The organism is Xenorhabdus japonica (assembly GCF_900115195.1).
GTDB lineage: Bacteria > Pseudomonadota > Gammaproteobacteria > Enterobacterales > Enterobacteriaceae > Xenorhabdus > Xenorhabdus japonica.
Map to the genome: position 1 here is coordinate 1 of NZ_FOVO01000018.1, position 57,671 is coordinate 57,671.

The window sequence follows — 57,671 nt, forward strand, 5'->3', positions numbered from 1 at the left end:
ATGAAAACAAGAAAACTCAAGGAATTCCTTGGGTCAGTGTCAAAGAAAGAATGCCAGAGGATGATGGCGGCTTTAGCCCTCTATGCCTTGTTTATGTTTCTTTTGGTTCCATCTCAGGCGCAGGCTATGACTACTGGGATACCGAAAAGCAACAGTGGGAAGAGCATGAAAACGATGAAGTCACACACTGGTGCTATATGGATGATATTCCTGCTCCAGTAACAAAGGAGAATCTGCCATGAGTAGTAGAGAACAATTTGAAAAATGGTTAACAGAAACTTATCCATGGAGCAAGGAAGAGTTAGAAAAAGCCTTTTTTCATGAAGAATACCAATACTATGTCACTGACAGTGATGAATTAAGCTTTACTTGGGAAGGTTGGAGAGGAAGAAGCAACACTCCAGTTGAACTACCCAGCTTCCTTGACTGCGATGACGATGACGAATTGAGAATTGAATATAACAGGGGTATTTTCTCACTGCGAGACTTATCTAGAATCACAGGGAATAAAAGTCAAGCTAATCACCACGCTTGTAGAGGAAGAAAATGATCAATAACTCATTCCACCTCACCCAAATCATCGCTTCGGTCTGGGGTGACCCTGCTGATATCACCGATGCAGTATGGCAGGCCGGATACCGCAAGCCAGAACGGGAAGAAAAGGAAATCGCTGAACTCATTATCGATATTATGAACGGGGTGCCCGATGGGGTGCCCTACTCCGAAAGGCCAAGAAATTTGGATGACATTCTCAGTACGGAACTGAACAGCCTTATTTTTGATGCAACATGGAGTGATAAGGCAACTCCAGCAGGAGTGGCGAAAGCAATTATGGAGAACGGTTATCAGAAAGGAGGTGAGTGATGACAGAATCACCCTACATCAAAACAAAGGAACTGGCAGGTCGATATGGCGTAAAACCACATACAATAAGATTGTGGTGTGGTAATGGGAAGCAAAAAAGAGAAGGCTTCCCAAAACCCAGATTTAAATCTGACCAGCTTAATTTTCTGCGGCAGGATATTTTTGACTGGGAGGACGGGAAACAATTTTAGTCAGCTTTTCCCACCAGCGCTCATAGGCTTCTCTTTGCTCATCTAGGTAGGTGTGCTTATCGTACACCTGCCACACTCCCGGCAATTTATGGCCTATCATGATTTCAGCTACGTGAGGCGGTGTTAGTTCAGATATCCCAGTGCGCATGGTTCTGCGTAAGTCGTGGATTGACCAATGGACGTAATCAGGTAGATAAGTGGCCATCTTTTTGTTAAGCCTCATAATGATGTACTTATGCAACCCTTCTGCGCAAGAGTTACCATTAAGTAAAGTAATCAGGTATTCGCTTCCACAATTTAACTTCTTAGCTTGCTCAATTAACTCCTTAGCTGCCGGAATAATAGGTCTAATGATGGGTTTTTTAGATTTTCTGCCTGTCTTGTGATTTTTAGGAGGAACAACCCAGATATCTTTTTCATAGTCAAAGTCGCTAACTTTGGCTTTCAGTAGCTCATCAATGCGGCAACCAAATAACAAACATAATTTTATTATTAATGCATTACGTGGATTATATCTAGGGGAGTTAATGAGCTGAAAAAGAATCGCTAATTCTTCTTCATTTAAGGTTCTTTCACCTATCTCAATATCGACATTCGTATTTTTTCCAACTAAATCACTTTTTTCCACATCAGATAGCGGGATGAAATTAGTCATCCCCCTCTGAACTGCCCTGCCCATTTATGCGCAGTCTTGGAGTATGTTAATATGCGAGCACCAATTGCTGGCACTCGCTTGGTCACGCCTTCAATTAAAGAAAGCCAGACATGAAGTGCTACCTCATCATGAGGTAATTCGCCAATCTTTGGAAAAACGTAAAGCTCGAAAGAACGCAAAATCTCATCGGCTTTCACCTTCGAGCCTTGCATTGTTGCTGCCCATCATTCCCTGATCAGTGTTTCTACAGTGACTGCTCTCAAGGCGAATTCTTTACGAACACGCTTGACTATTTTCGGGTTGCGGTGTTGTTCCAATTCCCCGCGATAGAAAGTCACTGAATCACGGGTATCTTTTAAGCTGGTTACTGGATAGGTTCCGATGTCAATTCGATCCCCCTTTCCGTTCCAGCGATACCTAAGTTGAAATATAATTTTTCCTTTAGGTGTCACACGAACAGACAGCCCATCCCTATCTGATTTGGTAACCATTTTTTCTTGAGGTTTACCATTGGTGGAACGGAGCCATGAATCAGTAATAGCCATATCACTTTCCTCAAAAACAATACAGCTTTTAATGTAGTTTATGTACGCACTTATGTACATATTTCTCGTGACACAAGGTGTGTGCTTGTGACTATTACTGACTATCAAAATAAAAAATAAATTAAATTAAATTTAAAATCAATGCATTAATAACAAACGAATATCTATATATGACCATTAGTAACTATAGGTGACTAACGAAGCGTATTTCGGACTGAAATATAGCTTTTAACTCTTGTTTGCTTTTTATAGCAATTTGACCGTTTGTATCAATCGTCATATGTTCAGGATCATGATTATGTTTTGCTTGCCAAAGCATTACCGCCTGTAAGCTATATTCTTTCTGTTCCGGTGTGAGTGGCACACCATCCTGCCACTTCCCGAGTTCAACAGCCTGAACTAGCCGCTGATAAATTTCAGGAGTCATAGCGGAAAGTAAATCATCCAACTTCATTGATATTTCCTTTGTACTTTATCAAAAACCAAGCTGAATCGTTTTTCCTCAGCTTATTAATTCAATATTTTATTTATACCCAATGGATTTCAAGATGCGTCGCGGCGGCAAGGGAACGAATCCCCCGGGAGCATAGATAACTATGTGACCGGGGTGAGTGAGTACAGCCAACAAAGAGGCAACTTGAAAGACGAAGAGTATAGATTCAGAGTATTCAGTCATAACATTAACCAGCTGTTTCTTCGCCTGTTTCTTTATCAACAAAACGCAGTGCTGCTGAATTAATACAGAAACGTTCTCCTGTCGGCTTGGGACCATCGGGAAAAACATGCCCCAAATGTGCCTGACAGTGGCTACAACGCACTTCTATCCGGTGCATATGATGAGAATAATCATCAATATATGTGATAGAACCTTCACTAATTGGTTGGTAAAAACTCGGCCATCCACATCCCGAATCAAATTTCGCATCAGAAACAAATAATGGCTGGCGGCAACACAGACAATGATAAATGCCACTTTTTTTGTTGTGCAGTAGTTTTCCTGAAAATGACGGCTCAGTGCCTGCTTCTTGCGTAACATGGCGTTGCATTTCACTAAGCTGTTCTATGGGAAAGAAAATGTTTTGACTTTTAGTCATAATGACCACCTTTTAAGGTCAAAATTTTCAATAAAAAATCGTCGAAAACAACAAAAAATTAACAACAAAATGTCAAAACGCATTCTAACCCATTCAACATAGCAATTTACCTTACTAATTGTGATAAATCTCACATATCTAACCGATGGTAACTTTAAATATCTCCTTATGCCCCGATAATGATGTGCGTAGAGCTTGTACCAGCTGTATAGCAAGCGTCCAGGTAGTGATTACTATTGATGTTTTTCAATTGTTGACACGATTCCGCTTGACGGCTGACAAGATTTTGGTAACTTTAGAAACAACTTTTAATTCACTAAAAAAATAGCTGGTGGAATACTATGACTATCAAAGTAGGTATTAACGGTTTTGGTCGTATCGGCCGTATTGTTTTCCGTGCTGCTCAAGAGCGTTCAGACATTGAAATCGTTGCGATCAATGATCTGTTAGATGCAGAATACATGGCTTACATGCTGAAATACGATTCAACTCACGGCCGCTTCAACGGTACTGTTGAAGTTAAAGACGGTCAGTTGGTTGTTAACGGCAAAACCATCCGCGTTACATCTGAAAGAGACCCAGCTAACCTGAAATGGAACGAAGTGGGTGTTGATGTTGTTGCAGAAGCAACTGGTATCTTCCTAACTGACGAAACCGCACGTAAACACATTGCTGCTGGCGCGAAAAAAGTTGTTCTGACTGGCCCATCCAAAGACAATACTCCAATGTTCGTTATGGGTGTCAACCACAATGCCTATGCAGATCAGGATATCGTTTCCAATGCATCTTGCACCACTAACTGTCTGGCTCCACTGGCTAAAGTTATCAATGATAAATTCGGCATCGTTGAAGGCTTGATGACTACAGTTCACGCAACAACCGCAACCCAGAAAACTGTTGACGGTCCTTCAGCAAAAGACTGGCGCGGTGGCCGTGGTGCGGCACAGAACATCATCCCATCGTCCACTGGCGCAGCAAAAGCAGTAGGTAAAGTTATCCCAGAACTGAACGGCAAACTGACTGGTATGTCTTTCCGTGTTCCTACTCCTAACGTATCTGTTGTTGACCTGACTGTACGTCTGGCTAAACCAGCAACTTACGCAGAAATCTGTGACGCAATCAAAGAAGCAGCGGAAGGCGAGCTGAAAGGCATTCTGGGCTATACTGAAGATGATGTGGTTTCCACCGATTTCAACGGCGAAAAACTGACTTCTGTATTTGATGCAAAAGCAGGTATTGCGCTAAACGACAACTTTGTAAAACTGGTTTCTTGGTATGACAACGAAACTGGCTATTCCAACAAAGTTCTGGATCTGGTTGCTCACATCTCCAAATAATCGAGTTTTCTATCCATGTTCAGAAGCCACCTGTTTATTGGTGGCTTTTATTTATGTATCTAAATATTGAGCTATCATTTTCCTTTAGTTCAACCACCAATTTAAGTTTACATAAGGTCATGACAGATGCTTGATAAAATTTTTTCATTACCGGTTGTAGAACAAATCTCTCCTTATATCAGCCAACGAAACATTGATAATTTTCCGTTAGTTGTTGTTTCCCATCCCAAAGTCCGGGGGGCAATCAGTATTCAAGGTGCACACTTGATTACATGGCAGCCCAGTAATGAAAAACCTATATTATGGCTAAGCGATAAAGCCATTTTTAGTACAGGCACTGCCATTCGTGGCGGTATTCCCATCTGTTGGCCTTGGTTTGGTTCGTCTGCGACCCCCAGTCATGGGTTTGCACGGATATTGCCTTGGGAACTCAAAGCTCATAATGAGCATGAAAATGGCGTTATTTTGACGTTTACATTACAGGACAATGCATATACCCATAAGTTATGGCCACATGAGTTCACACTGATTGCCCGCTTTAAATTAGGGGAAACCTGCGAAATAGAATTCGAATCCCACGGTGAATATCAAGCCACTTGTGCTCTTCATTCTTATTTCAATGTCAGTGACATCAATCAAATTCAGGTCAGTGGGCTTGGCTCTCATTTTATTGATACCCTTACCGATAGCGAGCAATACACCAAAGAAGATTTAATCTTCCGCGGAAGAACCGATCGCATTTATACAGAGCCGGACGATTTTAGCCTGCTCAGAGATCCTGTCTGGAAACGAACGATTGAAATACACCACTATCACCATAGCGATATTGTATGTTGGAACCCTGGTGCTGCTCTTTCCAGTAGCATGAAAGACATGAGCAAAGATGGTTATAAGAATATGGCTTGTATTGAAACTGCACGTATTAATAACCCATTAAGACCTAAGAATGGCAATCCTGGCAGGCTTTCTGTTGTTATCCGCTGTCGTAAATTTTCAGATAATAGTCAATGAAATAATAGTCAATTAAGTGGAAATCATGAGAAAAATAGCGGCGGGGGAAAATAGCAAAAAATTCAAAAGAGGCGGTATATATAAAACAGGCATTTATTCCAAAATAGAGGATAGAAATGCCTGAAAATGCCTGAATATAGAAAGGATTAACCCACCGTGACAGGAACGCGCTTTGCTAAAGCACACAGAAGCTCATAACCAATAGTTCCTGCCGATTCTGCAACTACATCTACTGGTAGACTCTCTCCCCATAATTCAACAGTACTACCTATAGTGGCCAGAGGGCATTGAGTTAAATCAACCGTCATCATATCCATTGAAATAGCGCCCAATAATTGAGTTCTAATACCATCAACCATGACAGGGGTTCCTGTTGGAGCATGCCTCGGGTATCCATCCGCATAGCCACAGGCGACTGTGCCTACACGAATGGGCATCTGAGTCGTGTAGCGACTGCCATAGCCAATTTTTTCTCTCTTGGGAAGTTCATGCACCGCAATGATTTCACTCTGCAATGTCATGGCTGATTTCAGCCCGATATCGGCAATATCACGCCATTTTCCGCTCGGAGATGCACCATAAAGAATAATGCCCGGCCGTATCCAATCCCTATGTGTTTTCGGATGCCACAAAACAGCGCCAGAATTCGCCAGACAATGAGGAAGTGAGTTCATTTGCAAACGTTCTATAACCGCAAACTGTCCATCAATACCAACTTCATTATCCGAGTTGGCAAAATGGCTCATCAAAGTCACGGAATTTATATTTTTAATCCCTCTCGCCATTGAAACTATCTGTGGATACTCTTCTGAGATAAATCCCAACCGATTCATGCCACTATTAAGTTTCAAATAGATATCAATAGGATTGTCCAATTTTGCTTTTTCTATTTCATCTAACTGCCAATGGCTGTGTACTGCGGTCGTCAGACGGTACTTATTGATAATCTGTAAATCCGCTGGTTTGAAAAAACCTTCCAATAGCAAGATTGGCCCTTGCCATCCCTGCTCCCTTAAATAAATAGCTTCATTCATGTCAAGCAGTGCAAATCCATCTGTCCGCATGAGTGATTGCCATATTCTGTCCAATCCATGCCCATACGCATTCGCTTTGACTACCGACCAGACTTTACTGTTACTCGCTCTTTGGCGAATAATCGACAGATTATGACGGAATGCATTGAGATAGATCGTTGCCAAAATAGGACGTGGCATGACGACCCCTTCTTATAGTTTATGCAGTATGTAAATGAGGCTTCATTGGAAACACTTTTATATTGAATCCATTGATGTATCTGAATACGGAGAGATCATCTGCCGCAATATCAGGCTCTTTACCAGAAATTAAATCAGCCAGTAACTTCCCTGAACCACAGGCCATTGTCCAACCCAATGTTCCATGTCCAGTATTTAAATAGAGATTCGCATACTTGGTTGGCCCCACGATAGGAGTACCATCCGGAGTCATAGGACGCAAGCCTGTCCAGAATGACGCCTCCGCGATATTGCCACCGTTGAGGTATAGATCCTGTACAACCATTTTTAACGTTTCACAACGATTTGGGGGGACATTCAAATTAAATCCGACCACTTCCGCCATGCCACCAACACGAATACGATTGTCAAAACGCGTGATGGCAATCTTGTAAGTTTCATCCAGTACAGTTGAGGTGGGTGCTTTTGATTCATCCATAATCGGCATCGTCAATGAATAACCTTTCATCGGATAAACCGGGATTTTAACCAAATCTTTCAATATCTCAGTGGAATAAGAACCCATTGCCACCACATAGTCATCCGCTGTCATGATGCCATCATCACATTGAATACCCGTGACTTTATTTCCGTCTACCAAAATTTGTTTAACTTGCTTGTTGAATATAAACTTAACGCCAATATCTTCTGCCATCTTAGCCAATTCTTTGGTGAAAACCTGACAATCACCAGTTTCATCATTCGGTAATTGCAGTCCACCCGTTAGTTTATGAGAAGAATGGGCCAGTGCTGGTTCCACTGTAGCTAATTGCTCAGCAGTCAATAGACGATAAGGAACGCCTTCCTGCTCTAAGACTTCAATATCATTGGCGGCATTATCAAATTGCTTGGCAGTCCTAAACAATTGCAGAGTTCCTCCCTGGCGCCCTTCATATTGGATCCCGGTATCTTCCCTTAATTGCTTAATACAATCCCGACTATATTCTGCCAGACGTACCATTCTGCTTTTATTCATTGCGTAATGGCTTGCATCGCAATTACGCAGCATTTGCCACATCCAGCGTAATTGAAACAGAGAACCATCAGGGCGAATAGCTAAAGGCGCATGACGTTGAAACATCCATTTGATTGCTTTTAGTGGGATCCCTGGTGCCCCCCAAGGGGTCGCATACCCTGGTGAAATTTGACCGGCATTACCGGCGCTCGTTTCTTCCGCAGCACTATTCTGGCGATCAATGACGATAACTTCATGGCCTGCCTGTGCAAGATACCATGCGCTGGTTACGCCAATAACTCCGCTGCCTAAAATAAGAACCTTCATTCTCCCCCCTACTGGTAAGCAATATCTTCAAGCATAATATGCTAAGCATAAAAAACCAATATAGAATAATAGACTGCAGCACAATTAATTAACTTTTAAGATTTAAATCACATTTTTATTACAAAACATAACCAATTAATTTACTTGAAAAACGAAGGAATTTGATATAAATTCAATTAAATCAAATAAATAAGATAAAAATTCCACTTATCCATTCACTCTCTATCTATCAAAGTAATTTGATGGCAAAAAAAGAAACATTTCGCTCACAAAATAAAGTTCACACCAAACCAAACAAAGTAAAATTGATGGAATTTAATTTTGTTTTAATATTAATTAAATAGAATAATAATTTAAAAAATTGAAATACACAGTTGGGAAGATTTTCAACGTCGGTTAATACGCCAAAAATCTGAATAGTACACATATGTTAAGCAGTGATTAGAGAAATACCCCAGAAATATAGATAATTTCGCATCATATTATTAGGCGTTATATGACCGAACCATTATATAACTATACAACTGGGGTAAATAAACGCAATCAAGAGCGAGGTAATCAAAAAACGAAGAGTTTAACCAACCAAGACGTAATTCTGTTAATGCATTGAGCCTTCAGCTAATTCATTGAGCATAATGCTCTGCATACCATGCCAGATAATACCACTTTCTTTACCATAATTACGTACACAATCCATGATTTTGTCATAGGATTTATCCCGACACAGTAAACGTAATTGCTGGTAGAAATTCAATGCGAGCTTACGCGCTTCAGGACTGGAGAAATAATAACGACCAACGCGGGTATACAACCCTTTTAGTCCATTAATAATCAAGCCATAAATTGGGTTTCCTGAAGCAAAAGCCAAGCCACGGAAAATATCATAATCTACAGAACTGAAAGACTCTGCGGTATCTTCCACATTTTCTTTTTCCGCCAGAATTTCCAGTGACTTTTCAGGATTAAGCCTGAATGCGGTACGGATAAAGATGGCTGCGATATTGGTCCGCACTGCCAATAAGTTATCAATCAACTGAGGAACGCGATCATGATCAAGACGCGCCAACGTTTCCAGAATATTAAGACCGGATGTTTCCCAGAAATTATTAACCTTAGTTGGCTTTCCATGCTGAATAGTCAACCAACCATCACGGGCAAGTCGCTGCAACACTTCACGCAAAGTCGTACGGGTGACACCAATCAATTCAGATAATTCACGTTCTGCTGGCAGTATGGAACCTGGAGGAAAGCGATTATTCCAAATACTTTCAATAAGATACTCTTCCGCAAAATTAGCAGGGCTTTGAGCCTTAATTACCATAATTTTAATTATTCCAAAGCAGTTTTCTTGGCTAATAATAGCCGTTGATCATACCAGAATGTGTTTGTCCGACATAGCTACCTGCTAAATAAACCGCGAAAGAGTGAAAGGGTTCATAAAAAAATGCAATCATTCGCGGATTAATTATGTGCTAATACCCTTAAATTGCTCTCGTTTTGAGCGTACTATGCCAATAAATTTCTATATGGCTGTTTAGATTTGTTCCACATACCCACAAAGAGGAATATTAATAATAATGGAAATCAGTATCCAACGTGCAGTGGTGAAAAACTTTCTCGGCAATTCGCCGGATTGGTACAAATTAGCTATCATTGTTTTTCTTATCATCAATCCACTGGTTTATTTCTTTGTCAGTCCCTTTATTGCTGGCTGGATGCTCGTTGTTGAATTTATCTTCACATTAGCAATGGCATTAAAATGCTATCCACTGCAACCCGGTGGGTTACTCGCCTTTGAAGCCGTCATCATCGGAATGACTTCGCCAAAACAGATAGGCCATGAAATTTCCAACAATCTGGAAGTCATTTTATTGCTGATTTTCATGGTTGCGGGTATTTACTTCATGAAACAATTACTGCTGTTTGTTTTCACAAAGCTACTGTTAAATATCCGCTCCAAAAAAATGCTGGCGCTGGCCTTCTCTCTGGCCAGTGCTTTCTTGTCCGCTTTTCTTGATGCCCTGACTGTAATTGCAGTTGTCATCAGTGTGTCAGTCGGGTTTTACGCCATTTATCACCAATTCTTTTCTCACAATATCAGCTCTGAGCTGAATGATGATAATGTCATTGACAGTAAAGATAAAAAACAGACGTTGGAGCAATTTCGGGCGTTTCTGCGTAGCCTGATGATGCATGCAGGAGTTGGTACGGCATTGGGCGGCGTAATGACAATGGTCGGTGAACCACAAAACCTGATTATTGCCAAACATGTTGGCTGGGATTTTGTTACCTTCTTCATCCGTATGTCACCCGTCACCATTCCTGTGTTTATTTCTGGTTTACTGATCTGTTTGCTGGTCGAACATTTTAAATTGTTTGGTTATGGTGCTGAATTACCTGAGCGGGTTCGCTCTGTCTTAGAAGATTATGACCAAAAAGCCAGTGAAAAACGCACCCGCCAAGAAAAAGTTCAGCTTGTCGTTCAGGCACTGATCGGCATTTGGTTGATAGTAGCACTGGCTTTTCATTTAGCTGAGGTGGGTTTAATTGGTCTGTCAGTCATTATTTTAGCGACCGCATTCTGTGGTATTACCGAAGAACACTCATTGGGTAAAGCGTTTGAAGAAGCCTTGCCATTCACGGCTTTGTTAACCGTATTTTTCTCTGTAGTTGCCGTGATTGTTGACCAACAACTGTTTACGCCATTTATTCAATTTGTCCTGCAATCGTCACCTACTTCACAACTTTCCTTATTCTATTTGTTCAATGGGTTGCTCTCTACGGTTTCTGATAACGTCTTTGTCGGCACGGTTTACATTAATGAAGCCCTGACGGCTCTGAAAAATAGTCTGATTTCACAACAACAGTATGAATATTTAGCTGTTGCCATCAACACGGGAACTAATTTACCATCTGTGGCAACCCCAAATGGGCAAGCGGCTTTTCTGTTCCTGCTGACTTCCGCCTTGTCTCCACTGATTCGTCTCTCTTATGGGCGTATGGTAATGATGGCACTACCTTATACCATTGTGATGACACTAGTAGGTCTATTATGTGTTGAATTTTGGTTAGTACCTGCCACTGAATATCTCGTCAAACTCGGTTTGATCATTCCACTGTAATCATTAATCGAATTTATTGTTGTTTCTTTATTTTTTTATGGCAGCTAAGACGGCAAAATAACCCAATTATTTATATTGAAAAGATAGAGGGGAAAAAGTAAATGTTTCAATTTTTGAAAGCGAGCTCCCAAGGGCGAGGCTCATGGTTATTAATGGCACTGACTGCTCTGCTCTTAGAAACAACAGCGCTCTACTTTCAGCATGTGATGCAACTACAACCTTGTGTAATGTGTATTTATGAGCGTGTTGCGCTGTTTGGTATTTTGGGGGCTGCGTTGTTAGGGGTAATTGCACCTAAAACTCCTTTACGTTGGCTGGCGATCCTAGTGTGGGTTTACAGCGCATGGCAAGGATTGAGACTGGCATGGGATCACACCATGATGCAGTTACACCCTTCTCCATTTAATATTTGTGAGTTCTTTGTCCAATTTCCCTCTTGGTTACCGTTAAATGATTGGTTACCTTCTGTATTCCAGGCCTATGGTGATTGTTCAATTAGGCAGTGGGAATTTTTAACATTGGATATGCCCCAATGGTTGATTGGCATTTTTGCTGTTTATTTGTTGATAGGCGTGTTAGTGCTGGTAAGTCAGGTTTTTCGAGGCCAGAAATAGATATTCAAAATAAAAATCCCCCTGCCATGCAGGGGGTGTCAAATTTAATCATAAAAAACACTGTGTAACCGGAGTGAGTGAGCGCTACCAACAAAGAGGCAACTTGAAAGACGAAGGGTATATAATTGATTGTATTAATGCCAATTAACAAATGGATCTCACATTCAAAACTTCTACTGATTTCCTGCTGTAATATGTTCTGCCCTTAATGTATAACTCACTGCATATTTAGCCTGCCATGCTTTAGGGTTGATCAAATAATGTTGCCGGAAGCGTTTAGAAAAGTGGCTTGGACTGGAATAACCCACCGCGGCAGCAACCTCAATGACACTCATCCCTTTTTTCAATAAATCTTCCGCCGTAGTCATACGAACATTTTCCAGATATTGATGGAAGGTACGAAAAACAACTGCACGGAATCCTTCTTTTAATTTTCGCTCATTCAAACCCACTGCTCTTGAGAGCGATTTTATTGTCCAAGGGTAATGATAGTCGCTGTTAATTATTTTTATCGCATTATAAACAGCTCGTCGCTGCAAGCAATTAATTGCATTATATTGGCAGTCATAAATTTGAGCAGTCACACAAGCGAGTATTTCTAACGCTTTGGCCTTTAAATAAACCTTTCTGACGCTACCATTTAATTGACATTCCTCTATTTGATTAACTATCTGCATAAATGGTGGATAGATAGGACGAGCCATCATCAAGACATCACTATAACTAGCATTTTTTTCAAAACCAGCCGTTAATTGGGTAAAAGATGGTAACTCCTGGGCTTCAATTTCGTTCAGAGAAAAACGAATATCAAGAATACGCCATGTTCCACAACCAAAGAAATTCATGCCACGCGTCATCTTAGGCGAATAGAAAAAAATCATTGTTCCCGGATTAATATCTAAATCATCGCCATTCTCAATCGCCATTTTTCCTTTTCCACTTAAAATAAAAGCAATTGATACCGTAGGCGGCCCTTCACAATATTCTGTAAAATCTTTATTCAGTTCAAGACGAATCCGGTTTATGTGAATTCCATCAGATAACTCCTCCGTTAATAACGAAGGGTTTATATTACTTTTCTCCATCTGTGAAGGTATATAAGTGCAACGGCCAGCAGTGAAAACTTCCAATTTCTCGCTATAAATCGTCTTCATGAGATCCCCTGTAAAATTAGCATCAGATTCCATTTCAAAAGCTATTTACTCAATAAAAACAGCATATTGTGTGTGCTTAGGGCATTATACTTTTATTTTATATATATACATAATGTAAATATCACGCAATTTATCATTAATGATAATCATTATCAATAGTACGTATTGCGCTACTTTTGTCCCTATCCCGTTAGCTCTACTTTTCTACTCCCGCTAGTCTCCCTGAGATGTTTTTTGTTTTACCACACTTGGTTTTTGTAAAACATGATTTGGAAAGGCATAGAAGGTATCTAATATGAAAAAAAAATATGTTAAGGCGTCTGTTTTATGTTGCCTGATATCACCTGTAGCTTGGGCGGAAAATGAGCCTGAATCTAAAGAAGATATTTTGATCGTAACGGCGAATAAACGAGAAGAAGCATTAAATAAAGTTGACGGCAGCATTTTAGTTAAAACTGGCGAAGAACTTGAGCAAGCGGGTATCACCCAATTACAGGATCTTGAACGTGCTTTCCCCGGCTTACAAATCCGCTCTCGCGGTAACCGAACCTATTCGGCAACCACAATTCGGGGTATCAGCTCACCCGATTACTATTCACCCTCCATTCGAATTTATGTTGATGGCGTTCCTCAGGATCACCAATTTCTAACACAAGAATTAATCAATGTAGAACGTGTCGAATTATTGCGTGGCCCTCAAGGCACTTTGTATGGCGGAAACGCCCAAGCGGGTATTATCAATATTATCACTCGCTCTCCAAAAGAAGGCCCTTGGCTTAACCTTTCTGGTAATTATTCTAAGTTGAAACAAAGCGGTTCTTTCAGCGGTTCAACATCTCTTATTGAAGGCATTCTTTATGGCAGTACGAGCCTACGCTGGGTAAAAGAACCCGGGCAAATTGATGCACCAAATCGGGGTGCTAAAAATATTGATTCCAGCAAAACCTGGTTAGGTAAAGGACAACTGACATTTGCGCCGGATGATTCCCCTTTCAGTGCTGAACTTAGCTTTGCTCATGAAGATCTCAACTCACATGAAGAACTTTATTTAACTGACGAGCAATTCCGTCGGAAAGAATACGATGGCTCTACCCCTGATTTAAAACGGCGAGTTAACAGTTATGCGCTGAAAGCTGAATATGATTTTGGTGAGAGTGCATTGACCAGTGTCACTTCTTATCAGGATCGCGATATCTTCCGTAATTTCGTCGGGGGTAAATGGAAAGAGAAACACCACGCCACAACCCAGGAACTACGTTTAAATTCCAACTACTCAAATGGGATAACCAGTGTTCTCGGCGGTTGGTTCTCAGATGAAAATAGTAAACATCTGGTTGGTGCTTATCCTGGTTACTATAGTGATTCCCTTAACACAATTAAATCAAAGTCACTAGCACTGTTTGGTGAAGTTAAATTACCGGTTGTTTCTCAATGGGATCTGACCCTTGGCGGACGTTTGTCACATAAGAAATCGCAGATAGCCTATACAGGCCGTTCTGGCCTGGCGGCGGTCGACGCATTTGATAATCAAGTTTCCAACAACGAGTTTACCCCTAAAGCGGCTTTGGGCTGGCAATTCACGCCTGATACCCGTTTCTATGTTTCTGCCACTAAAGGTTATAAACCCGGCGGGTTCAACAATATTGTTTCCTCTGCCAATGATAAAAAACCTTACGATACCGAAACTTCAGACAATTATGAATTCGGCTGGAATACCGCATTCTTTGATGATGCCGTGACGTTAAACAGCGCGGTTTATTATATCCTTTCAAAAGACAAGCAGATCTATGTTGGGCCTATTGGCATGCAATCCATTCGCAATACCGGAAAAGCAGAAAGTAAAGGGATTGAACTGAGTAGCCAGATCAAACCAATGCAAGGACTCAGAGTTTCACTGGGCGGCAATATAGGTAAATCAAACTTCACTCATGCAACCGATACAGCAACTGGTGCCAGTTACAACGGCAAACGGCTGCCATATGCGCCAGGTATTATGCTTAATGCCAGTGTCGACTATCTTATTGATCAAACATTATTACCAGGCAACCTCTATGTAAATGCTGGTGCCCGCCACTATTCAAAAAGCTACTTTAATGAAGCGAATACTCTTGAACAAGGCGCATATACTCTCTATGACGCTTCATTAAGTTTAGAAATGGCTCACGGTGTTAATGTCAAACTTTATGGCGAAAATCTGGGCAACAAAAAGCACCGAGTCTCTAGTTTCCAGCAAGGCCCCAGTACGCTCAGTATGATAAGTAAGGGCTTAAATGTTGGGCTGGACGTGAGCGTTGCACTATGACGCAAACACACAATATTGCAAATTCCCGTCACGTTTCGTTACTGCTTCTGACTTTGGCTGGTGTTTACACCATCCAAAGTACCATTGGCATGTTAACGTTACAAAGTATGCCCGCATTTTTGCGCAGCCACGGTGTAACGCCGGATAAGATAGGGTTACTTTATCTGTTGATGTTACCTTGGGCATGCAAATTCCTTTGGGCACCGATTGTAGAGCGCTATCGCAAATCAGGTTCGGGGGATACTCACCCCCGCCGCCTCATGCTCTGGGGTAATCTGCTGATTATCCTGCTTTTCTGTGCAATGTCATTGGCAACCCCCGCTGAACATATGCCACTGATTATTGCGGCTCTGTTTCTGATAACACTTTGTCTGACCGTCGTAGATACCACTACAGATGGTCATGCTATTGACCGATTATCACCACAACACCGCCCCTGGAGCAATGTCATGCAAGTCGGGGGCGGTTATCTGGGAGCCATTATCGGCAGCGGCCTGTTTTTATATCTGACGTCACTGTATGGCTGGCACATTGGTGCAGGTGCATTAACCATTGTAATTCTCTTGATGTCACTGCCTATTTTGTTCATCCGAAAAACTCAGGGAAAGCAACAACCGGATGTTTCAAAGGTTGTTATAACGCCCTCCCTGAAGAGTGCATTACGCCGGACTCCGGTTAAACAGGCATTGGTTTTAATACTGTTGTGCATGATTGGTACACGCCTGTCACTCGGTATGCTCTCTCCATTTTTAATCGATCGCGGAGTGGATTTAACCCAACTTGGCATCATTGCGGCCAGCGGTGGTGCATTAGCCGGATTATCCGGTGTCCTGTTTGGCGGAATCATTGTGCGTAAATTAGGGGCGATTCAAACATTATTGGGCCTTATGCTGCTTGAATGCATAGTATTAGTAGGAATTTTCTGGCTTGCCCAACAATCGGAATCCTCTGTATCCCTACTTTCAGTTGTATACGTCCTCATCACGTTAATCACCGCGGCCAAATTTGTTGCCTTATATACCCAAATGATGTCTCTGGCGGCAGGTACACAATCTGGTGTGGATTTTGCGTTGATGCAATCCGCAGATATGAGTATTGCGATCATCTGTTCAATACTGGGTGGACTGATTGTAACTAAAGCAAGCTACGCTTCCCTTTTTGCTCTTGCATCACTCTTCACCCTCGCAGGCCTATTTTGGGCATTACGCAAACACCACGATTTCCAAAAGGAAAACACCTATGCTCAGTCATGATTCTTCTGTGCAGAACTCGCCAGAGCAACGCGCTGCTGATGCCGGAGTTATTAAGGCATTGTGGAATATGATGTGCCCATACCGCACTCTCAGTTATGTTGCTATTGCGCTTGCTATTGTTTCTGCGGGTCTGCAAATACTACCGGCAGCAATTGCCGGGTTGATTACCCAATCTATCTATGACGGGCAATATGATACGTTACTGAGTTACGGCATCATATTATTAAGCGCCACCTTTGCTGCAATGCTGACTTTCAGTGGCTCGACATTTGTTTCTCATTTGATCGCCGCCGACGTACAGGCTGATGTCCGTCGTAACATCAGCAGCAAGTTGAAGTCTGTTCCCCTTGGTTTCTTTATGCAGACCGACAGCAGTGAAATCAAGAAAATAATGCTGGATGACGTCGAACAGCTTGAAGATGGTATTGCCCATATCATCCCAGAGATGTCCGCAACTTTATTCGGCCCATTGATTGCATTAAGTGTTATGTTGGCCATTGATTGGCGGTTAGCATTAGCAGCATTCGCCCCGACTTTGGGCGCTTGTTTATTATTCATCTATATTCAGATGAAAGTTCAAACCACAACTCAGCGCTTTTACGCAGCCCAAAATCGTATCGCTTCGACCATGGGCGAAGTTATCAATGCAATCCCTGTGGTAAAAACCTATTCAGGTGGCAATATTGCGCTACAGCGAGCGGAAGAAGCATTTACCGCCCTGACACGTATTATCGATGTTTGGGTTGAGAAAGTGCAGGTCAAATCCAGCCGTTTTTTTGTATTATCCAGCGCTAACCTGTTGTTTGTGCTCCCTTTGGCAGTCTGGCTATTTAGCCGACAAGAAATCTCTGTATTTGAATTCACCTTCTTTATTCTGGCTGCTATGGCATTCGGCAATATTGCCTCATCCATGTTCGCTGTGATGACACGTTTGCAACAGCAAGAGGCATTAATCACACGTTATCACTGGTTAATGAATCAACCTGAATTAACACCATGTACTCAGAGTCAAACATCTGTCGATCAGACCCCTGTCGATCAAATGCCTATTGATCATAACGTGACTTTACATAATGTCAGTTTCTCCTATCAAGATGGGCAGGATAATGCATTAAATAACATCTCGTTTTCCGTACCTGCCGGAAGTTCACTGGCTTTGGTCGGAGCCAGTGGTTCTGGTAAATCCACGGTAGCCAGTTTGATTGCTCGTCTTTGGGACCCGCAGCAAGGAAAAATTACTATTGGAGGGATTGATATCCGCAATATGGATGAACCCACTCTGCGTAATAACATCTCTTTCGTTTTCCAGCGAATCTTTTTGTTCAACGATACGATAGCCAACAACATCCGACTGGCCCGCCCTGATGCTTCCCAAGCTGAAGTTGAAGCTGCGGCTACCGCAGCACAAGCACACCAATTTATCCAGCAGTTACCACAAGGCTACAACACCGTGCTTAACAATGGGATCAGCTTATCGGTAGGAGAAAAACAGCGTATCGCTGTTGCCGCAGCTATCCTGAAAAACGCGCCAATTCTTGTTCTGGACGAAGCTACAGCTTATGCCGATCCAGAGTGCGAAAAAGAGATGCAACAAGCACTCAATGCGCTATGCCACACTAAGACAGGCCGCAATAAGACAGTGATTGTTATTGCCCACCGCCTGCCAACTATCCGTCATCTTGATCAAATCGTAGTCTTGGATAAAGGACAAATCATTGAGCAAGGTACTCATGATGAACTGGTCACACAGCAAGGCTCGTATGCCAAGCAGTGGGCAGCTTGGCGGGGAGAAAATACCGGAACAGGAGTAAATTATCATGGGGTTATTTAATCGTCTCCAGAAACATCTATCCCCAAAACTGCAACGAGTCTGGTTCAGTGGGTTGTTGTATAAGCAACTTGATACCATTGCGATTATTGCTCAACTTGCTATCGCAGCTTGGGCTATCACTCACTTGGAGGAAACTCATCTGAAGGGAAGCGGCAATGATATGTTGTCACTTATTACTCTGGCGTTATTGATTATTTTACTGTTGCTGCGGTTCGTTTTTATGTCTCGCGCATTACGTCAACTTACCATTGCCGCTTATGGATTGGGCATAGAAATTCGTCGTTCTTTACTACAACGGCTCGTGAGTATGTCCGTCGCGACAATCCGGGGATTAAGTGCCGGAAAAATAGCACTAACGTTATCCGAAGATGTGCAATGGCAGGAAAACCAATCAGCCTATACCACTCCACAAATCACCTGTCAGATTACGATGCTGGCGCTCATTTATCTGGCCTTATTCTGGTTTGATTGGGTTGTTGCTGGTAGCGCACTATTGGTATTGATGGTTGGATTAATCATACTGGGCGCTATCCGTCAAAAACTCAATGAAATATTGCGTCGACGGGCAGCTATGATGGCTGACGTATCTGAATCGATTGTAGAGTATGCACAGGGAATGGCCTTTATCCGCGCAGCAGCAGCGACCACGACGATAGAACAACGTTTTGACCAAGAAATTGAACAGTTACGTACCGCATTCCGCAGCGGAATATTCAAAAGCATACCGCTATTGAGCCTGTTCTACATCGTCATTGATACCAGCGTGGTTGTTGGCATTCTGGCCGGCGCATTACGCATTCATTCTACGGAAGCACTCACGCTTTCCGAAATGCTTATTACAATTCTGCTGCTGTTTGCCACGATTACGCCTTTGCGCGGGATCATTCCCCTGCTCAATATTACCGCATTGACACAAGTAGGCGAAACGCATATTGTGGAAATAGAAGCGGTTGAGACGCAAGTTTCCGGATCATTAACAGCGCCAGCCAAATACGATGTTGAAGTTAACAATATTTCATTTACCTACCCGGGAACCAGCCAGCCCGCAATCAAAAACGTTTCATTTTATGCGCCACAAGGCAGCATGACCGCCATTGTGGGACCAAGCGGCAGCGGTAAATCCACTCTGGCCTATTTATTGCTCTCTTTCTATCAACTGGATAAAGGTGAAATCCGTTTGGGTGGTGCTCCCATCCATCATTACCAGACTCAAGCCCTGTATGACACCGTCACAATGGTGTTTCAGGAAACGGCACTATTTCAAGATACTGTTGCTAATAATCTCCGTTTGGGCGATCCGAATGCGACTCAGTTGGAGTTGGAACAAGCTGCTCGTCTTGCCAATATTCACGATACAATTATGGCCTTGCCACAAGGATACGACACCCTTTTAGGTGTGGATGGTGGTACGTTGTCCGGCGGTGAACGCCAGCGCCTTGCCATCGCCCGCGCTATTTTAAAACAATCACCCATTTTATTTCTGGACGAAGCAACAGCTTCACTGGACCCTGAAAATGAACGGCTGATACAAGAAGCGTTTGATTCTCTTACTCAGAATAAAACGGTCTTTGTTATCGCTCATCGATTAAGCACGATAACCCGCGCTGATCAAATATTGGTAATGGATCATGGAACCCTTTGTGATAGTGGCACCCATAACGAATTACTGAAACGTTGTCCACTTTATCAATCTCTCTGGAAAAATCACCTTGGTTCAGAAGAGCATTGGCACTTACACCCGCAACATTCATCCGAATAAGGTGTAACCCACCCATTCTTTGACTTATTTACGTAACTGCCATTTTTATAGGATTTCTTCATGTATACGGACCTTCTCTCCCCTGATTTGCTTCGTCAGCTCATCTCTGGCCTGCTTAATCAAAAAAATATTTTGGTGGGCGATAACGACGATTTAATCCGCAGTGGGCTGGATTCAATGCAAATAATGGCATTGCAAAACCAGTTTAGGCGCCAAGGATATCGCGTTACCTTGCGTGAGCTTTACCAAAAGCCAACATTGCATGCCTGGAGCCAGCTTCTACAACGCCATGCACCGGTTGTTTCTCCGGTATCCCAAAATATAGCGATGCAACTGCCACTAATTAGTGATGCACGCCCATTCCCATTGACGGCTGTACAACATGCTTATTTTGTCGGGCGCTCACCGGAACAAACGTTGGGAGGAGTTGGTTGTCATCTGTATCAAGAATTTGATGGTATCGGGCTAGAACCAGAACAATTAGAGGCTGCGATTCGTATGCTGATTCAGCGGCATCCGATGTTGCGCGTGCGTTTTTTGCCAGATGGACGCCAGCAAGGCATAGCCCACGCTTACTGGAAAAAATTAACTGTTCATGACCTGCGCAACCTGACAGCAAATGAACAGCAACAAGCACTGAGTAATATACGTGAACAATTCAGTCATCGAGTATTACAGGTTGAAGAAGGAGAAACTTTCGATATTCAACTTAGCCTGTTTGGTGATAATCAACATCGGCTGCATACAAATATCGACCTGTTGATCATGGATGCAGCCAGTTTCAGTCTGTTCTTTACCGAACTGGCTGCATTAATTGCCAAACGCAGCCTGCCCGCTATTTCTTCTGACTATGATTTTTGCAGTTATCTAACGCAATATCAGAGCCAATTCGGGCAATCCCGACAGGAAGCAGAATTATTTTGGCGTAGCCGATTAGACACTTTGCCACTTGCCCCCCAGCTTCCTCTGGCACGGGACCCTTCCCTGATAAAAAACGTCCGAATTCAGCGCAGATGTTTCCAGTTGGCACCTGAATATTGGGAACGTTTTAAACAATCAGCGCAGCAAAACGGAGTTACGCCAACCATGGCATTGGCGACTGCATTTGCTGCTTTACTATGTCGCTGGAGCAATTCAACACGCTTGTTGTTTAACCTAACCTTATTTGACAAAGCTTCGCTGCATCCTGCGGTTGACAACATTTTGGCGGATTTTACCAACATTCTGCTGTTGGACATTGCCGATGATAATTTACCGTTCTGCCAACTGGCTCAGGATGCACAGGCAACATTCGCCGAAGTTTACGAACATCGTCACTGGTCTGGCGTAGAAGTTCTGCGTGAACTCAAGAAACGAGGTAACCACCCACACGGTGCGCCAATTGTATTTACCAGCAATTTAGGCCGGCCTCTATATGGTGAGAATACCTGTGATGTTCTGGGAAAACCAAGCTGGGGAATATCACAAACACCTCAGGTATGGTTGGATTTCGTTGCTTTTGAACATGAGAACGCGCTCAACATTCAGTGGGACAGCAATGATGAGCTCTTTCCTGATGGCTTAATGGATACCTTATTCACTGCCTACCAAGGGCTTGTTGAGAATCTGACAGAAAATGCTGCGCAATGGAGCGAAAAACTCCCCGATCTGATGCCTGAATCGCAATACCATCTGCGACACCAAATTAATAACACCATTGAACCGCTACCCGACGCCTTATTGCATGAGGGTGTGTTTGCACAGGCAGAACGTACTCCCAATGCTGTTGCGTTGGTAACTCAGAATCAAAAAATGAGTTATGGCGAACTCAGTCAGGCAGCTCGCCGATTAGCAACCGTACTGCAAAAAATGCCAGTTATGCCGGGAGATCGGGTTGCCATTAGCATGGAAAAAGGCATCGGACAAATTGTCGCTGTATTAGCCATACTTTATGCTGGCGGTGTTTACGTTCCCATCCCGGTAGATCAACCATTAAACCGACGTCGTGCTATCTGTGAAAGTGCCGGGATCAATGTTGTTATCATTGACCCTGAACAGCAGAATACAGCTTGGTCACAGGATGTACACTGCATTTCCTGGCATCAGAATGAGCAATTACTGCCTTTAGCCAACATGACTAAATGCGCGGTGACCGATCCTGCTTATATCATCTATACCTCTGGTTCAACCGGGATGCCAAAAGGTGTGGTGATTAGCCATCAAAGCGCTCTCAATACCTGTCTGGACATCAATCGCCGTCATCAGGTTCAAAGCAGTGACCGATTGCTGGCACTCTCTGCCCTGCATTTCGACCTCTCCGTTTATGACATTTTTGGCATCCTCAGTGCCGGAGGAGTACTGGTATTAATTAACGAAGCACAACGCCGCGATCCATCAACCTGGGAAATGCTGATCAGGCAACATAACATTACGTTGTGGAACAGCGTGCCCGCACTGTTTGATATGTTGCTGACCTATTGTGAAGGGATGGAAGTAGATGCGCCGAAAATTCTCCGTACCGTGATGCTGTCCGGGGACTGGATCGGTTTGTCACTGCCTGAGCGTTACCGTGCGTTCAATCCTGATGGTGTATTAAGTGCTATGGGAGGCGCGACGGAAGCCGCTATCTGGTCGAATGAATATATCGTCAAACAAGTTGACACACAGTGGCGCTCTATTCCTTATGGTTATCCTTTGGCTAACCAGCGTTACCGTGTAGTCGGTGAAGATGGCCGGGATTGTCCTGACTGGGTTGTCGGTGAGCTTTGGATTGGTGGTGCTGGTGTGGCATTGGGTTATTTTAATGATGAAGAACGGACAGCCGCCCAATTCGTCGTCGATCAGGGAGAGCACTGGTATCGTACCGGTGATCTGGGCTGTTATCACCCTGAAGGCTGGCTTGAATTTATGGGACGCCGCGATAGCCAAGTCAAAATTGGGGGTTACCGAATAGAGTTGGGAGAAATTGATGCTGCCCTCAATCAAGTAACGGGTATCAATAAAGGGGTTGCCTTAACCCGTGGCGAAAAAGAGAAATCGCTGGTGGCGTTCCTTGAATTAGCAGGCGATGCTTTATGCCAACGGGTAAATCGTGCTCCGCAGTTACCGACAAACTATCGTGATCTGTTTCCTGCAATGCAGGCAATAACCAATAAGGCTGGTACATCTGATGATCTTAGTGAACCTCAAGTTGCAATATTCCTGCTGGAACATCTGTCTCGTTATGGTATTACGTTTACTTCACCTCAATCGTTAACCGATTGTCTGGAACGCTATCAGCCTCAACCGGAATACCATGACTGGTTTGCCCGTATGCTGACATATCTTTGCCAATGCGACTTACTGGAATGCAATCTACTGGAACTCAGTCTATTGGTTGAATCTGCGCATCACGTATATCAAGCTGCGTCGCCATCCGCTACATTTAATCATTCATTCGCTGCATTCAATAATAATGAAGCAGGATCTATCCCTGAGCGCTGGCATTCTACGCTGCGTAATATTCTTACCGGACAACAGACTGCCATTACATTACTTGATGACCCACAATTTGCACCGGAACAACAGCTCTTTGCACTGCCGGAAACCCAGCAATGGCTGACAGGATTAAAACAGGCCATCATTGCCCTTTCCCAACGGTTACAACGCCCTGTTACCGTGATGGAGTTCGACACACGTAGTGGTCTCTGTGCCCAATGGCTGGCAGAACATATTACAGATCAACATCTGTCCTACATCGGCTTTGAACGTTCTCAGGCACTGATTAACCAGATGCAAACACGGTTAAGCAGCTACACTCATACGTCAGCAAAACGCTGGCCTGAACAAATTCCTGAATCACTACAATCTGAATTACTGCAACATCAGGCAGACATCATCCTGCTGAACAATGTATTACACCGGGAAGAAGATCCAGCAAGCTGCATGAAGTCATTGCTAGCTCTGGCACAAGCCGGTGCGTTGGTATTGGCAATGGAGTTACAAAAAGCCTCTTCTCTCTCTTTGATTACAACTGAATTGCTCTCCCCTTGCGGCATTCAATTACGTTCTGCGTCACAGTGGTTATCTCTTCTATCCCCACTACCATTACAGATGGAAAAACCAATTACTATCGGCAATCTTAGTGTGTTGTTGATGCAAGCAAGTGACAGTGTCATCCTTCCTGATCGGGAAAAAATTAAGTCTGTACTGGCGCAACATTTGCCGGGATATATGATCCCACAGCGCTTGCATGTTGTTCCGCGTCTGCCCCTGACCCCCAACGGTAAAATTGATCGTAAGGCACTGGCGCAAAGCTTATTGTCCGCGACAAGTACGTTGTCTGCTACAAAAACAGAAGCGGCACGCCAGAATGAAATCACTTCGTTGAATACGCTGGAACAAACCGTTGCTGCCATTTGGCAAAGCCTGCTCAATACAGAGCAGTTAGACCATAACAGCGACTTTTTCCAACTCGGCGGTGATAGTCTTTTAGCTACACGTCTGATTGGTGAACTGGCACAACAAGGCTTTAAAGGTGAACTCAATCATCTTTTCCGTAATCCGCAATTAGTTGCGTTTACCGCTACACTTTCTCCTTTACTTGTTCCTCCATCTGAAACTTCATCAGAAGCATATTCAATATCAGAAGAACAAGATCAATATCAGCCTTTCCCATTAACCGAAGTTCAACAAGCTTATCTGGTTGGACGCCATCCCGGTTTTGCCCTGAGTGGAGTTGGTGCGCATTTCTTTATCGAATACCGGATAGAACAATTAGATGTTCAACGTCTGAACCGGATATTAAATCGTCTGATCCAGCGCCATCCGGTGCTTAGAACTGTTGTTATTAATGGACAGCAGCAGATATTGAAAGATGTCCCCATGCTTTCAGTTAAACAACACCAATTTACTGATATTACTGAAGCAGACATATTGCGCGAACGTCTGTCACATCAGGTATTAGATGCCAGTCACTGGCCGGTGTTCGATTTCCAACTGGCACAAGATAACAATCTTGTTTCCCGACTATTTGTCAGTCTGGATAATTTGCTGTTAGACGGGTTGAGCATGCAGATATTGCTGGCTGAATTAGAGCAGCTATACCTTGACGAGCAACACGAATTGCCGCCACTGAATGTTACATTCCGGGATTGTGTGTTGCGCCAGCAACAAATGCCGGCACATCAGAATTCATTGCAATATTGGCAAGAGCAAGTAAAAACATTACCACTGGCTCCGCAATTACCATTGCGTGTTGCACCGGAAAGTGTTCAATCCCCGCATTTTGTACGTTACAGCGATCGGCTATCTGCACATGAATGGAATCAGTTAAAGCAACATGCTGCACCTCATCAGATAACGCCTTCTGCGCTTCTTATTGCAGCTTATGCGGCTGTTTTGTCCGCTTTCAGCACCAAGTCAGAGTTAACCCTTAATCTCACTCTTTTCGATCGCCCACACTGGCATGAGGACATTAAACATATTCTGGGAGATTTCACTTCACTGTCACTACTGGCCTGGCACCCGGAGAAAAATTGGTTACCAAGTGCACGGCGGTTGCAACAACAGTTATGGCAAGATCTGGATCACCGCCATATCTCAGCGATCAGGGTGATGCGTGAACTGGCACAAAGCCGTGGCTCCGATGCTGCCGTTATGCCGGTCGTTTTCACCAGTGCCCTGGGAACCCATGAAGTGCAATTCCTTTCACATTCATCATGGATGCAACCTGTCTGGGGTATCTCGCAAACGCCACAAATCTGGCTGGATCATCAGGTTTACGAGTCTGACAACGAACTTTGCCTGAACTGGGACGCGGTGGAAGAATTATTTGAGCCACATCAGCTACAAAGCATGTTCAACAGCTATATGGCTCTATTACGCACTCTCGCTACACAACCAGAAAGCTGGCATTCAGCACTGGAACAACTGATGCCACGCCAGCAATGTCTGATAGCTGTCAATAACATAGTCGAAGATATAGTTGAAGATAACGCTTCTGCGGTTATTGCGTCATCACCGCATTCGGATGAATTCGATCCACAAGTACGCCATGAAATATGCAGTGAAATTCAACACCTGTTTTTATCTGTAATAAATCAACCTATCAATGCACAACAGAACTTTTTTGAGGCAGGAGCCAACTCACTACAACTCATTCAATTGCACGGCAAATTACAACATGCGGGTTTCCAGCATCTTGCCGTTACTGATTTATTCGCTTATCCAACACCAGAGGCGCTCAGCTTGCGCTGCCGAAAAGATACCCAAGACGAAAATCGCCAGTCGATTACTCTTCGTCAGCGTCAACAACAAAAGCGTCAGCAACAACGGGAAAAACGTCATAAAGGAGCTGCATAATGACTGACTTAACGCCTCACTACGATAATTGTGATCCCATCGCAGTGATTGGCCTTGCCTGCCGTTTTCCGCAGGCACCAGATAGCGATACTTTCTGGCACAACCTGCAATATGGGGTTGAATGTACGACTACACTCTCCCGTCAAACATTATTGGATGCAGGTATTCCTCCTGAAGTCATTGATAATGAAAATTTTGTCAATCGGGCAGCGATACTGGAGAACGCGGAACAATTTGACGCCACGCTGTTTGGCTATTCACGTCAGGAAGCAGAAATGCTCGATCCTCAGCAGCGTCTGTTTCTGCAAACAGCCTGGCATGCACTTGAACATGCCGGTTATTCACCACGGAATGTACATCTGAAAACAGGGGTTTTCGCCAGTAGCCGAGTCAGCACCTGGCCTTCATGGTCACAATTCACTATGACCGATGTTGGCAAAGTTAAAGGGCTACAGGCACTAATGAGCAATGATAAAGATTATCTTGCGACTCGTACCGCCTATAAATTGAATCTGAAAGGCCCGGCCCTGACAGTACAAACAGCCTGTTCAAGTTCACTGGTTGCCGTACATATGGCTTGTGAAAACCTGCGTTCCGGTGAATGCGACATGGCACTGGCCGGTGGTGTGGCGGTTTCTTTCCCACAAGAAAGCGGCTATTTGTATCAACCGGGAATGATCTTCTCACCTGATGGACATTGCCGCCCCTTTGATAGCCAGGCCAATGGCACCTACGGCGGCAATGGCGTTGGGGTTGTTACGCTAAAACGTCTGAGTGATGCATTACGCGATGGCGATCCGATCATGGCGGTATTGCGTGGCAGTGCAATTAATAATGATGGCAACGAAAAAGTAGGTTTTACTGCCCCTTCGGTTAATGGTCAGCGCAACGTTATTGCCGAAGCATTACAACTGGCAGATGTCAGCATTAATGATGTCGGCATGATTGAAGCACACGGCACAGGTACACCTCTTGGCGATCCGATAGAAGTTGACGCATTACGCAGCATATTTTCCGACCGTAGTTCAGCAGTACCGCCTTGTTATCTTGGTTCAGTGAAAAGCAACATTGGTCATCTCGATACCGCCTCTGGTATTGCCAGCCTGATTAAAACAGTTCTGTCTGTCTGGCATGGTTACATTCCGCCAACGATCAATGTACAACAACCCAACCCAGCATTGCGGCTGGAACAAAGTCCATTCAGGCTGGCAACCCAAGGGCAGCACTGGACGCAAGAATTGCGTACCGCCGGCGTTTCCTCATTCGGAATTGGCGGCACCAACTGCCATATCGTCGTGCAATCATTGCCCGAAGAATTACATCATCGCCGTGTCAATCATTCGCAGGATCAGACACAAACAACAACTTTGTTGCTCTCCGCAGCTTCCGAATCTTCATTGCGTCAATTAGCACAACGTTACGCGACGGCACTCAATAATACACCAGAAAATCAGGCAGATCTGGTTTGGACTGCATTGCAGGGGCGCGATCTTTCACTGCCCTGGCGCTTAGCGTTGGCATTAACACCACAAGATGCTGAAAAAATTAATGAGAAAAGTGCTGAAAAAAGTGCTGCAAGCTTATTTGCCTTTGCGAACCATCGTCCAACCCCCGACATTTTTAGTGGGCAAGTCAAAAACGAAAATAAGCAACTGTGGCAATTCAGCGGACAAGGTTGTCAATGGTCCGGCATGGGAAAAGCCATGTATGCCAACTCTCCTGTTTTTTCCGCCATGTTGGATCGTTGCTGTGCTGCCTGTGCATCCGAGTTGGCACTGCCATTAAAAGCAGTGATGTTCGGGGAGCATGATGCTGCATTAGCTACCACCGAATACGCACAACCGGCAATTGTGGCGCATCAAATTGCGCTGGCGGCACATTGGCGAGCGCTTGGATTAAAGCCTGATTACGTATTAGGGCACTCTGTTGGAGAATTCGCCGCTGCCGTTGTTGCCGGGATTTTCACGCCTGAACAAGTCATGCCGCTGGTCGCAGTGCGGGGCAAACTGATGCAAAAATGCGCCCAAGGCGGGGCGATGCTGGCAGTTTTTGCCAACGAAGAAGATATTCTTCCCTTTACTCGTTCACTGGCATTGGATCTGGCGGTTTGCAATGGCCCACAACACTGGGTTTGGGCGGGTACAGAGACGGAAATTGATATTCTGGCACAACGTCTGGAACAGCGGCAGATTCGTTGCCAACGCCTTAATATTGCCTGTGCCGCACATTCAGCCATGCTTGATTCAGTTCTGGATGCATTTTCTCTGCGTTGTAACAGCTTACAGCCTACATCGGGAGAAATTCCGCTGATTTCTACCCTGACAGCCAATATTGCAACGTCTGAACAATTGGGTTCACCAGACTACTGGCGTAACCATATGCGCCAGACGGTGCGTTATTATCAATCCATTGAGTTTGTCCGCCAGCAAGGTGTAGCATTATTCGTAGAATTTGGTGCTGATGCACAGCTAACGGGTATCGGCCGGCGAGTCAGTCTGCCACGAGAATCGTGGGTTACTGGTACCCATCGTCAAAGCTCTCCAGAGACAGCTCAACAAACAGCGCTAATGCAACTTTATTGTGCCGGTGTACAGCTTGATTGGCAGCGTCTTTTCACGCTTACAGGAGTAAAATGCCACGCTCCACTCTATCCATTTGATAAGCAGAACTACAGCTTCGTTGCTGCCAAATCCGTGCAACACACAGCCAATGCCAATACTGGGCTGGATATCAATTCCCTGATCGATCCTGCTATTGAGCAAAATTCCGATGCGGCAATACTACGAGCACTGTATACCGATGCGTTGATATATCAATGTCATGGGCGTGAAGCTGAACAAGGTTTCAGCGCTATCGACACTATTCGGGCCGGTCGGCTGCAACCTTGCTGGCGCCCACTGCTGGAACAATTACTGACTTATTGTGTTCAACAAGGCTATTACCAACAAGTTTCCGTGCCAACAATTTCCACATCAACAACTTCCATACAAACAATAAATCAAATATATCGTCCTCACCGTGTCCTGCCGTATGCCAGACGCCGGTTATTGGAGGCGAGTTTACTTACTGATTTCCCAGCACTGATCTATGCTGGTGAACGCTTATTCGCACTGTTGAGTGATCGTGCTGATTTGCCCCACCAATGCTTATCCATAAAAAAACAAGTCACAACAAAATCATGGCTGCCTACGCCTCAACCATGCCCTGATACTCACTATGCCCTGCATTGGCGCACAATAAATATTGCGGATAATGTGGATAAACAAAAATCTTCAGCAACATATACTTTTTGCTCATCAACTACTCTTCGTTCGTCAACGGCGAGTGACACGATTGCCAATCATTGGCGTCAGGCAGGTATTAATTTGCAGCCTGAAAGCGCAAATACGTTATTACTGCTCCAAGGCAATGATGTTGCTGAATTATGTGATCAAGTTATCAGCGAGTTAAAACGCGATGAAACAGCGTCTTTAACAGTCATTACCTGCTGTGCTCAACCGGAAACCACCTTATCAAAAGAGGATATCAATCCGGCTCAATACGCTGTCTGGGCATTGCTGCGTGTCGCGGTTGAAGAGTATCCCCATCGTCGTATTCAGGCGATTGATATGACTGATATCAACGATGCTGACGCTTTATCATTAGCGCTTGGTTATTTGAATGAACGCAGGCATGAAAACCAACGCTGGCTGAGGGTGCGCGGAAATCAAGTTTCTGTGCCTGTTTTACAACGTCAACCATTACCATTATCGCAACAACCAATGTCAATTCCTCATCAGGGTTGGCACATCGTTACCGGCGGTATGGGCGGTATTGGCCAGATTTCTATCCGTTGGTTGTTGGCACACGGCGCGCGTAAGATTGCCGTCTTTGCCCGCCGCCAAAATACGGACTGGGATGCTTTTGTGCAAGAGTTGTCGCTGAATACCGAATGCGAAATACGCTGGATTAACATTGATGTCACTGATATATCAGCCTTGTTAAACGCAGTGCAAACACTGGCACAAGAGGATTATATCGCGGGTGCGATTCATGCTGCCGGAATCACTGATCATACCCGGCTGGCAGAACTTGAGCATTCACGCCTGTCACAAATGCTAGCCGTCAAAGCACGAAGTGCATCGGCGTTGCAAGCCGCGCTTCAACAACATAATGCACACTATCTGCTGCTTCACGCCTCTGCTGCATCAATGCTAGGCGCTCAGGGGCAAGGAGCCTATGCAATCGCCAACGCTTGTTTGGAATCTTTGGCGCTGACAGCATCCGAGCCGTTGACGGTACAAACATTAATAGTAAAAACATTAATAGTAAAAACGTTGATTTGGGGCGTTTGGGGTGGCATTGGTATGGCCAGCGATAAGCGATTAGTGGAAAAACTCGCTCAGGATGGCATGTTACCGTTCAGCACAAATGAAGGTATCTGGCATCTCAATCAATCTCTGCACACTTCATCTCCTTGCTATCTGGCAATGCGGTTGGATGAACGTCATCCTGATATTTTGCGGCGTTTACAGGCTGACATTACCCATGTAGCCGAAAAACCTGCGTCTTCACTCTCTGCCGAAGTTTCTGTAGATAACACGCTCTATCAGGACAGTAAACAGCGCATTATCTGGCTGCGTCAGCGTATCGCGACACTATTGCGCTTAGAACAACCTGAACGTTTGGAGCCACAACAGGATCTATTGCAATTTGGTTTGGACTCCCTGCTGTTCCTTGAGCTGAATACGGTGATCCACCAGCAATTTGGTTTCAGATTAACCGCTGAATCGGCGTACCAGAATATGACACTGGAAGGACTGAATACGCTCATTAGTGACGCATTGCCTGAACAACCCGTTGCCTCTTCTCAATCTGAGATCATAATTGACAGCACCCGACATCATGAGCCATTTCCTCTGACGCCAATTCAACACGCTTACTGGATTGGCCGGACTCAGGCCATTGATTTTGGTGGTGTGGCTTGTCACGTCCTGTTTGAATGGGATTTGATGTTGAATAGCTTTGATATCCGGCGTTTTGAGAAGGCATGGAATGCTTTAATTCAGCGTCATGGCATGTTACGCATGATAATGGATGAAGATGGGCAACAAAGAATTCTGCCTGAAACACCTTGGTATGCTTTATCGCAAGATGATTTACGTACACTTAGCGACACAGCTTGCGAACAGGCTTTAGCTCAGCGCCGTCATACCCTTTCTTATCAAGTGCCACCCGCAGAACAATGGCCACTATTTGAAGTCTCTGTTTCGTTGCTCCCGAATGAACGTTGCCGCTTACATATGAATCTGGATTTGTTGCAGTTTGACGTACAGAGTTTCCGGATCATGATGGACGATCTCCAACGGGCTTATCACCAGCAGCAACCATTGGCTCCACAAACATTTACTTTCCGCGACTACGTGATGGCAGAACAGGCGCAACGTGAAAGTAAAGAGTGGCGGGCATCATGGGCATACTGGCAGGAACAGTTGCTTTCACTGCCTCCTGCACCAAGATTGCCGTTGAACCCACAACTACTTGAGCGTAGTCAGCCGCAATTCACGACTTATGAAGGTCAGCTGGCGCAATCTGACTGGCAACTACTAAAACAAAGCTGGAAAAAATGGGGAGTCACGCCTTCTGCGGGACTGTTGACACTGTTTGCCCATACACTTGAATGGTACAGCCGTCATCCGCTGTTTACCCTCAACCTGACATTCTTTAATCGGCAGCCTTTCCATCCAGAGGTTCAAGAGCTGATTGGTGATTTTACTTCCGTCATGTTGATGGATTTTGATTTACGCAAGACCACCTCCCTGCGTGCCAGTATGGAAAAAACCCAGTCCTTGCTCTGGCAGCGGTTGAGCCATAGTCATGTCAATGGTGTTGAAGTGTTGCGGGAACTTGGTCGCCAGCAAAACGGTGAAACCCAAAACCGGCAACCACTAACACCGGTTGTCTTCACCAGTATGTTAGGGATGGCACAAGAAGGTGTCGCAATCAAACAATCCATCACTCAATTACTGGGCGATCCGGTCTTTGTTCTGAGCCAAACCCCGCAAGTCTGGCTGGATCATCAGGTTATGGAAGTGGATGGTGACCTGCTGTTTAACTGGTATTGCATGGATGATGTATTGGAGCCGGGTGTCATTGAAGCAATGTTTGCTGCTTACAACGCGCTGTTAGTACAAATAGCGCAAATTTGCCGCCAACCTGAACGCATCGAAAATTATGATCTTCATACGCCGCCTGCCAGTCATACTCGTTATGACTTCTGGCCGCAACATCCTGAATTACGTCAGGCCGAACAACATTTGCGTTCTGAACCTGAAATACGGCTGGCAGAAATTCAGCCACGTCAGGACGATACCCAAAGTTACAACTTATGGCTGGTGGCAGAAGATAATTTGTCATTGTCGTTGCCAGAACCGCGGGTAATAAACACCGAATTATTACCGTTACCAACGTTAACGGAACAGCAAGCATTTGATCGCTCTTGGCAATATATTGAGCAACAAGCATTATTGGGTCTGAGTCAGACCTTACTGCGCCATAATTTGTTCACTTCGTCAAAAGAATATCACCCTCGTGAAGAGATCGAACAACGCTTACAACTGGCACCACAATATCAACGCCTGCTTACTCAATGGCTTACGTTATTAAGCAAGCAAGGATTTATTGAAAAAACCGGTGACGGATACCGTTGTCTGCAACCGCTCAGCCAGATCCCTGCCCCTGTGGCAAAACTGGATGATGCAATATGGTGCCAAACTATCAGTCGTTATGTAGCAACATGTATCAACCAACATGACATCCTGCTTGCCGGACATGGCAATGCATTGGAACTGCTGTTTGCCGATAAACAAACCACCGCCAGCCTCTACAGTGAGAACCCGGCGTTACGTTGTCTGAACCAAACTGCCGCTGAAATTGTCCGGCAATTGAGCCAGACATCTGAACATTTCACCGTACTGGAAGTAGGTGCAGGAACGGGGGCTACATCAGAAAAAGTGCTTAAACACAATGCACAATCCATTGACAGTTACCACTTTACTGATGTTTCGCCTCTATTTTTGGATGATGCTCGTCAGTTACTCAATCACTATAGCGAAACTGTAAAATTTGCCCTGTTCGACATTAACCAGCGTATTGATTTTGGTCAGCATCCTGAATCTGGCTATGACCTGATTATGGCGGTTAACGTCTTGCACGATGCCATCCATCTGAAAAATACTCTGAAACGTCTGTCCCGCTTATTGAAACCCGGCGGATGGTTATTGATTATTGAATCAACTAAGCGCGAAAGTGCTATGCAGCTCGCCAGTGTCGGATTTATTGAAGGCATTAACGCTTGGGTCGATGATCGTGGTGGTGCTCATGATGGTGACTACGGTAATAGCGCGTTGCTGGAACTGGCAGGCTGGCGTAACTGTCTGGAAAAATCCGGTTATCGGGTTTCACTGGAATGGCCGGGAAAAGATGGGCCAGAACTGCATCAACAATTGATTCTGGCGCAGGTCGAACAGCAAGCACGGCTGAATGTCAGTAAAATAGCAGCACAATTTTCCACCTTGCCTTACTCATTGCATATTCAACAGCAAGAGCAGTTACCGCCGAGTTTCCGGTTGAACATGGTGGCCGTAAAAGAGAACATGGTACAACCGTTAACTACGGAAACTGTGCAATCGGAAACGGCAGACGAGCAGCTCCATGATATTGAACAGCAAGTGATGGCGCTCTGGAATTCACTGCTTTCTCAGTCAATACAGCGTCACAGCGACTTTTTCCAAAGTGGCGGTGACAGCCTAATTGCAACCCGCATGATAGTGCAATTACGCCGCCAAGGTTACGGACAAGCTAATCTACAACAACTGTTTGAACATCCTAAGTTAAGTGAATTTTGCCGTACCCTGCGGGTCGTTGAGACAAATTCAGTGGCATTGGCAACACCACATCAAACTGAACCAGCATCAGAGCAGATATTGCCACTTACTCCCCTGCAATATGCTTATTGGCTGGGGGAAAGCCAACTATTCCAATTTGGTAATGGTATCGCCCACTTCTACGCTGAACTGGCTATCGACGGGCTGGATCTGTCTCGTTTCACAACTGCATGGAATCGAGTGATAAACCATCATGCGCAATTACGCGGTTATGTAAAGGATGGGCAATATCATATTCTGCCGGAAGTTCTCTACTATACGCCGACAATCATTGATTGCCGTAACATTATACCCAATGAGCGCGAGACACAACTGAATAACGCCCGCGATACTCTGCGTATTCAAGGGATTCCCAGCAACAACTGGCCGCTGTTTGATTTAACGCTGTACCATACCGATGACCGGACGCATCTATTGCACCTGACCATTGACCTGCTGGTGGCGGATGGTAAAAGCCTGACGTTGATCTTGGGTGATTTACACCATTGGTATCAGCAACCTGACTGGCAACCAGAACCACCGACAGTGGCTATTGGTGACTATATTCAGGTACTGGAGAATGAAAAAAACGAAGAAACCTGGCAACAAAGCCGACAATACTGGCTGGATCGTTTGCCTTCGCTGCCTGATGCACCGGTGTTACCACTGAAAGATCACCAGTCACAGCAACTTGATCAGCAGTGCCTGACAGGGTATATCAGCCCACAACAATGGCAGCGCTTGCAACAACGCGCAGCAGAACATCGTGTATCACCATCACAAGTGATGCTTACGCTATTTGCCCATATTTTATCGGTATGGAGCAACAGCGAACATTTCACTATCAATGTTCTGCATGGCAATCGCCTATTAATGCCACAACATTGCGATATGTTAGTCGGTAATCTGTCTACCACATCATTGCTGGAAGTGGATTTACGCAATATCTCAGGATTCAGCGATGCTGTAAGCCGGATACAAAAACAATGGTTCGCCGATCTTCAACATGCACTGTTTGACGGTCAATTAGTGCTCAGAGAGAAAAATCAACATCGCCACAATCTGAATGCCGGAATGCCGATCGTATTCAACGATACAACCGGTACTGCGGGCAAAGGCCCATCAGGGTTAGGAACACTGAATCTCTTTGGCGCACAAACCCCCCATGTTTATCTCGATTGTATGCTCATTTCCGGCTCAGATGGCGGTGTTACCCTACAATGGGCGATCTTGCCGCAACTGTTCCAGCCTCAAGTGGCAGAAAACATGTTTGCCCATTATCAAGCCAGCGTTGTTGCATTGCTCGAACCGGATTATCAATGGAGCACCCCGCTTCCTGAATGGCTATCGGCAAATGATCGCGCTTTGTGCCAGAACAGTAATGCGACCAAGAGTGATTTTCCACCACACACCCTTTGCTCGCTGATTGAACAGGCAGTGAACCAGTATCCACAACACATTGCTGTTGTCGATGCCTCTCGCCAGATCGACTATCACACTTTATGGTCACAAAGCCTGACACTGGCGGTTCATCTGCAAGCACAAGAAAATCAGACTTCGTCTTTGATTGGCACTTCGCCTCTGATTGGTATAGTGATGGAAAAAGGCTGGGAGCAGATTGTCGCGGTTATTGCAATTTTATTGGCAAGACGGGCTTATCTGCCTATTGATGCCAGCTATCCGCAGCAGCGAATCCATCAGCTATTGGCATCAGGAGAAGTAGATACTGTACTGACACAACCCAAGTTCGCTCAACAGATGGGCTGGCCTGACAATATACAAGTCATCTCTCTGGATGAAACATTACTTAACAACTTGCCAGTCACCAGCGAGCCGCGTTTATCTGTACGTCCTGAAGATCTGGCTTATGTCATTTTCACCTCAGGCTCTACCGGAAAACCGAAAGGCGTGATGATAGATCATCAGGGCGCGGTCAATACCATTCTTGATATTAACCAACGGATCGCACTCAATGAGCACGATAGCGTGCTGGCAATCTCAGAGTTAACCTTCGATCTCTCAGTTTATGACCTATTCGGCACGCTGAGCTGTGGGGCAAAACTGGTTATGCCTTCTCCCGGTGACAGTAAGCAACCCGATAAATTACTGGCATGGATACAACAGGAATCGGTCACTGTTTGGAACTCTGTTCCGGCATTTGTGCAACTGCTTGAGGAATATGCTCGTAGCTATTCGCATTCCCTACATCCACATCCCCTAAACAGTCTGCGTTGGGTATTGATGAGTGGTGATTGGATACCAACCAATTTACCGGCGAAATTATATGCTCTTCATCCCGCACTCAACTTGCTGAGTTTGGGCGGGGCAACCGAAGCATCAATCTGGTCCATTGCTTATCCTATTACACACGTTGATCCAAATTGGCGCAGCATTCCATATGGTAAGCCTCTGGCTAATCAGACTTTCTATGTGCTTAATACGACTATTGCAAATTCAAGTCTTGCAAATTCAACGTTTTCACCTTGTCCGGTCTGGGTAACCGGTGAACTGTATATTGGCGGGCAAGGGTTGGCACTGGGTTATTGGGCTGATTCTGAAAAAACAGAACAGGCATTTATCACTCATCCGCAAACAGGTGAGCGACTTTACCGCACAGGTGATTTAGGACGCTGGCTACCAGATGGAAATATCGAATTTCTGGGGCGCAATGATCACCAGATAAAAATTCGTGGTTACCGGATTGAGTTAGGCGAAATTGAGCATCGTCTATGCGAGCACCCTGCTATACAACAAGCGCTAGTGTTTGCACATACGACGTCAATCGGCGCATTACAACTGGTCGCGGGCTTACGTTTAACTGACAACGCGTCAATATCTACAGACCTTTTACCTACAGAACTTCTACCAGTATTGCCTCACTGGTTGCAGCAAACCTTACCGGTTTGGATGTGTCCACAGCGATTTATCATTCTCGACACGATACCTGTATCCGACAACGGTAAAATTGACAGACACACATTGGTTACTCTGGTTGAAGAAGCGCAAGAAGTGAATTCAGCGCCAACTACCACGACTCTCAACACGACAGGAAAAACGGTATTAAACCTTTGGCAATCAGTATTAGAACAACAAGATATCAACGTACACGAGAGTTTCTTTACTCTTGGTGGAGATTCTCTTGCAGCAGTACAGTTAATGGTGAAAATCAATCAGACGTTCAACCGTCAGTACCCGCTCAGTTTGCTGCAAACTTACGATACCGTACATTCATTGGCTGAGTTTATTGAGCATCAACCGGAAAACACCTGCCAAGGAGTGATACTGAATAAGGGAAATATTGAACAACCTGCATTGTTCATCGTCCATCCTATTGGCGGACATCTGTTGGGATATCGTCATTTGGCGGCTGATTTCGGCGCTCAACGCCTGATTGGTCTGGCATTTACACCAGCGAGCCTGAATACCGATGAACCTTCCGTTGCTGCGCTGGCGGTTGACTATATCAACCAAATCCGCACCTTCCAGCCTAAAGGCCCTTATGCACTGGCAGGCTGGTCTTTCGGTGGATTAGTCGCCTATGAAATGGCGCATCAATTACGCGCTGCGGGTGAAAGCGTTTCTCACTGTATCCTGATTGATAGCTTCGCACCGAACGTACGCACCGATCTGACTCTGGATGATACATTCTGCCATCGTCATTTCCTGCTCGATTTACAGGGACAATTCCCTGATCTGGCGCTGGATAACCATGCGATCACGACCAATACAGCGACATTCCTGCAAGCACTGCATGAAGCCCTGCCACAATCTGCACAGATTGATAGCTCGCTGACCGAACTTTATGCCGTATGGCACCATAATCTACGTGCATTGCTTGGTTACTGTCCGCCGCGGACTGCACAACCTTTCTGCCTTATCCGGGCAACACAGGCATTACCTGATTTTATGGATTATCTCGATCCAGCAGCAACCACCTCAACTGATCTCGGCTGGCAGGCTTTCGGGCCAGTCAACGTGACACAACTTGGTGGTGATCACTACAGCTTATTCCAACCCAAACATGTCAGCTCTCTGGTTACGTGCCTGAAAAAGATTCTGATTTCAGTCCCAACTATTGAGCCTGTTAAGGAGAACATATGATAAAGCCACGGCGGGTTCTGATTGTCGGTGCCAAATTTGGCGAACTGTACCTTAATGCGTTCCTGCAACTACGGCCAGATCTGGAACTGGTTGGTATTTTGGCACAGGGAAGTACTCGTTCGCAGCAACTAGCCCGTGATTTCAATGTGCCACTATTTTGCTCGTTGGATGAATTGCCGAACGACATTGATATTGCTTGCGTGGTAATACGCGCAGAAGTTATTGGTGGCAAAGGTGATCAATTAACCCAAGCATTATTGGTGCGGGGTATTTCTGTTATTCAGGAACACCCCCTTGATGCAGAAGCCATCAAAAGACACCAGTCAACCGCTGATAAACATGGTGTTATGTTTTGGGTAAATAGCTTTTACAGCCAATGCCATGCCGGCAGAAGCTGGTTACATGCGGCAAATCAAATCAATCAGTTATCACAGCAACGTCCAATAAGCGGCTCTCTGACAACCAGCCGTCAGTTACTGTTTTCCGCACTTGATCTGTTGCTACAGGCATGTCATTGCCCGGAACAAATAGAGATAGTTTATGTGGGTCAGCTGAATAGCACATTTCATTGCTTTGAACTCAGCTTTGCTGGCACAACGATAACGTTAAACATTCAATCCTATCTGGATCCCAGAGACCCGGATATGCACAACCTCGTCATGCATAAGACGACGCTGATTTGGCTCGCGGGTTACCTGACGCAAGAAGCCAGTTATGGGCCGGTTATCTGGACACCGGTTCTTCATGTGCCAAATCATCTGAACAATGAGCAAAGCCTTTATCTGAACGCCAGCCAGCCGGAAGGCGCTTACCTGCACCAAACAACATCACACATTCTTTGTCCGGCCACCAAAGACTGGATGACGGCATTTGAATGTGATGGTGCGGAAGGCGTGGCATTTCTACTCAATACCTTAACTTCTGTATTGAATGGTGCACTCTGCCCACCTGCTTTTAGCTACGATTACCAACTACGGCTGGCAAGCTTGTGGCAACAAATTTTACACATGATGGGAGAGCCTGTTACTCAGGAATTACAGCCCCCGGTCTGGATTGATCCAGCTCAATTGATGCTGACTGTTGATGCTAATTGTTGATGCTAATTAAGGAAGAATACTGATGAAATGGGCACTCCCTGTACATCCGATGATTCGCCCGTGTCTGACACCCAGTAGCGAACCAAAATATACCCTGTTAATCTGCCCCTTTGCCGGGGGCAGCAGCAGCGCATTCCGCCAATGGTCTACTCTGAAAAATCCAGGCATAGCCGTTTCACTGGTGATTTATCCCGGACGTGACAACCGCATGAATGAACGTGCAGTCACCGAAATTGCGCCATTAGCGCAATCACTTGCTGATTTGCTTATATCACTCACACCCGCACAGAGAGAGAACCTGATACTGGTTGGCCACAGTATGGGGGCTCAGGTCGCTTTTGAAACGTGCCAGCGTCTTGAACAGCATGACTGCTCTCCTAAGGCACTGGTACTTTCGGGGTGTCATGCACCCCATCTTCAATCCTGCCGTCAATTGAGTGGGTTACCTGATCATGAATTCATTGAACAACTGATTGATATCGGCGGTTGCAGCCCGATTTTACGGGAAGATCCTGATTTGTTGTCGCTGTTCTTACCCATGCTCCGTGCCGATTTTTGGGCTACGGAGCATTATCACCATGTTATTCAATCTGATTTAGTCAAACTGCAAACACCAACCCTGTTGCTTTATGGCAACGAAGACAAAGAGGCTTCCGCTCAGGAAGTTCAGCAGTGGCATCACTGGCTTGCCGGTGACAAACAAAACCTTTCGTATTGTTGCCAAGAGATTGCCGGCAACCATTTTTATATCACGCAAAAACCGCAGAGTTTTATTCGTCATGTTACCCAATTTATGCAATATGTTTATCCACAAGGAGTTCGCATAATGGCACCTTATTCAATCCCAGAAAAAAATCTTACTATGACGCCAGACTATCTTTGGAATGGCGAAACCATAGACCAACAGCTTGCCGGATGGTCGAGTCTCTGGGGTGATAAAACCGCGCTGATTTACCAAGAACAATTCGATCAAGAACAACGGCTGACTTACCGTGAACTCCATCAAGCTGCGGAAAGGCTGGCAAGTGGATTATTCCAGCACGGAATACGTCGTGGCGACAACGTCATGGTGCAACTGCCTAACCGCATCTCCTTTGTTGTCACCTGTTTTGCTCTGTTTAGATTGGGTGCTCACCCCGTGTTATTAATGCCGACACAACGGGCACATGATGTTCATGCACTTTGTCAGATTGCTCACCCAGTGGCGTACATTATTCCGGATTGCATCCACGGTTTTGATTATCGGGAAATGGCGCGGGAAGTTGCGGCATCTTGCCCTGATATGCAGCATGTCATTGTTGATGGGGAAGCAGAGGAATTTACCGCATTGTCCTCCATTGATGGTGAACCACTCAATGTTTCCGGTCCATGTTACGGCGATATTGCCGTACTTCTGCTGTCAGGCGGAACGACAGGGACACCGAAATTAATTCCGCGTACTCACGATGCCTATGCCTATGATTTTGTGCTCTCTGCCCGTCTGTGTTCAATAAATACCGAAAGCGTTTATTTAGCCGTATTGCCTGTTGCGCATAACTTCACCTTAGGCAGCCCCGGCATTCTGGGTACACTTTCTCAGGGCGGATGTGTACTCCTGAGTGACAGCGCCAGTTGTGATGAAGCCATGCCATTAATCGAACAGCACAAAGTAACACATATTGCGCTAGTACCGGCGCTTGCCCGACTCTGGGAGCAGGCTCGTGACTGGGAACAGAGCGACCTCTCATCCTTGCGTTGCTTACAAGTCGGTGGTGGCCGGCTCACACCGGAACTGGCAGAACAGGTTATGGCACGCCTTGGGCCTTTGCAGCAGGTATTTGGTACAGCGGAAGGCTTGCTTTGCTATACCCGACTGAACGATCCCTATGAAGTCATTATTAATACCCAAGGTCGTCCATTATCAGAAGAAGATGAGATCAAAATTGTTGATGCCAATCTGCAACCTGTTGCGCCCGGTGAAGTAGGCGAACTGATTACACGAGGCCCCTACACTATTACGGGGTATTACCGTGCAGAGCAACATAATACTGTCGCTTTCACTACTGATGGATTCTACCGCACCGGCGATCTGGTTCGCATAAGACCAGATGGTAATCTGATCGTTGAGGGACGAATCAAAGAGCAAATCAACCGCAGTGGCGAGAAAATCTCGACGCAAGAAGTTGAAACATTGCTGCTGCAACATCCAGATATTGATGATGCCGTTGTCATCGCGGTTCCTGATGAACTATTGGGTGAACGAATTTGCGCTTGCATACCAAAGAATGGCAATCAACCAGAACCTACTCAGATGCAGGCATTTTTGCATCAGAAAGGCGTTCAGCGCCATAAAATCCCTGATCAATGGTTGTTTGTGGCGTATTGGCCATTAACCACCGTAGGAAAAATCGACAAACGCCAATTAGTACAGATGGCACAAGCAGAACATGGAAGTCCAATGCAGCAATATCATGAACACACTATCGCTATTACCAGTACTCCATTAGATCTGGTCACCCACTTGCTTGGAGATAATAATGCACAACCTTGTACACTCTATGAAATCAAAGAGGAATGGTCATTGGGAATAGGCTGCGCAGCCACCATCAGTGTAGATGCATCAGGGCAACTAATTGATTCAAAAGGCAATCATCACCCATATGATATCAGTACATTAAGCCAAAAACTGGAGCTGGCGCTCAACGCCCTTCCTATCAAAGACTGGCGTGCTTATGGCAGAACATTATTTGAATTTTCCCATATGACATACGGGATACCCTTAGATCCATCATTAAAACAGCAAAATGAAGCATTAATAAAAATCACTGTTCCACAGCATGAATTACGCATTACTCAAGGACAGGTTCTGATACGGACGCTTGAAGAAAACCAGATCACCATATTGAGTGAGAAAGTCAGGCTGGCTGATCAAGCAGGCACACCAGTTTTCCCATATACAAAAGCGCTGGAAATTATCAACACGGCAGACGCGGCGAAACATTATCAGGATAATGTAGCGAATGCGGTTAAGGACATTGCCGCAGGTCACTACCAAAAAGTGATCCTGTCACGCAAAGTTGAGCTTGGTTCAAATGTTGATATAACACACAGTTACTGGCTGGGCCGTCAGGCTAACACACCTGCCCGCTCTTTCTTCCTACGGGATGAAGAATTTTCTGCTTACGGTTTCAGCCCAGAAACCGTGGTTGAGGCCGATGATTCTGGTTGGGTCAATAGCCAACCACTGGCAGGCACCAGGGCATTGACACATAATAAGGAGCAGGATCAACGGCTGAAAGCTGATTTACTTTCGGATCCGAAAGAAATCGCTGAACACGCAGTATCTGCCAAACTCGCATTAGAAGAACTGGCTCCGATTTGTCAAGCAGAAACACTTTGTGTAACGGAATTTATGGCTGTTCGTGAACGTGGCTCGGTACAGCATTTGGCATCACGCGTAAAAGGATTGCTGCAAACAGATAAAAATCGCTGGGATGCTTTCATTGCCCTATTCCCGGCAGTCACCGCGTCAGGGATACCGAAAAAACCTTCTTTGGAAGCCATTTCTCGTTATGAAGGTGAACCACGCAGGCTTTACAGTGGCTGTGTCATGCTGCTGGACAGCACAGGCAAACTGGATGCTGCGCTGGTATTACGTTCTTTCTATCAACATAAAGGACGCAGTTGGCTCCAGGCTGGTGCGGGGCTGATCAGAGATTCAAAACCAGAACGAGAATGGCAGGAAACCTGCGAAAAACTTGAATGCATTATGAAATATGTTCGCTCTTAATCGTGGTAAAAAGATTAAGAGTTTATTGGGATAGGTAGTCATCATATTTCGGGGGAAACCAGAGAGGTATCTGGTTTTCCCAAAATGGTTAGTTTTTTATGATTGGTAAAACCAGAGCGACCATGCAGTTACGCTGAATAATACCTTATAACGAACTCACAGAACCGTCGCTCACGTTGAAATAGATAAATAAAGTGGATGATGACCAGATTAAAACTAATTAATATTATTTCTATTATAATTTTATTTTTCCTAAATATTGCATCGCCTGTACACGATCTCCCATTGTTGCAGATTTTAAATATTCTAATCTTTCAAAGAACTGGATTGCATGATCCCGCATCGCAATTAAAAATTCATTTTTCTCGGTAGAGGTTTTGACCTCAGAGTGACAATTGACACTTATGCACACTCTTCTATGCCCTTTCAATGGAATGAATTTTACTTCTATTGGCTGATCAGGAAAATAGCATGAAAATTCCTTATTTTCATAGACCAATAGTAATCCTTCAGCAAAAAACCCCCAAAGCCAATTTATGTCATCCCACATTGCTTTAGTAATAAGAGGCTTACCATTGATGGTTAATTCCAACGCACCTTCAATATAATCACTGTTTTTGACATACCCTTCATATTGAAAAATGTCAATGAATTCATCTCCAATTTTAATATATGAATTTATACTTATGTTTGTATATATCATTTTTACCTCATTCTAACTTCGGATAAAACTGGTCTATTTTTCCTCGTTTAAATCCAACAATATATAGGTGGCCTTTGTATTTCCCTTGAATCTGAAATCTACCATGTCCTTTCCTTATTAAAATCTTTCTGTGTTTCTTCATTTTGTTTCCTGTTTTACAATAAAAAATTGACCATATCACTTAAATAGAGATATATAGTCCTCCCAAAAAACGGGAACATGAATGTTTGTTTATAGCTGATGCACAGTATCACTGATAATAGAAAAGACCGCCTCGTATGAGGCAGTCTTTTTCAGATTAACAATAAACGGAAATAGTCTATTTACAAATAATTCTCCCCGCAATATTATCTCTACTGTTATCAGATTTGCTGCCATTTGATAGGTCTACGGACATGTGATCATTTACATTCGCATGGCCTACCGGATAAGGAGTAGCAGATTTATATCGAAGATTATTTACAATAGGCCAACCCAAACTAATATCTATCTTTTTCCCTTGCTGAGCGTTATATAGACTTACTAACTCATCTGCTGTAGGCAATGAACAATAGGAATTAGCTGTAGGCCATTTTGCTATCGTCCAACTTTCTCCAACTATTTCCTCTGTTCCATCTGCTTTCCATTCAACAGATAATTTGGGCTTTTTAAATATGATTCCACCTACAGGTGTTTCGTTAACCATATGCCCCCAATAATTAGCTAGGTGTGTATCAGGACTGGTAATCACGGTAAAAATAACATCCTGTATCTTTTCCTTAGCATTGAACTTATCATTCGCGGTAATAACTATGGGGGTTTTTAACCCGATACTGCTCTGATCAGTGACTTCAATAACCAGTTTACCATCCTGATCAGTACGACCGATGTAAGATTTATCCTTGGTGTAAGTTTCTCCGTTAATCTTCAGTTGCGTGGTGGCATCAATTTTATCCTTTTTTGCACGTCCCATTGCCTTATCCAGTTTCACTTCAATGGGCACTCCGCCAACGTATCGGCCTCCTGTTTTTATGGTATTGATAGTAAGTATAATGGCCTTATCTTTCTCAACTTTCACTGCCATTGAACCATCAGCATCTTTCTCTGGCGTATCTGACGTGATGATGAAGTCATCCGCAATCCCTTTCACAGTACCGTCCGGATTGCCCCCGGTTACATTACCTTTTTGGGTTTCCTGTTTGGTATCCGTTGCCACTGATTCACCCAGCATCATTTTATTATTACCCGACTTAAGCGGACTGCGGGGCACCATGGCGAGCTGGATAATCCGGCCGCTGTCTTCGAGTTTCAGGTTATACGGTGGTACGGTTCCACTTGTCTTGATGTGATGGTCAGGATCATCAACCAAATCGGAGATCCTTTTCTCTGGTGAGGTCGGTGCAGTGGGGTCATCGGAGTCCGGATATTTAATGCCCCAGAGATACACGGAATTATCCACATCATCCTTATCATTCTGCTTAAAGATGTACGAGCCTGTCAGTGCTTGCCCCATTTCCAGCGTCCCGTTAATTGTTAATCCCTCAATGATAGGCCCCCTGTTCGGATCAATAATTGCCCCATCAGCAGTTCCTCCGATAAGGGTATGATCCTGACCCGTATTGATCACCGCATCAGTTCCGGTTTCCCCAAGGCCATTTTTCGGTGTGATGGTGATTTCCAGTAGTCTGCCGGTATCATTTATACCCAGTGTATAAGAAGGAATGGCACCACTTGGGATTTTTCTTCCATCAACTGTTCCCTTAGCTTCAGGGTCTGATACCTCCTCCCGTGGCCCGCCGTTTTTATCCTCCGGCCTTAAACGCTTCCAGACATAGATGGAATTATCCGTGGCATTTCCGTTGTGGGCATTAAACTCATACTTAGCGGTTAAGGTTTCATTCAGGTACAGTTTGCCTTCCAGCAACAGGTTATCAATGGATGGTTTTGCCGCCGGATCAAGGATAGTGCCCGGTTTTGCGCCTTTGGCGGTAGTTTTGTTGATATCGGTATCTGTCATACCGATATCCACCGTTTTGGGATCACCCGCTTCGTTGTTACCGTTAACCGGCTTCACGGTAATCGCAAGGGTTTTCCCTGCATCGGCCTGTTCCAGTTGTTTGCTTAGGGTGCCGGTTTTGTTCTGGGCATTTTTGCCATCGTCCGGTACGGGTTGATAAGTTGCTGCCGGAGTGCCTTTTTCATGCCAGGCAAACTGGGAGAGATCCGTGGCATCTCCGCCGTTACCATTAAAGGTATACTCAGCCGTCAAGGGTTTATTGATTTCCAGCTCCCCGCTCAGGACAATTTTATCAATAGCCGGTTTGGCACCCGGATCAGCCACACCTCCCTTGCCATTGCCGCCAGTAATGCCTTTATTGGCGTTCGGATCGTTTACATCGGTGGTCAACGGGGCTTTGGCTCGCAGATTGGCCTCGTTCGCTGCCAGTACCGACACCTCCAGTACCTTACCAATATCACTGCGCTCAATGGTGTACTTCACCTTGTCCTTATCCTCCGCCCCGGCAGCCACCCGGCCTTCACCGTTTTTCTGTGCCAGTTCTATTGGCTCTTTTGTTCCTGCGGCATCTGCCAGTGCAATGACCCGTTTTGCCGTGGTGCCTTTCTCGCCCCAGACATAGAACGAACGGTCAGTGGCATTGCCCTCTTTGGCATCAAACTGATAGACGGCATGCAGGATACCATTGACATGCAACACCCCTTCTAGTTGCAGGTTGCTGATGCCGGGCGCCTTGTTTTCATCAAACTCAATCACCATCTCCTGCTGCCTGTCCGTGCCATCAATAGTAGTGGTCAGTGTCCAGTTGCCGGTTTTCTGCCCAGCGGTGACAACTACTTCGTATACCCCGTCTGACACCTCTTTCACTTCACCGATTTGTGGATCTTTGCCTTCACCCTGCAATGTCCCTGATGCATTGACCTTGATGCTGTCTTTTGCTCCGGTGACCGGTTTGCCCTGTTTATCTTTCAGTGTAATCCGCAGGGTTTTGGTGGAAATGCCATCAGCTGCCAGCGCATTACTGCCATCTGCCGGCTCAACGCCGGGGCTGCTGGGATCGAGTATATCCGCCAGTGATTGCCCAAAAATAATGGTGGCAGGACGTTTCATCTGCTTGCCGAACACTTCCGGCGTCAACGTCCATTTGCCTTTTTTCGCCCCAGCGGTGACCGGAACTTCATAGCGTCCACTGCCCGGCGGCACTTCTTTCGCTTTGCCGTAGGAGGGCATTGTCTCACCCTTGCCGTACAGCTCGTGGTTATCCGGGATCAGGCTGATGCTGTTTTCTGCCCCGGTGATGAGGTGCCCATTAATATCTTTCAGGTTCAATTTAATAACCGTGGTATCCCCTTCATTGGGTAGTTCGCCTTTTTCCGGAATAAACTCAGATTTGTCCAGATCAACCAGGTCGGCTTTTGACACGCCAAAGGTAATTTCTGTCGGGGTTTCCAGTGGCTTGCCCTCTATTTTGGTGGTGATTTTCCATTCACCAGTTTTATCACCAGCCTTGACTTTCACCTTGTAAATCCCGCTGTTTTCCGGCTCTTCCCAGACTTTATCAATGACGGGTTTATTTTTGCCGTCACCGGTCAGTTGATCGCCGTTGTCTTCAAAGGTAATGCTGTCTTTGGCGTTCGGGATCGGATTGCCGGCTTTATCTTTCAGGTGCAGGGTCATGATGGTGCTGTCCTCGTTATCAGCGGCGAGGACGTTCGTGGCGGGTGTAAACTGTGAGCCCCGGGTATCGACAATCTCCGTCAGCGACTGACCAAAGGTGACAGTGGCCGGTTTCAGCGCCTTGCCGTCTACTGTCGGGATGATTTTCCAGATGCCTTTTTTCTTGCCAGCGGTCACTTTGGCTTTATAAATCCCGCTGCCCGTCGGGTCTTCTCTGACTGCCCCCAGTGACGGGTTGGGGTTCTGACCGTACAGTTCGCTTTTGTCATCAACCAGTTTGATTTTATCGGCTGCGCCAGTAATAGGGTTGCCGTCCTTGTCTTTCAGGTTCAGAATGATTTCGGTACTGTCACCCTCCTTGTTCAGGGCACCATTTTCCGGCTTAAATTCGGTCTTATCTGTGTCGATCATGTTTGCCAGCGAATCACCAAAATCGATGACCGTTGGTGTCAGTTCATGACCATCCACTGTGGGCGTGATTTTCCATTTACCGTGCTTAGTGCCCGCAGTGGCGGTGACCTCATAAATGCCACTGCCTGCCGGCACTTCTTTGACCTCCGTCCCCAGCGCCGGATCTTTACCGTCACCGGTCAGTTTTGTTTTATCATCGGTCAGTTTGATACTGCCTGCCGCACCGGTGACCGGCCTGCCGTCCTTGTCGGTCAGTTTCAGGCGGATAACCGTCTGGGTTTTACCGTCTGCCACCATCGATTTGTCGGTGGGTTCAAAGCCGGAGCCGGCAGAGTTAACGGCGGAAGCGATGACCTGTATTTGGGTTGCCACCCGCTCAGAGGCATTGCCCTGATTATCATAGGCGACACCGGACAGGGTGTAAGTGTTGTTGCCTTTTTCGTGGAACGGCGGCAGGGTCAGCAGATAATGCGTGCCGCCACGCACAGATTCAGCGGCTAAGTTAGCTGACTGCGCCGGTGCACTGACGTTTTCCAGCTTACCGCCACCCGCCAGTAAATTCGCCGTATCCCAGACAATCTCTTTCAGGCCATGTTTGGCGCTGACACTGACATTCAGCGGGATCACCGCGCCGCCGCGTCCGCTAATCCGGTTTTCCATCATCAGGCGGATCAGGTTTTTCTTGCGGTACTCCAGTACGATTTGGTTATTGCGGTCAACCAACTCATAACGGCTGCCTTGCAGGCTGCGTTTAAAGGCCATCGCATCGGGGTCAACCTGTTTTGACCACGGCGTGCCGATTTCATAATTCAGGCCGAAATTAAACCGGGTTTCCCCGCCGCCGGCAGCACTCTGCCGGCGGTCAAGCCCCAGTGTTACCAGAGGGACAGGGGTATAGCTAACGCCGAGGGTAAAGGCGGCCGGATTTTTCTGCCGGCGTTCTTCGCTCAGCAACCCGACCTCATCCCCGAAATACTGCTCATAAATTAACTTACCGCCCAATTGCGGGTAAGACGGAACATAGCTCTCCGCCCGTAAGTCAAAACCGTTGGCCGGGCGCTCTTCGTAGTCGTTCAGTTTCTTGCCGTCTTTCCAGCCGCTGGCGCGGAAATAGCCATTGGCACCGAAGCGCATAAAGTCACGGGCGTATTCAGCGCCGACGCCGACGCGGGTGTGGTCACGGGTAATATCGTGGTCAAGAAAGGCGTTGTAGCCGAACATACCGGTATCGAGGAAATGACGCTGCCCCAGCCCAAAGTTGGCGGTGGTGCGGCTGTCAATATGACGCAGGCCAAACTGGGTAAAGGCCAGCTGTTTTTCGGTGTCATACAGCGGCAGCAACATATCAAACTGGCTGCCGTCCAGCCGTCCACGGTCATCCACATTGGCCTGTAATTTCACCGTCCCGTAACGTTGCAGCCAGTTTTGCAGCGTTTGGTTCGCTTCACTGACCGCCAGGCCGCGCAACTGGTTTTTGGTACTCTCGACAAGATTGCCGCTTTTCAGCATCCCCGCCGCTCGGGAAGCGGCACCGGCCAGCCAGCGTTCCGTCTCGTTTGCCGGTGTTTCAGGCACAGCGGCCTGCCGCAAACTTTCTGCCAGCAACTCATGGGATAAGGATTGGGACGTCTTAATTTCATCCCCTGCCGCCAGTGCGGGTGTCAAAGTGCCGGCCACAGGAAAGGCAACCTGCGCAAAAATATTCACCCATGCCACCCGCTTAAGACGGTGGCGTTGCTTATCTGTCCACGGTTTGTTTTGCTTCTTTTGCATGTTTATCAACCTTTAGAATCAACATTATCCCCAGCAAGCGTTATCAAACGCTGATGCCATTGACTCATCCCAGAGCAGTGTTGCTATCCACATGTTGTTATTGACAATTTGTTATTTACAACGTGAGTTGACATTTAGTACCAAACTGTCAACTGAGGATTTTTTGCCCGAAAATGACGATTTAAAAGTCAAATAAACCTGCTTAAACAAACATTTAAGATAATTAATCTTTCGTATTTGGATGGTATATAAAATTGAGAAAATGCATAGGAAGAGAGGAAAAAATATTATGGACTACAATAGAGAAATGGACTCAAAAAAGATAATTTATTAATTATTTAATATCAGTTGGTTACGCAGCTTTTTGCTGATAATAAAAAAATGAACTAACTTTAAAATAGGTTCAATTAATGTCGTTGACAGTTTGGTACTAAATGTCAACTGTTTTCGTTTTCCTTTTCCATTCCATATCGTCTCAAACCGACCTGCATTACTCGCCGTATAGCGTACTGTGTGGCGAATATTACGATGCCCTAAATAGTCCTGAATCAAGCGTGTATCCACGCCATTATCAGCTAGTGCATAACCACAGGCATGCCTTAACATGTGCGGATTCGCGCAAATCGACAATTTGGCCTTTAAACTGGTCTGTCGGATGATTTTATAGGCCTGCTGACGTGACATACGCTGACCATTCCGGGACAAAAATAACCAGTCAGGTTGCTCATTGCTGATTTGCTGCCCATCCAATAATTCCGATTTCTTCGGTAAATACTTCGAACGTTCAGCCAGCCACTGACGTATTAATTGAACTTCACGCGATACCATCGGATGAATGGTAGAAAAGCCATTTTTCAATCGTTGAACCCGTAAACTTTTTCCTTCCAAATCAACATCAGAAATTTGCAAACTCAATAATTCGGATACTCTGAAACCGTGAATAAATCCCATAAACATCATACAGATATTACGGGCAGCATGAGCATGCTTATTTAATTCATTAAGTAATAATTCAATCTCAGTCTGAGTCAGATACTTGCGTTTTAACATGGTCTTTATCTCCAGATAATAATTAGAAAAGAAGTCATTAAGGATATCTGAATAATTCTTGCTCATTGTTTGAAAACTGCAATGTTAACGACAGAATAGAAAAGTTTAATTAAAATTCTTCTTATGATTAATAAATAACATTAAAAATTTTGAACAATTCATTAATAAATGAACTCAAAGGAATGATTTATTTCAATATAAAAAGAACATGAAGTTATTTAGTTCAATAAAAAATAATATAGACTTCAATCCAAATGACACTCACTATGTTTCACTAGTTTCTAATTTAAATTTAAAGCATTACCGGGCTTTTGCCCGGTTTTTTCGTTCGTATAAGATTTTTTATTGATTATTTTAGTTTTCAGCGATGGCTTGACGGATGATCATTTTTGCTGCCCAAGTAGTTAAATTTATAATTTCCTCGTTTTCTAAGTTAAAAGTATCTTTCAGTACAACCATAGCCTCTGTACCGTATAACACTGAAAGTAACATAACAATTTTATGTATAGTGTCATCACTAAGCTGGTTTTTAAGAGGTTCTAGAGCAAGTGAAAGTGACTCTTTGCGGTTGCTCTTTTTTATAAATGATAGCTGATTGCAATTTTCTTCTGTAGATACGGTTTCTTGCCAACGAAGCTGTGCTATACGTAAAGCATCCCTCATCAATGCTTCATGCTCTTCTATTTGCCCATATCCCCATTTGAACAGTTTTTCAACATTCTCTTCCGCGTCAGAGCCTGTTTTGGGTGCAACAAAAGAACCAATAACTTGTTTTACAACATATTCCACAAATTCATTATGGGTTTGAAAGTAACTACGCAATGTAATCTTTGCATACTCTGCCTCATTGCTAATCTCTTTAGGGGATGGAAACATTTTTTTACTATATAGCTTCAAAGCGGCGTTAGTCATCCTCTCAAGAGTACGGCGTCGAATTGGTGATAGATTTTTTTCATCAAATAACATCATTCAAATACCTTAAAAGGGTTGGTTGAACATCGATTAAAGCCAAAAATATCATTAACAATAAAAAATATCCTTAAGGATAAAAAATATCTTGCATGGTACTAAATATTAGCATAGCTTTACATTCAACTTTTCAAAATTTTTTCATGTCCACGGAGTTAGTGATATGAGTCGGTTTGTAGGGATCATTGGAACAGCAGACACAAAACTGGAAGAACTTCTTTGGTTGAAATCTTGTTTATGTCGTACTGGTGTAGATTCAATGATTATAGATGTATCTACCTCAACGCCAGTAGATGATAAACAAAATGAAAAGGTTGATATATCTCCATTCCAGATCGCTGGATACCACACAGAAGGGGTTGACACAATTTTTTGTGGTGAACGAGGTAAAGCGATTTCAGCAATGTCTATTGCTTTGACGAATTTTTTACACAATTCAATCGACGATATCGCAGGTGTAATTGGTATAGGTGGTTCAGGTGGAACAGCATTAATTACACCTGCGATGCAGAACTTACCTGTTGGATTACCTAAAATAATGGTATCAACGATGGCATCAGGGAATGTTGCTGGTTATATCGGTTCCAGTGATATTGCTATGCTCTATACAGTCACTGACCTTTGTGGATTAAACAGTATTTCTCGCTCAATATTATCTAATGCTGCAAATATGATGGCTGGTTCTGTTAATTATATGATGCCATTAGTCAAAGCAAGCAGACCGAGTTTAGGGTTCACCATGTTTGGTGTTACTACACCATGTATTAATCAGCTTACCGCAGAGTTAGATACCAAATATGACTGTCTGGCTTTTCATGCTACTGGTAACGGTGGAGCAAGTATGGAGAAATTAGCTAGTGATGGTCAGTTACTTGGTGTCTTAGATATTACATTAACAGAAATTGCGGATCTGCTATTTGATGGCGTTCTGGGCTGTCCTGATACTCGCTTAGATGTCATTGCAGAAAAAAGTATTCCATGGGTAGGTAGTGCTGGTGCACTGGATATGATTAATTTTGGTTCAAAAGAAACAATACCAGAACGTTACAGAAATCGGACATTTATTGAGCATAATGCGCAGGTAACGTTGATGCGAACTACACCTGAAGAAAACTATCAGCTTGGCGTCTGGATAGGAAATAAGCTCAACAAATGTAATGGGCCAGTTCGTTTCATTATTCCAGAAGGTGGATTTTCTGCTCTGGATTGCCCTGAGAAGCCTTTCTATTTACCAGCTGCAACGCGGGCGTTCAGTGATGGATTAGAAAAAACGGTGAATCAAACTGAACAAAGGAAAATTATAAAAACACCTTCCCATATTAATTCACCGCAGTTTTGTTCTCTTGTTAAACAACACCTTGAAGAAGTAATACAACACCAGGGAATTTTTAATGAAACAGTATGATCAAATTATTAAAACAATTAAGCAAAAAATTGAACGTAATGAACTTATTATCGGAGCAGGAGCAGGTACAGGCCTTTCTGCCCGTAGTGAGGAGATAGGCGGTGTAGATCTTATCATTGTTTATAATTCAGGGCGTTACAGAATGGCGGGTAGAGGCTCATTAGCCGGATTAATGCCATACGGTAATGCTAATCAAATTGTTAGAGAAATGGGAAATGAAATATTACCTGTAGTTAAAAAAACTCCTGTATTAGCTGGGGTTTGTGGAACTGACCCATTTTGTAATATTTCTCTTTTTCTTGATGAGCTTAAAGCTCAGGGTTTTTCAGGTATTCAAAATTTTCCAACAGTGGGACTTATTGATGGAAAATTTAGACAGCACTTGGAAGAAACAGATATGGGCTATGGACTGGAAGTCGAGCTTATTCGTCTAGCACATGAAAAAGGGATGTTAACTACTCCTTATATTTTTGGTCCAGACGATGCAGTGGCAATGACAAAAGCAGGAGCTGATATTATCGTTGTGCATTTGGGACTGACAATTGGTGGTGATATTGGCGCTTGTACTTCATGTGATTTGGAAACCAGTATATCCCTGATCAACACCTGCTCTTCGGCGGCTAAAGCTATCCGAGATGACATAGTAATTCTGTGTCATGGTGGGCCTATTTCGGAGCCTAAAGATGTTGCCTATGTTTTGGACTCTTGCCCTGACTGTCACGGATTTTATGGAGCTAGCTCTATAGAGAGACTGCCAACAGAAACGGCTATTAAAGATAGGGTGCAAAATCTTAAAAAAATAAACAGGAATAATAGGGTTTATGATTCAAAATAATCAAGGATATTGATATTTTTAGTTGAGTAGTAAGAAATGATGTTCTAGGGGGAATATCATTATTTAATAGATACTATGTGGTGTGGTATGAAAAATTAAGATAATAGACCGGACGTTAAGTTCGATCTATTATTTTTTATATCTATCATATTAATAAATAGGTGGTTTTTAATTTAAATTCATTATATGAAATTTAAACCTAATTAGAATTAGACAGTAGATTTTTATTATCTAAATACGATTAATTATTTGTAATCGTGGGGGGTTTATCATCAACGTGATGGGAATATATCTTTTCTAAATGAATGGGATATGAAAAATAGCCTCAAAAATGTTTTGAGTAGAAAGGTCATTTAGCTACCAAATAAGTAGAAAGGACAATATGAAAATTAAAACATCAGAACTTACTGGTCGTGCGTTGGATTGGGCTGTGGCTGTTGCAATTGGCGCTACAGAAAAAACTCTACCAAGTGGAAGGAAATGGATGAAATTATCTGATAGTGACTATTATGTTTCCAATCGCGGCTTGTATAATTTTGATCCATCTACAGATTGGGCGCAATGTGGGCACTTGATTGAAAAATATGACATATATCCATCTAGATTATACGAGTGTTCGGAAAATAATCTCAAAAAATATCAGGCAGGAACAGGCTTAGCATGTATGCGTGGTGAAACCCCAAAAATCGCAGTTTGCCGTGCTGTAGTTGCCACTCAATTAGGTCGCGAGGTTGATATTCCTGATGAGCTGATAGAAAGAGATATAGCGAACTATGCAATAAGCAAGATTGTGGCATAAGCTCAGGAAGAGATGGGGGTAGGCCCACCGGAGCCTGCTGTCGGAAGCCGGCTTCAAACCGCCTCAGTCTGGGCACTGGTTGCCCACCAACGGGAATTGAAGTGATGTGATGGAGTCAACAAGGGGCGCATTACTTACTTCAGACACGCATAGCGGTACTTAATGATGATTTGAAAACTCAATTTGAGCATGGGTATCCGGGCATAAAATTAGGTGACGAAACGGAGCATTATTGGACAGAAACGGTTGCTGCATAAATGCCCCAAAATTTTTTTGCTCTCTGCATGTATGTTAAAAATTTTTCTCCATCCATGCATTCAATTGAAGGTTAAAGATTCTATCCGCTGATTTAATCATTTCTGGTCGATGAGCAACGAAAATACGAGTTATTGGTAGTTGGCTAATAGCACGCGTTATTTTTTGTTCGTTATCAATATCCAGATCACTTGTTGCCTCATCAAGCAGCAAAACTCTGGGTTGGCGATATAACGCCCTTGCGATAGAAATGCGTTGACGTTGTCCTCCTGAAAGAGTGCTACCAATATCTCCAATCATTGAATCATATCCCTGCGGAAATGAGCCAATTTCATCGTCAATTGCAGCATAATTGGCACATTCAGCCATACGTTCCATATCTGGTGACTCTGAGAACCCAGTGATATTTTTCTGTAGGGTTCCGGCTAATAACTTGTCATCTTGCATGACAAAAGCGACATGTTCCCTGATAGCTCGTTTTCCTATACTGGATATACTTATCCCGTTAATTAAAATATCACCCTCAGTGGGTTCATACAGTCCAGCCAGTACATGAAGCAGTGTTGACTTACCACATCCAGATGGTCCAATAATGGCTACGCTTTCCCCTGGCATAACCTCAATATTTATGTCTTCAAAGATGTTGGGTTCGCTTGGTGAATGACGGAACGATAGGTTTCGGAGCACTATATGTCCATTTAACTGAACGGGCGATCTTTCTCCTTCATCCCGTTCTACGGGCGAAACAGCAATATCAGTCAGGCGTTGACTGTGCATAGATACCAGACAAAAGTCAGAAACGGCGTTTACTAGCCTCACTGTACGAGTGATCACCATGTCAGTATAAAGCATCACCGCCAACAATATGCCAGTAGTTATCCCCTTATCAAACCCTAAAGCGCCCACGCTAAGCACGTAGATACCCGAAAAACCAACAAGAAGCATGGCTGCCGTATTGGTTAAAAGATCAAGTTTGAATAGTTGGTTTCCTGCGTGTGTGCTGTTGACAACGTGATTTACCCACTCCCGCCGACGAATCGGTGCCAGATTCAGCATTTTGATGGCACTAATAGCTCGAATAGTCTCAAGAAAATGGGACGACTGAACCGCTTCAAATGCAATATGTTCAATTTTACGGGTTCTGTACATAGAAAATAGACCCGCTTTCAGGGCGACATATCCCATGGCTGCAGCTAGCGGACCCATTGCCAAGAGAGGTGAATTAGTAAAAATGATGACCATTGAGATGATGATGACAATGGCATCAAGTATAGACGCTACCATATCAGCCGTAAAAGCTTCTTGGATGGCAGTCAGAGACTGAAAACGTGACGTTATATCACCGGTGTGACGCTTTTCAAAAAATGGTAGAGTGAGTCGGCTAAGCCGATTAAAGAACATTTCAGCCCATTTCACTCCAAGCGTATAACGAAGGTTCATCAATATCCAAGCTCGAATCACAGAAAACGTAGACTTAATCAGTAACGCAGAAATGACTACGATCCCGATAAAAAATATTCCTTCACGATCCGAGGACTGAACGAGTGTGTCAATGGTAAATTGTGACGCTGCGGGCACGGCAATAGAAAGTAATTCCACCAAAATAGAGAGCACTAGAACGCCGGAAAGAATACGCCTCAACCCCCTGACTCCGCGGAAAAGGTCAGATACAGACACATTCATTTCCATCGGTTTTTTGTCGAATGTCTCCGCAGGCCAGGCTTCCACTATGAAGCCAGTAAATTTGTCTGACAATTCACGCAATGTGATACTGCGACGACCAATGCCAGGATCATGGATAACGGCATTACGATGTGTCACTTTGACTAAAACTACAAAGTGATTGAATGACCAGTGAAGAATGACCGGGCGGCTGAGCGAGCGTAGATCGTCAAGCTCTATTCTTGAAGCACGGGCCATCATTCCCACCCGTTCAAATGCCGTTATAAGTTCCCGTACTGTCATCCCGTGACTAGTTGCTTCATGGATAGTACGTGCTGATGCGAGATCTACACGTTTACCGAAGTAGCCGGTTATCATCGCCAAACATGCTAACCCGCACTCATTTGTTTCTGACTGTAGAATCAGCGGGGGTTTTTGCCAGGAAAAAAACATTTGTCAACTCTCATTTATAATGCGGTTAATACTCTGTTTTACAGGTGAAAAAAGCCACTCCCAGATGCGCCGATGTGCGGTCAATATATCAGCCTCAACTTCTACCCCCGCGGGAAGAACTCGTGTACCAGCCTCTGGCACTATCAGTACACGAAATCGTTGATTATTTCCCGTAAGCCCCTCAGGACTCGTACTTACGGTCGCAATGGTGCCGGATACTTTGC

General features: G+C 44.6%; 30 protein-coding genes and 2 pseudogenes (1 of these 32 running past the window's edge). 19 read left to right on the top strand and 13 right to left on the bottom strand.

The annotated features are described in order from the left end of the window. The 3 genes from BM135_RS08745 to BM135_RS08755 form a co-directional block, all read left to right on the top strand. The coding region (locus BM135_RS08745; RefSeq protein WP_139204094.1) for a DUF551 domain-containing protein at positions 1 to 242 on the top strand (242 nt) is incomplete at its 5' end. After that, positions 239 to 550 (top strand): phiTE_015 family protein, encoded by a 312-nt coding sequence (locus tag BM135_RS08750; RefSeq protein ID WP_092519376.1) that lies wholly within the window; start codon positions 239 to 241, stop codon positions 548 to 550. The genes BM135_RS08745 and BM135_RS08750, both read left to right, overlap by 4 nt. Further along, positions 547 to 864 (top strand): hypothetical protein, encoded by a 318-nt coding sequence (locus BM135_RS08755; protein ID WP_092519377.1) that lies wholly within the window; start codon positions 547 to 549, stop codon positions 862 to 864. The genes BM135_RS08750 and BM135_RS08755 overlap by 4 nt, the downstream gene beginning before the upstream one ends. Positions 865 to 1,002: 138 nt before the next feature. Here the strand turns inward: BM135_RS08755 and BM135_RS17945 are convergent. From BM135_RS17945 to msrB, 3 genes and pseudogenes are all read right to left on the bottom strand, one after another. Then, positions 1,003 to 2,255 (bottom strand): annotated as a pseudogene (locus tag BM135_RS17945) (tyrosine-type recombinase/integrase). 184 nt (positions 2,256 to 2,439) lie between these two features. Then, positions 2,440 to 2,709 carry a YeaC family protein gene (locus tag BM135_RS08770; protein ID WP_092519379.1) on the bottom strand — a complete coding sequence of 90 codons (270 nt, stop codon included), beginning with the start codon at positions 2,707 to 2,709 and terminating at the stop codon, positions 2,440 to 2,442. Positions 2,710 to 2,935: 226 nt separating this feature from the next. Next, positions 2,936 to 3,349: a peptide-methionine (R)-S-oxide reductase MsrB gene (msrB, locus tag BM135_RS08775; protein ID WP_092519380.1), complete on the bottom strand. Its 414-nt coding sequence runs from the start codon at positions 3,347 to 3,349 to the stop codon at positions 2,936 to 2,938. 341 nt (positions 3,350 to 3,690) lie between these two features. Between msrB and gapA the strand changes: the two genes are divergently transcribed. Continuing rightward, on the top strand, positions 3,691 to 4,686 hold the full coding sequence (gene gapA / locus BM135_RS08780) for a glyceraldehyde-3-phosphate dehydrogenase (RefSeq protein WP_092519381.1): 996 nt from the start codon (positions 3,691 to 3,693) through the stop codon (positions 4,684 to 4,686). Between the two features lie 126 nt (positions 4,687 to 4,812). Further along, positions 4,813 to 5,697, top strand: a complete 885-nt coding sequence (locus tag BM135_RS08785) for a D-hexose-6-phosphate mutarotase (RefSeq protein WP_092519382.1) — start codon at positions 4,813 to 4,815, stop codon at positions 5,695 to 5,697. Positions 5,698 to 5,843: 146 nt separating this feature from the next. Here BM135_RS08785 and alr read toward each other — a convergent pair whose 3' ends face one another. The 3 genes from alr to fadR form a co-directional block, all read right to left on the bottom strand. Beyond that, positions 5,844 to 6,911 (bottom strand): alanine racemase, encoded by a 1,068-nt coding sequence (gene alr / locus BM135_RS08790; protein WP_092519383.1) that lies wholly within the window; start codon positions 6,909 to 6,911, stop codon positions 5,844 to 5,846. Between the two features lie 19 nt (positions 6,912 to 6,930). Further along, positions 6,931 to 8,232 carry a D-amino acid dehydrogenase gene (locus BM135_RS08795; protein WP_092519384.1) on the bottom strand — a complete coding sequence of 434 codons (1,302 nt, stop codon included), beginning with the start codon at positions 8,230 to 8,232 and terminating at the stop codon, positions 6,931 to 6,933. A 598-nt stretch (positions 8,233 to 8,830) separates the two neighbouring features. Beyond that, the gene (fadR, locus tag BM135_RS08800) at positions 8,831 to 9,553 is read right to left on the bottom strand and encodes a fatty acid metabolism transcriptional regulator FadR (protein ID WP_092519385.1); all 723 of its coding nucleotides are present in this window, start codon (positions 9,551 to 9,553) and stop codon (positions 8,831 to 8,833) included. Positions 9,554 to 9,809: 256 nt separating this feature from the next. On the opposite strand from fadR, the gene nhaB reads away from it, so the two are divergent. Beyond that, complete coding sequence (gene nhaB / locus BM135_RS08805; RefSeq protein WP_092519386.1) at positions 9,810 to 11,354, top strand: sodium/proton antiporter NhaB; 1,545 nt, start codon at positions 9,810 to 9,812, stop codon at positions 11,352 to 11,354. Between the two features lie 101 nt (positions 11,355 to 11,455). Beyond that, a complete protein-coding gene (gene dsbB / locus BM135_RS08810) occupies positions 11,456 to 11,968 on the top strand; it encodes a disulfide bond formation protein DsbB (protein WP_092519387.1) in 513 nt (170 codons plus the stop codon). Positions 11,969 to 12,141: 173 nt separating this feature from the next. Here the strand turns inward: dsbB and BM135_RS08815 are convergent, their stop codons facing one another. Further along, on the bottom strand, positions 12,142 to 13,122 hold the full coding sequence (locus BM135_RS08815; protein ID WP_092519388.1) for a helix-turn-helix transcriptional regulator: 981 nt from the start codon (positions 13,120 to 13,122) through the stop codon (positions 12,142 to 12,144). 295 nt (positions 13,123 to 13,417) lie between these two features. On the opposite strand from BM135_RS08815, the gene BM135_RS08820 reads away from it, so the two are divergent. The 8 genes from BM135_RS08820 to BM135_RS17690 are packed head-to-tail and all read left to right on the top strand — an operon-like array spanning position 13,418 to position 43,459. Then, positions 13,418 to 15,424 carry a TonB-dependent receptor gene (locus BM135_RS08820; RefSeq protein ID WP_092519389.1) on the top strand — a complete coding sequence of 669 codons (2,007 nt, stop codon included), beginning with the start codon at positions 13,418 to 13,420 and terminating at the stop codon, positions 15,422 to 15,424. After that, a complete protein-coding gene (locus tag BM135_RS08825) occupies positions 15,421 to 16,677 on the top strand; it encodes an MFS transporter (protein WP_092519390.1) in 1,257 nt (418 codons plus the stop codon). Before BM135_RS08820 ends, BM135_RS08825 begins: the two co-directional genes overlap by 4 nt. After that, positions 16,664 to 18,508: an ABC transporter ATP-binding protein gene (locus BM135_RS08830; RefSeq protein WP_092519391.1), complete on the top strand. Its 1,845-nt coding sequence runs from the start codon at positions 16,664 to 16,666 to the stop codon at positions 18,506 to 18,508. The genes BM135_RS08825 and BM135_RS08830 overlap by 14 nt, the downstream gene beginning before the upstream one ends. Continuing rightward, a complete protein-coding gene (locus BM135_RS08835) occupies positions 18,495 to 20,267 on the top strand; it encodes an ABC transporter ATP-binding protein (protein WP_092519392.1) in 1,773 nt (590 codons plus the stop codon). The genes BM135_RS08830 and BM135_RS08835 overlap by 14 nt, the downstream gene beginning before the upstream one ends. Before the next feature lie 60 nt (positions 20,268 to 20,327). Further along, on the top strand, positions 20,328 to 26,588 hold the full coding sequence (locus BM135_RS08840; RefSeq protein ID WP_092519393.1) for a non-ribosomal peptide synthetase: 6,261 nt from the start codon (positions 20,328 to 20,330) through the stop codon (positions 26,586 to 26,588). Beyond that, a complete protein-coding gene (locus BM135_RS08845; protein WP_092519394.1) occupies positions 26,588 to 38,593 on the top strand; it encodes a hybrid non-ribosomal peptide synthetase/type I polyketide synthase in 12,006 nt (4,001 codons plus the stop codon). The genes BM135_RS08840 and BM135_RS08845 overlap by 1 nt, the downstream gene beginning before the upstream one ends. Beyond that, on the top strand, positions 38,590 to 39,690 hold the full coding sequence (locus BM135_RS08850; protein ID WP_092519395.1) for a Gfo/Idh/MocA family oxidoreductase: 1,101 nt from the start codon (positions 38,590 to 38,592) through the stop codon (positions 39,688 to 39,690). The genes BM135_RS08845 and BM135_RS08850 overlap by 4 nt, the downstream gene beginning before the upstream one ends. A gap of 22 nt (positions 39,691 to 39,712) precedes the next feature. Further along, entirely contained in the window at positions 39,713 to 43,459 is a 3,747-nt protein-coding gene (locus tag BM135_RS17690) for a salicylate synthase (protein ID WP_092519396.1), read from the top strand. Between the two features lie 235 nt (positions 43,460 to 43,694). On the opposite strand, the gene BM135_RS08860 is transcribed toward BM135_RS17690, so the two are convergent. The 4 genes from BM135_RS08860 to BM135_RS08875 all read right to left on the bottom strand — a co-directional run bounded on the left by BM135_RS08860 (position 43,695) and on the right by BM135_RS08875 (position 52,038). Continuing rightward, the gene (locus BM135_RS08860) at positions 43,695 to 44,162 is read right to left on the bottom strand and encodes a hypothetical protein (RefSeq protein WP_092519397.1); all 468 of its coding nucleotides are present in this window, start codon (positions 44,160 to 44,162) and stop codon (positions 43,695 to 43,697) included. A 319-nt stretch (positions 44,163 to 44,481) separates the two neighbouring features. Then, positions 44,482 to 50,019: an inverse autotransporter beta domain-containing protein gene (locus BM135_RS08865; RefSeq protein ID WP_092519398.1), complete on the bottom strand. Its 5,538-nt coding sequence runs from the start codon at positions 50,017 to 50,019 to the stop codon at positions 44,482 to 44,484. Between the two features lie 330 nt (positions 50,020 to 50,349). After that, positions 50,350 to 51,069, bottom strand: coding sequence for a tyrosine-type DNA invertase (locus tag BM135_RS08870; RefSeq protein ID WP_092519399.1), 720 nt, complete (start codon positions 51,067 to 51,069; stop codon positions 50,350 to 50,352). A gap of 354 nt (positions 51,070 to 51,423) precedes the next feature. Beyond that, a complete protein-coding gene (locus BM135_RS08875; RefSeq protein ID WP_092519400.1) occupies positions 51,424 to 52,038 on the bottom strand; it encodes a hypothetical protein in 615 nt (204 codons plus the stop codon). 163 nt (positions 52,039 to 52,201) lie between these two features. Between BM135_RS08875 and BM135_RS08880 the strand changes: the two genes are divergently transcribed. From BM135_RS08880 to BM135_RS17415, 4 genes and pseudogenes are all read left to right on the top strand, one after another. Beyond that, on the top strand, positions 52,202 to 53,443 hold the full coding sequence (locus BM135_RS08880) for a Tm-1-like ATP-binding domain-containing protein (RefSeq protein ID WP_092519401.1): 1,242 nt from the start codon (positions 52,202 to 52,204) through the stop codon (positions 53,441 to 53,443). Then, positions 53,430 to 54,278 carry a phosphoenolpyruvate hydrolase family protein gene (locus BM135_RS08885; protein ID WP_092519402.1) on the top strand — a complete coding sequence of 283 codons (849 nt, stop codon included), beginning with the start codon at positions 53,430 to 53,432 and terminating at the stop codon, positions 54,276 to 54,278. The genes BM135_RS08880 and BM135_RS08885 overlap by 14 nt, the downstream gene beginning before the upstream one ends. Positions 54,279 to 54,660: 382 nt before the next feature. After that, complete coding sequence (locus BM135_RS08890) at positions 54,661 to 55,077, top strand: phage protein NinX family protein (protein WP_092519403.1); 417 nt, start codon at positions 54,661 to 54,663, stop codon at positions 55,075 to 55,077. Positions 55,078 to 55,187: 110 nt separating this feature from the next. After that, a pseudogene (locus BM135_RS17415) lies at positions 55,188 to 55,334 on the top strand (ISKra4 family transposase); the annotation flags it as partial. Between the two features lie 34 nt (positions 55,335 to 55,368). Here the strand turns inward: BM135_RS17415 and BM135_RS08895 are convergent. Both BM135_RS08895 and BM135_RS08900 read right to left on the bottom strand, forming a co-directional pair. After that, a complete protein-coding gene (locus BM135_RS08895; protein WP_092519404.1) occupies positions 55,369 to 57,447 on the bottom strand; it encodes a peptidase domain-containing ABC transporter in 2,079 nt (692 codons plus the stop codon). A 3-nt stretch (positions 57,448 to 57,450) separates the two neighbouring features. Further along, positions 57,451 to 57,671, bottom strand: the final stretch of a protein-coding gene (locus tag BM135_RS08900) for an HlyD family secretion protein (protein WP_092519405.1). It continues 1,000 nt past the right edge of the window; the window shows 221 of its 1,221 coding nt (coding positions 1,001-1,221); its start codon lies off the right edge, out of view — the gene reads right to left on this strand; the stop codon is at positions 57,451 to 57,453.

Excerpts from the sequence above, each read along its gene's own strand:
- BM135_RS08750 (WP_092519376.1), top strand. The coding sequence starts at position 239 with ATGAGTAGTAGAGAACAATTTGAAAAATGGTTAACAGAAACTTATCCA.
- BM135_RS08755 (WP_092519377.1), top strand. The coding sequence starts at position 547 with ATGATCAATAACTCATTCCACCTCACCCAAATCATCGCTTCGGTCTGG.
- BM135_RS08770 (WP_092519379.1), bottom strand. The coding sequence starts at position 2,709 with ATGAAGTTGGATGATTTACTTTCCGCTATGACTCCTGAAATTTATCAG.
- msrB (WP_092519380.1), bottom strand. The coding sequence starts at position 3,349 with ATGACTAAAAGTCAAAACATTTTCTTTCCCATAGAACAGCTTAGTGAA.
- gapA (WP_092519381.1), top strand. The coding sequence starts at position 3,691 with ATGACTATCAAAGTAGGTATTAACGGTTTTGGTCGTATCGGCCGTATT.
- BM135_RS08785 (WP_092519382.1), top strand. The coding sequence starts at position 4,813 with ATGCTTGATAAAATTTTTTCATTACCGGTTGTAGAACAAATCTCTCCT.
- alr (WP_092519383.1), bottom strand. The coding sequence starts at position 6,911 with ATGCCACGTCCTATTTTGGCAACGATCTATCTCAATGCATTCCGTCAT.
- BM135_RS08795 (WP_092519384.1), bottom strand. The coding sequence starts at position 8,232 with ATGAAGGTTCTTATTTTAGGCAGCGGAGTTATTGGCGTAACCAGCGCA.
- fadR (WP_092519385.1), bottom strand. The coding sequence starts at position 9,553 with ATGGTAATTAAGGCTCAAAGCCCTGCTAATTTTGCGGAAGAGTATCTT.
- nhaB (WP_092519386.1), top strand. The coding sequence starts at position 9,810 with ATGGAAATCAGTATCCAACGTGCAGTGGTGAAAAACTTTCTCGGCAAT.
- dsbB (WP_092519387.1), top strand. The coding sequence starts at position 11,456 with ATGTTTCAATTTTTGAAAGCGAGCTCCCAAGGGCGAGGCTCATGGTTA.
- BM135_RS08815 (WP_092519388.1), bottom strand. The coding sequence starts at position 13,122 with ATGAAGACGATTTATAGCGAGAAATTGGAAGTTTTCACTGCTGGCCGT.
- BM135_RS08820 (WP_092519389.1), top strand. The coding sequence starts at position 13,418 with ATGAAAAAAAAATATGTTAAGGCGTCTGTTTTATGTTGCCTGATATCA.
- BM135_RS08825 (WP_092519390.1), top strand. The coding sequence starts at position 15,421 with ATGACGCAAACACACAATATTGCAAATTCCCGTCACGTTTCGTTACTG.
- BM135_RS08830 (WP_092519391.1), top strand. The coding sequence starts at position 16,664 with ATGCTCAGTCATGATTCTTCTGTGCAGAACTCGCCAGAGCAACGCGCT.
- BM135_RS08835 (WP_092519392.1), top strand. The coding sequence starts at position 18,495 with ATGGGGTTATTTAATCGTCTCCAGAAACATCTATCCCCAAAACTGCAA.
- BM135_RS08840 (WP_092519393.1), top strand. The coding sequence starts at position 20,328 with ATGTATACGGACCTTCTCTCCCCTGATTTGCTTCGTCAGCTCATCTCT.
- BM135_RS08845 (WP_092519394.1), top strand. The coding sequence starts at position 26,588 with ATGACTGACTTAACGCCTCACTACGATAATTGTGATCCCATCGCAGTG.
- BM135_RS08850 (WP_092519395.1), top strand. The coding sequence starts at position 38,590 with ATGATAAAGCCACGGCGGGTTCTGATTGTCGGTGCCAAATTTGGCGAA.
- BM135_RS17690 (WP_092519396.1), top strand. The coding sequence starts at position 39,713 with ATGAAATGGGCACTCCCTGTACATCCGATGATTCGCCCGTGTCTGACA.
- BM135_RS08860 (WP_092519397.1), bottom strand. The coding sequence starts at position 44,162 with ATGATATATACAAACATAAGTATAAATTCATATATTAAAATTGGAGAT.
- BM135_RS08865 (WP_092519398.1), bottom strand. The coding sequence starts at position 50,019 with ATGCAAAAGAAGCAAAACAAACCGTGGACAGATAAGCAACGCCACCGT.
- BM135_RS08870 (WP_092519399.1), bottom strand. The coding sequence starts at position 51,069 with ATGTTAAAACGCAAGTATCTGACTCAGACTGAGATTGAATTATTACTT.
- BM135_RS08875 (WP_092519400.1), bottom strand. The coding sequence starts at position 52,038 with ATGATGTTATTTGATGAAAAAAATCTATCACCAATTCGACGCCGTACT.
- BM135_RS08880 (WP_092519401.1), top strand. The coding sequence starts at position 52,202 with ATGAGTCGGTTTGTAGGGATCATTGGAACAGCAGACACAAAACTGGAA.
- BM135_RS08885 (WP_092519402.1), top strand. The coding sequence starts at position 53,430 with ATGAAACAGTATGATCAAATTATTAAAACAATTAAGCAAAAAATTGAA.
- BM135_RS08890 (WP_092519403.1), top strand. The coding sequence starts at position 54,661 with ATGAAAATTAAAACATCAGAACTTACTGGTCGTGCGTTGGATTGGGCT.
- BM135_RS08895 (WP_092519404.1), bottom strand. The coding sequence starts at position 57,447 with ATGTTTTTTTCCTGGCAAAAACCCCCGCTGATTCTACAGTCAGAAACA.